Source organism: Pseudomonas rhodesiae (assembly GCF_013285305.1).
In the GTDB taxonomy this organism is placed as follows: Bacteria; Pseudomonadota; Gammaproteobacteria; order Pseudomonadales; family Pseudomonadaceae; genus Aquipseudomonas; species Aquipseudomonas rhodesiae.
Map to the genome: position 1 here is coordinate 1 of NZ_CP054205.1, position 56,478 is coordinate 56,478.

Below are 56,478 nucleotides of genomic sequence, written 5' to 3' on the forward strand. Positions count from 1 at the left end.
ATGTCCCGACTCAACCCCCGGCAGCAAGAAGCCGTGAACTACGTCGGCGGCCCTCTATTGGTGCTCGCCGGCGCAGGCTCCGGCAAGACCAGCGTGATCACCCGCAAGATCGCGCACCTGATCCAGAACTGTGGCATCCGCGCCCAGTACATTGTCGCCATGACCTTTACCAACAAGGCCGCGCGAGAAATGAAAGAGCGCGTCGGCACCCTGCTCAAGGGTGGCGAGGGCCGTGGCCTCACCGTGTGTACCTTCCACAACCTGGGGCTGAACATCATCCGCAAGGAGCATGTGCGGCTGGGCTACAAACCGGGCTTTTCGATCTTTGACGAGACCGACGTCAAAGCCCTGATGACCGACATCATGCAAAAGGAATACGCGGGCGACGACGGCGTCGATGAGATCAAGAACATGATCGGCGCCTGGAAAAACGACCTGATCCTGCCCGCCGAAGCCCTGGAAAACGCGCGCAACCCTAAGGAGCAGACCGCCGCCATCGTCTACACCCACTACCAGCGCACGCTCAAGGCGTTCAATGCGGTGGATTTCGACGACCTTATCCTGCTGCCGGTCAAGCTGTTCCAGGAACACAAAGACATCCTGGAAAAATGGCAGAACAAGGTGCGCTACCTGCTGGTGGACGAATACCAGGACACCAACGCCAGCCAATACCTGCTGGTAAAGCTGCTGATCGGGACGCGCAACCAATTCACCGTGGTGGGCGACGACGACCAGTCGATCTACGCCTGGCGCGGTGCCCGCCCCGAAAACCTGATGCTGCTCAAGGAGGACTACCCTTCCTTGAAGGTGGTGATGCTGGAGCAGAACTACCGCTCCACCAGCCGTATCCTGCGTTGCGCCAACGTGCTGATCTCCAACAACCCCCACGAGTTCGAGAAGCAACTGTGGAGCGAGATGGGCCATGGCGACGAGATCCGCGTGATCCGCTGCCGCAACGAAGACGCCGAAGCCGAGCGCGTGGCCGTCGAGATCCTCAGCTTGCACCTGCGCACTGACCGGCCTTACAGCGATTTCGCGATCCTGTACCGGGGCAACTACCAGGCCAAGCTGATCGAGCTGAAATTGCAGCACCACCAGGTGCCGTATCGTCTGTCAGGCGGTAACAGCTTTTTCGGACGTCAGGAAGTCAAAGACCTGATGGCTTATTTCCGTCTGATCGTGAATCCAGACGACGACAACGCCTTCCTGCGCGTGATCAACGTGCCGCGTCGGGAAATCGGCTCCACCACCCTGGAAAAACTCGGCAACTACGCCACCGAGCGCAAGATCTCGATGTACGCCGCCACCGACGAAATCGGCCTGGGCGAACATTTGGACACGCGCTTCACCGATCGGCTGTCGCGCTTCAAGCGTTTTATGGACAAAGTGCGCGAGCAATGTGCCGGCGAAGACCCGATCAGCGCCCTGCGCAGCATGGTCATGGATATCGACTATGAAAACTGGCTGCGCACCAACAGCTCCAGCGACAAGGCCGCGGATTACCGCATGGGCAACGTCTGGTTCCTGATCGAAGCACTGAAGAACACCCTGGAAAAAGACGAAGACGGCGAGATGACCGTCGAAGACGCCATCGGCAAGCTGGTACTGCGCGATATGCTCGAACGCCAGCAGGAAGAAGAAGACGGCGCCGAAGGTGTACAGATGATGACCTTGCATGCCTCCAAGGGCCTGGAATTCCCCTACGTGTTCATCATGGGCATGGAAGAGGAAATCCTCCCGCACCGCTCCAGCATCGAAGCCGACACTATCGAGGAAGAACGGCGCCTGGCCTACGTGGGCATTACCCGCGCGCGTCAGACCCTGGCCTTCACCTTCGCCGCCAAGCGTAAGCAATACGGTGAAATCATCGACTGTGCCCCCAGCCGGTTTCTCGACGAGTTACCGCCGGACGACCTGGCCTGGGAAGGCAATGACGACACCCCGACCGAGGTGAAGGCCGTGCGCGGCAACACCGCCTTGGCGGATATACGCGCGATGTTAAAGCGCTAGAATCGACTACTTTTTAATCTACTTTCGGCGCACAACGCGCCATTAGAGGAAGCTTTCCGTGGAAGCACTGCACAAGAAAATTCGCGAAGAAGGCATCGTGCTTTCCGATCAGGTACTCAAGGTCGACGCGTTTCTGAACCACCAGATCGACCCGGCGCTGATGAAACTGATCGGCGACGAATTCGCTGCGCTGTTCAAGGATTCGGGCATCACCAAGATCGTCACCATTGAGGCTTCAGGCATCGCCCCGGCGATCATGACCGGCCTGAACCTGGGCGTACCGGTGATCTTCGCGCGCAAGCAGCAATCCCTGACCCTGACCGAAAACCTGCTGTCGGCGACGGTGTACTCCTTCACCAAGAAAACCGAAAGCACCGTGGCCATCTCGCCGCGCCACCTGACCAGCAGCGATCGCGTGCTAGTGATCGATGACTTCCTGGCCAACGGCAAGGCGTCCCAGGCACTGATTTCGATCATCAAGCAAGCCGGCGCCACCGTGGCCGGTTTGGGGATCGTCATCGAGAAGTCGTTCCAGGGTGGCCGTGCGGAGCTGGATGCCCAGGGCTATCGGGTTGAATCGCTGGCGCGGGTGAAGTCGCTGGCCGGTGGCGTCGTCACCTTCATCGAGTAATTTGCTACGAGGTGAACACGGATCAAGATGTGAGAGGGAGCAAGCCCCCTCCCACATTTGGCTTTGTGTTGGCTTTTAGTGTGCGGTTGCTTGTAAACCAGCGAGCAATAGGCGCTGGTAGAGGTCCTCCTTCAAACCCTCCGGCGTATCCAACCGCATCCGCCTCAAATGCGCTGGAAACGCCTGCGGCTCCGGTGCATCCAGCGCCGCCTTGCCCAACTCCAGAATCTCCGTCAGCTTGAATTTGCTCTTGAGCCAGTTCAAAGCGCGCAACAGATCCCGCTCTTCGTCCGTGAAATCGCTGCCCAGCGGATACTCCGGGAACAAACGCCGATGCCGCGCCTGGATACCCTGGAGCCGCTCCGGCGTGTTGTCGCTGAAGCGCGTATCGAGCTGGAAATCCTTGGGCAACTTGCCGGCCTTTTGCGCCTGCTCGATCAAGTCGGCCTGGAAGCGTGAGTCGGTGATGTTGAGCAACGCCTCGATCACCTTCGCGTCCGTCTGGCCGCGTAAATCCGCGATGCCGTATTCGGTGATGACGATATCCCGCAGATGCCGTGGAATGGTGCAGTGGCCGTAATCCCAAACGATATTGGAACTGACCTCCCCGGCCGATTCGCGCCAGCTGCGCAGAATCAGGATCGACCGCGCGCCCTCCAACGCATGGCCCTGAGCCACAAAGTTGTATTGCCCGCCCACGCCGCTAAGCACGCGGCCGTCTTCCAATTGATCAGCCACACCCGCGCCCAGCAACGTCACCACGATCGCGCTGTTGATAAACCGCGCGTCCTGACGCTGCAGGCGCTTGAGCGCCTCCTGACCGTACAGCTCGTTGATGTAGCTGATACGGGTCATGTTGAATTCAAGGCGCTTGGAATGGGTCATTTCCTGCAAGCGCTGGTAAAAACTGCGCGGGCCAAGAAAGAAACCGCCGTGGATCGATACACCATCGGGCTGCGCCGCATCGTCGAGCAAGCCGGCATTTGCCTGCTCCTGAGTGGCCGCATCCGGGTACACCTTGCGCCGCACAATGCCGGCGTCGGCCAGCACCAGTAGGCCATTGACGAACATTTCGCTGCAGCCGTAAAGGCCACGGGCGAAGGGCGCGACGCCGCCTTCACGGCTGATCAACGGCGCCCAGCGGTACACATCCAGGTCCGTCATCAGCAAGCGATAGGCTTCGTTGTCTGCCTGGCGCGCCAGTAATGCGGCGGTCAGCGCGTCGCCCATGGAGCCGATGCCGATCTGCAAGGTGCCGCCATCGCGCACCAAGGTGCTGGCATGCAGGCCAATAAAGTGATCCTGGAAACCCACCGGCATATTGGGCGTGGAAAACAGCGTGGTGCTGTCTTTTTCGTCGAGCAGGTAGTCGAACGCGTCCATGCCCAGCTCGGAATCACCGGGCATATAAGGCAAATCGGTGTGAACCTGGCCGACGACCAGGATGGTTTCACCCGCCTCCCGGCGCTTGGCGATCATCGGCAGTAGGTCGAGGGTAATGTCGGGGTTGCAGCTCAGGCTCAGGCGGTCGGGGTGTTCGGCACTGCTGGCGACCAGTTGCGCCACCAGGTTCAGGCCGGCGGCGTTGATGTCGCGGGCTGCATGGCTGTAGTTGCTGCTGACGTAATCCTGCTGTGCTGAAACGCTGTGCAGCAGGCTGCCGGGCTGCATGAAGAATTGCTGCACGTGGATATTGGGCGGCAGGCTGTCTTTATGCAGGTCGGCGAGAAAGTCCAATTCGGGGTAATCACCGAACACGCGCTCGATAAAGGGTTCGAGGAAACGCTTCTGCAAACCGTCGCCCAATGTCGGGCGGCCCAGGCTTAGAGCGGTATAAATGGTCAGCGCTCGTTCCGGTAGCTTGGCAATACGCCGATACAACGCGTTGACGAACAGATTGGGTTTACCCAAACCCAGGGGCAGGCCCATATGGATATGCGCCGGCAACCGCGCCAGTACGTCGTCAACTGCTTGCTCGATTGAACACAACTGCACCATCCGACCCTCCTGACATTCCATGATTTGGGTTGGACCGAGCTTGCAGGCTCTTTGCTGCAATAACCAGCCTTCAGGGTGAATCCCAGGCACAAAAAAGCCGCTCGTAAGCGGCATTTTTGACGAAGATCGGCCGATTAAAGACCGGACATCTTCTTAATCGCGCCCTTGAGGTCATCATCGGAGCAATCGGCGCAAGTGCCTTTAGGCGGCATGGCGTTGATGCCAGTGATAGCCTTGGCCAGGATGCCATCGAGGCCGCCCTGGTGGTCAGCGCGCTCTTTCCAGGCCGCGGTGTCGCCAATTTTCGGCGCGCCAAGCAAACCCGAGCCGTGACATGCGTTGCAGTGCTTGGCGATGATCTGATCTGCCGTTTTCGCTCCACCACCGCCGGCAGCCACGGCCACTTCCATGCCTTTGCATTCCTGACCTTGAACACACACCTGCCCCACAGGCTCCAGGCGCTTGGCGATCTCATCATTGGTGGCAGCTTGAGCGCTGACAGCCCATAGAGCCAGTACGGTTGCTGGTGCAGCCAGCATTTTCATAATTAGGTTCACGCGTTCACCCTCAATGGTGGCTATTCACGCCTGCGGCCACGGTTTCGCAGGCGGCGAAAGTATAACGGTTAGCCCGCCTGGCTGAAACAACCCTATTAACCAAAGGGAGATTCAGTCTGGCGGAATGCAGCTACGGGCGGCTCTGCAATGCTGGCAGGACGCCTCTTCTGTTAAAAGTTCGCGGGTGTGGCTGCGCTGATTAGTCGCGCCGGCACGTCGAACGGATTGCGAAAACGGTGGGGCTTGGTGCTTTCAAAGTAGTAGCTATCGCCCGCTTCGAGCACAAAAGTTTCAAGACCGACCACCAACTCCAACCGGCCTTCCAGCAGAATCCCGGTTTCCTCGCCCTCGTGGGTGAGCATTTCTTCACCTGTGTCGGCGCCCGGCGGGTAGATCTCGTTGAGAAACGCGATGGCCCGGCTTGGATGCGCGCGGCCCACCAGTTTCATAGTGACGGCGCCGTCGGAGATGTCGATCAGCTCATTGGCTTTATAGACGATCTGCGTCGGTATTTCCTGGAGGATCTCTTCAGAGAAGAACTCGACCATGGACATGGGAATGCCGCCCAGCACCTTGCGCAAGGAGCTGATCGAAGGGCTGACACTGTTTTTTTCGATCATCGAAATGGTGCTGTTGGTGACACCCGCGCGCTTGGCGAGCTCACGCTGGGAAAGACCTTTGAGTTTACGGATGGATTGCAGTCGTTCGCCGACGTCCAATGCAGGTGCCTCCTAGGATTCAGGCTTTGTTGTAATTGAGCGTTATCATGGCGACAGCGTTCAGTATTTACAACACTTTGGCCTAAATCCCGACCAGCTCCATTCGTGACGGCCTGTCAGGCCTCGGAGTAGAGCATTGGCACCCGCCGCAGGTTGCAGAAGATCTGGTAGGGGATGGTCTCGGCGGCGACGGCCACGTCACTGGCCAGAATGTTCTTGCCCCACAGCTCCACCGTAGAGCCCAGACCGGCCTGAGGCACGTCCGTCAGGTCGATGCACAGCATGTCCATGGACACACGCCCCAGCAACTGACTGCGCTGCCCGGCCACCAGCACCGGCGTACCCGTGGGAGCATGGCGCGGGTAACCGTCGGCGTAACCCATGGCTACTACCCCGATTCGCATCGGCTTGGGCGTGATGAACCTGGCACCGTAGCCTACGGGCTCACCCGCCGGCAGTTCACGCACGCAGATCACTTTCGATTCCAGGGTCATCACCGGCTGCAAACGTGCGGCCACAGACTGCGCTTCGCCGAAAGGCGTAGCACCGTAAAGCATGATGCCGGGCCGGACCCAGTCGCTGGACACATTCGGCCAGCCCATCACCGATGGCGAATTGCGCAAGCTGACTTCTGCGCTCAGGCCTTGGCGCGCCGCATCAAACACGGCCACCTGCTCATCACTGCTCACGCAATCGAGCTCATCGGCGCGGGCGAAGTGGCTCATCAGCACAATCTTGGCAACGCTGCCGGTGGCCAGTAGGCGCTGGTAAGCCTCGTGATAATCCTTAGGGTGCAAGCCCACGCGGTGCATACCCGAATCCAGCTTGAGCCAGACGGTCAGCGGCTTGCTCAAGCGCGCCTGTTCGATCGCTTCAAGTTGCCACAGCGAGTGCACCACGCACCAGAAATCATGCTCGATGATCAAAGGCAGCTCGTCGGCTTCAAAAAAGCCTTCCAGCAGCAGCACCGGCGCACGAATGCCAGCGGCGCGCAGTTCCAATGCTTCCTCGATGCACGCTACGGCAAAGCCGTCGGCCTCGGCTTCCAGCGCCTGGGCCACGCGCACGGCACCGTGGCCATAGGCATCGGCCTTAATCACGGCAAGTGCCTTGGCTCCCGTGAGTTCACGGGCCAATTGGTAGTTGTGGCGCAGGGCTTGGAGGTCGATCAGGGCACGGGCTGGACGCATGACGGCAGGCTTCTAGGCGGCAGAGTGAAGAAAAACCGGCGCTGATCAACAAACCTCAGCGCCGGGAGAGGGATCTGTAATTACGGCAGGGCAGCCACGACGGACAGTTCTACCAGAATTTGCGGCTCGCAAAGCTTGGCCTCAACCGTGGCGCGGGCCGGGGCAACCCCTTTGGGCAACCAGGCGTCCCACACCGCGTTCATACCGGCGAAATCGGCGTCGATGTCTTTCAAATAAATCGTCACCGACAGCAATCGGGTCTTGTCGGTACCGGCCAGGTCCAGCAAACGCTCGATATTGGCCAAGGTTTCACGGGTCTGCTGTTCAATCCCGGCGCTCATGTTATCGCCGACTTGCCCAGCCAGGTACACGGTACCGCTGTGGACAACGATCTGGCTCATGCGCTCATTGGTGAGCTGGCGCTGGATTGACATGTTTTGCGGACTCCTGGTGGTTGCCATAACGGGAAATATCGAGGCCTGCGGCGCTGATTTGCGGGGTTTTCTTGGCCATCAGGTCAGCCAGCAAACGGCCCGATCCGCAGGCCATGGTCCAACCGAGCGTGCCGTGGCCGGTATTCAGGAACAGGTTCTTGAACGGTGTGGCACCGACAATCGGCGTGCCGTCAGGTGTAGTCGGACGCAGGCCGGTCCAGAACGAAGCCTGGGCCAAATCACCGCCCTGAGGATAAAGGTCGTTGACGATCATCTCCAGGGTTTCCCGTCGACGCGGATTCAGCGACAGGTCAAAACCGGCTATTTCAGCCATGCCGCCGACGCGGATGCGGTTGTCGAAACGGGTGATCGCGACCTTGTAGGTCTCGTCGAGAATGGTCGACGTGGGCGCCATCGCCGGATTGGTGATCGGCACAGTCAGGGAATACCCCTTGAGCGGGTACACCGGGGCCTTGATACCCAGCGGCTTGAGCAACTTCGGCGAATAACTGCCCAAGGCGAGCACGTAGCGATCGGCCGTTTCCAGCTTGCCATCGATCCATACGCCGTTGATGCGGTCGCCCGCGTGATCGAGGCGCTGGATGTCTTGTTCGAAGCGGAACTCAACACCCAATTGCGTGCACATCTCGGCCAGGCGCGTGGTGAACATCTGGCAGTCGCCGGTCTGATCGTTGGGCAAGCGCAGGGCACCGGCCAGAATACCGGTGACGCTGGCCAGGGCAGGCTCGACGCGAGCAATGCCGGCACGGTCAAGCAGTTCGAAGGGCACGCCGGACTCTTTGAGCACCGCGATGTCCTTGGCCGCGCCATCCAACTGCGCCTGGGTGCGGAACAGTTGGGTAGTACCGAGGCTGCGGCCTTCGTAGGCAATACCGGTCTCGGCGCGCAACTCATCAAGGCAGTCGCGGCTGTATTCGGACAAACGCACCATGCGCTCTTTGTTAACTGCATACCGGCTGGCGGTGCAGTTGCGCAGCATCTGCGCCATCCACAGGTATTGATCAATATCGGCGGTGGCCTTGATGGCCAGCGGCGCGTGGCGTTGCAGTAGCCATTTCATGGCCTTGAGCGGCACACCCGGTGCGGCCCAGGGCGAGGCGTAACCAGGGGACACCTGACCGGCGTTGGCGAAACTGGTTTCCATGGCTGCGGCGGGTTGACGGTCGACGACCACCACTTCGAAACCGGCCCGCGCCAAATAGTACGCACTGGTGACACCAATGACGCCGCTACCCAAGACCAGAACGCGCATTTTTATATCCTCATCGCGGCGTGGCCGCCGACGTGTGTTATTCGAGCAATGATGGGCGCAGTATAAAAAGCAATCACCAGTGCATTTCACTATATAAATGCCTATATTTGGCGACAATTCTCGGCAAAAACCGTTTTTACAGAGGCGTATCCCCTATGCGTACCAACACCCAGACCAAACGGGAGCTGGACAAGATCGATCGCAATATCCTGCGCATCCTACAAACCGACGGGCGCATCTCGTTCACTGATCTGGGGGAAAAAGTCGGCCTCTCGACCACGCCCTGCACCGAGCGCGTGCGGCGCCTGGAGCGCGAGGGGATCATCATGGGCTACAACGCACGGTTGAACCCGCAGCACTTGAAGGGGAGTTTGCTGGTATTTGTCGAGATCAGCCTGGATTACAAGTCGGGAGACACCTTCGAAGAGTTCCGCCGCGCCGTGCTGAAACTGCCCCATGTGCTGGAATGCCACCTGGTGTCCGGTGACTTTGACTATCTGGTGAAAGCGCGGATTTCCGAGATGGCCTCGTACCGCAAACTGCTGGGCGACATCCTGCTCAAGCTGCCCCACGTGCGTGAGTCCAAGAGCTATATCGTGATGGAAGAGGTAAAGGAGAGCCTGAACCTGCCGATCCCGGACTAAACCAATACCTGCCGGGTGCTGGCCATATATTCGTGGATTTGTTTTTCCACCCGCGGATGAATCAACTCCACCGGCCGGCGCCCGTTGGGGCATGGCAAGGTTTGGGTGGTGCCGAACAACCGACAGATCAGCGGTCGCTCGTCATACACCGTGCAGCCAGTGGGGCCCAGGTGGACGCAGTTCAGCTCGTCCATGGCGGCTTCCTGCTCGGCAGCGGTCTTGCGCGGCAGACGCGACATTTCCTCGGGGGATGTGGTCACCGGCCCACAGCAGTCGTGGCAGCCCGGAACACACTCGAACGAAGGAATCTGACGGCGCAATGCGCTGATCTTCTGACGGTTGCAACTCATCGAACAGGTACTCAACGGCGAACAGGGGTGGATTCTGCCGCAAATTCCCCTGCGCAGACAGCATCGTCCGACCGCTGTATCCTGCGTCAAATTTTCCAAACAGGGATGCGCCCATGACCGCCAGCGCCCGGCACGCCGATTCCTACTACGCCGCCAGCAGCCTGCCTCTGCCTGATTACCCAGCGTTGAAGGGTGAAGTCACGGCTGACGTGTGCGTGGTAGGTGGCGGTTTTTCCGGGCTCAACACCGCGCTGGAACTGGCCGACCGCGGTTTCAGCGTAGTGCTGCTGGAAGCGCGCAAAGTCGCCTGGGGCGCCAGCGGACGTAATGGCGGCCAGCTGATTCGCGGCGTCGGCCATGGCCTCGACCAGTTCGCCAACTTCATCGGCACCGACGGCGTGCGCCAGATGAAGCAGATGGGCCTGGAAGCCGTGGAGATCGTGCGCGAGCGCGTCGAGCGCTTCCAGATCCCTTGCGACCTGACCTGGGGCTATTGCGACCTCGCCAACAAACCTCGCGATCTGCAGGGCCTGGCCGAAGATGCCGAAGAACTGCGCAGCCTTGGTTATCGTCATGAAGTGCGCTTGCTGCAAGCCAACGAAATGAGCAGCGTGATCGGTTCCGAGCGCTACGTCGGAGGCATGATCGACATGGGTTCCGGCCACCTGCACCCGCTGAACCTGGCCCTTGGCGAAGCTGCCGCCGCCGAGCGGCTGGGCGTGAGGCTGTTCGAACAGTCCGAAGTGACCCGCATCGACTACGGCTCCGAGGTCCAAGTCCACAGCGCCCAGGGCACAGTGCGCGCAAAGACGCTGGTGCTGGCCTGCAACGCTTATCTCAACGGCCTCAACCCTCACCTGAGCGGCAAGGTATTGCCCGCCGGCAGCTATATCATCGCCACCGAACCCTTGAGTGAAGCCCAGGCCACGCAACTACTGCCGCAGAACATGGCGGTGTGTGATCAGCGAGTCACCGTGGATTACTTCCGGCTGTCCGCCGATCGTCGCCTGCTGTTCGGTGGTGCTTGTCATTATTCCGGACGCGACCCCAAGGACATCGGCGCTTATATGCGTCCGAAAATGCTGCAAGTGTTCCCGCAGTTGGCCGACGTGAAGATCGATTACCAATGGGGCGGCATGATCGGCATCGGCGCCAATCGCCTGCCGCAGATCGGTCGCCTGGCCGATCAACCCAATGTGTATTACGCCCAGGCTTACGCCGGCCATGGCCTCAACGCCACGCATCTGGCGGGCCGGCTGCTGGCCGAAGCGATCAGCGGCCAACAGCAGGGGCGTTTCGATCTGTTCGCCCAGGTGCCGCATATGACCTTCCCCGGTGGCAAGCATTTGCGCTCGCCGCTGCTGGCGCTGGGCATGCTTTGGCACCGTCTCAAAGAGCTGCTCTGATCAATCGCGCCAGAACGGTTTCAGACCTTCCTCGCGCGCCTGTTGGGCACTCAAGCCGATGTCGCGCAGCTGCTCGCTGGTCATGCTCAGCAAGGCCTTGCGCGTGTGGCGACGGCGCCAGAACAGCCCCCAACGGCTGATATCGCCTGGCGTTACGACCCGTGCGTGGTCAGCCTCCAGTTCCTGACTGTGTAACCTCAGGCGCACATCGCTTATGCCGTTCATTTTGTTGCCCCTCATTTGCCGGTTGCCATGAGCGACTAGAATGAGCGAGCGAGCAAAACCATTACAGATTCAACCTTTATCTATTAAATCCATACAGATACTGCCACTGGGCGGCTGAATCCTGTATTTTCCTAGGATCTGTACTGGTCCCGGGAGCGACCGCCATGACCCTCTACGTCAACCTCGCCGAACTGCTGGGTACTCGCATCGAACAAGGCTTCTACCGCCCCGGCGACCGGTTGCCCTCCGTCCGTGCGTTGAGTGTGGAGCACGGGGTAAGCCTGAGCACCGTGCAACAGGCCTATCGCTTGCTGGAAGACAACGGCCTGGCAACCCCCAAACCCAAGTCCGGTTACTTCGTACCCGTGGGCCGTGAGCTCCCCGCCCTGCCGGAAATAGGCCGTCCGGCACAGCGCCCAGTGGAGATTTCCCAATGGGATCAGGTGCTGGAACTTATTCGCGCCGTACCGCGTAAAGACGTCATACAGATGGGCCGCGGCATGCCCGATGTGTTGTCACCCACCCTCAAACCCCTGCTGCGCAGCCTGGCCCGCGTCAGTCGACGCCAGGATCTTCCCGGCCTGTATTACGACAACATTCTCGGCTGTATGGAGTTGCGCGAGCAGATTGCTCGACTGTCATTGGATTCCGGCTGCCAACTGGGCGCGGAAGACATCGTGATCACCACCGGCTGCCACGAAGCACTCTCCGCCAGCATCCACGCCATCTGTGAACCCGGCGATATCGTCGCGGTGGACTCGCCGAGCTTCCATGGCGCCATGCAGACCCTCAAGGGCCTGGGCATGAAGGCCCTGGAAATTCCTACCGACCCGCTCACCGGCATCAGCCTCGAAGCGCTGGAACTGGCCTTGGAACAGTGGCCGATCAAGGTCATCCAGTTGACCCCCAACTGTAACAACCCGCTGGGCTACATCATGCCCGAGGCACGCAAGCGTGCGCTGCTGAACCTGGCCCAGCGCTTCGATGTGGCAATTATCGAAGACGATGTATACGGCGAATTGGCCTACAGCTACCCACGCCCGCGCACGATCAAATCCTTCGATGAAGACGGCCGCGTACTGTTGTGCAGTTCATTCTCCAAAACCCTCGCCCCAGGCCTGCGTATTGGCTGGGTTGCACCGGGGCGCTATTTGGAGCGAGTGCTGCACATGAAATACATCAGCACCGGTTCTACCGCCACACAGCCGCAGATCGCGATCGCCGAATTCCTCAAGGGCGGGCATTTCGAACCACATTTGCGACGGATGCGTACCCAATACCAGCGCAATCGTGACCTGATGCTCGATTGGGTCAGCCGGTATTTTCCCGCTGGCACCCGCGCCAGCCGGCCTCAGGGCAGCTTCATGCTGTGGGTAGAACTACCGGAAGGCTTCGACACCCTCAAACTCAACCGTGTGCTGGTGGAACAAGGCGTACAGGTGGCTGTAGGAAGCATCTTTTCTGCATCCGGCAAGTACCGCAATTGCCTGCGCATGAACTACGCTGCCAAGCCAACCCCGCAGATCGAAGAGGCAGTGCGCAAGGTCGGCATCGCCGCGAGCAAAATGCTGGCCGAATCAGCGGACTGACCTTTCACGGCAAATAGCCGTCATATGCCGACTACTGCCCTGATCCGGAAGCGACTCCCTTGATGATCCAACGGCTTTTACCGTTCCTCCTGTTGGGAGCCCTCGCCCTGGGCGGCTGCGCCACGGTGACTGCGCCTCGAGTGCCCAGCGACGCACTGCCGGCCGGACAATCCTCGTTCGGCCGCTCTATCCAGGCCCAGGCGGCGCTCTATCAAGGGCGCTCGGGCTTTCGCCTGCTGCCCAACAGCAGCGAAGCCTTTATGGCCCGCGCCGAACTGATCCGCAACGCCCAGACCAGCCTCGACCTGCAGTACTACATCGTGCATGACGGCATCAGCACGCGCATGCTGGTGGACGAACTGCTCAAAGCCGCCGACCGTGGCGTGCGTGTACGCATCCTGCTGGACGACACCACCAGCGACGGCCTCGACCAGGTGATCGCCACCCTCGCCGCCCACCCCAACATCCAAATCCGCCTGTTCAACCCGCTGCATCTGGGGCGCAGCACGGGCGCCACGCGGGCCATGGGCCGCCTGTTCAACCTGTCGCTGCAACACCGGCGCATGCACAACAAGCTGTGGTTGGCGGACAACAGTGCAGCCATCGTCGGCGGCCGCAACCTGGGGGATGAGTATTTCGACGCCGAGCCCAACCTGAACTTCACCGATATCGACATGCTCAGCGTCGGGCCGGTGGCCGAGCAATTGGGTCACAGTTTCGATCAATACTGGAACAGCGCCTTGAGCAAGCCGATCGACAACTTCGTCTCTACCCTGCCCTCCAAAGACGATCTGGCCGCCGCCCGCGCGGGTTTGGCGGCGTCACTGGCGGAGTCGCGCCAACAACATCATGCCCTGTACAACCGCTTGCGCGCCTACCAGACCCAACCGCGCATGGACATCTGGCGCCGCGAACTGATCTGGGCCTGGAACCAGGCACTGTGGGATGCACCGAGCAAGGTACTGGCCAAAGCCGACCCGGACCCGCAGCTACTGCTGACCACTCAACTGGCACCTGAGCTGGAAAGGGTCAACCGTGAACTGATGATGATTTCGGCGTACTTCGTGCCAGGCCAACCTGGGCTGGTGTACCTCACCGGGCTCGCCGATGCCGGCGTTTCAGTCAGCCTGCTGACCAACTCCCTGGAAGCCACCGACGTACCGGCTGTGCACGGCGGTTACGCGCCGTACCGCAAAGCGTTGCTGGAGCACGGCGTGAAGCTGTACGAACTGCGCCGCCAACCCGGCGACCCGAGCGCCGGCAGTGGGCCGCATCTGTTCCGGCGCGGCTCATTCCGCGGTTCGGACTCCAGCCTGCACAGCAAGGCAATGATCTTTGATGGCGAGAAATCATTTATCGGTTCGTTCAACTTCGATCCCCGCTCGGTGCTGTGGAACACCGAGGTCGGGGTGCTGGTGGACAGCCCCGAACTGGCCGAGCACGTACGCAACCTGGCGCTGCAAGGCATGGCGCCCGCCCTCAGCTATGAGGCGAAACTACAAGACGGCCAAGTGGTGTGGGTAACCGAAGATAACGGCCAACTGCACACCCTGACGCGCGAGCCAGGCAGTTGGTGGCGGCGGTTCAATGCGTGGTTTGCTACTTCGGTCGGCCTGGAGCGCATGCTTTAAGAACAAGGCTGTGTAGCGCCGAAAGCACCTTGGCGCACTAACAACAGCACCAGCCCCAATGCCCCGGCAGCCATCAGCAACGGCAGTGCGTGCCCGCTGACCCACTGGCTGCCGGCGCCAGCGATCAATGGCCCCAACAGACACCCGATGCCCCATAGCTGCGCGATATGGGCGTTGGCCCGCACCAGCGCGTCGTCGCGGTAGCGCTCGCCGATCAGAATCAACGACAGCGTGAACAACCCGCCCGCACTGGCGCCGAACAGCACCCACACCGGCCAGATCAGCAGCGTGTGCAGCAGAGCAGGAATCGCCAGGCTCGATGCCAGCAACAGTAGCGCACAGCCGAGAAACAGAGTACGGCGTGGCAGATAATCGGCCAGCGCGCCAATAGGCAATTGCAGCAACGCATCGCCGACGACCACCGTGCTGACCATCGCCAGGGCAATCTCGGCGCTGAATCCCTGTTGCAGGCAGTACACCGGCAGCAGTGTCAGGATCATCGCTTCGAACGCGGCGAACAGCGCCACCGCCCAGGCAATGGCCGGCAGGCTCCGGCAAAAACGCCAAAGCTCGGCGAAAGTGACGCTAAACGAATTGGCCGTCGGCGCACCGGAACGCCCCAGTAACAGCAACGGCGCAACCATCAGCAGCCCTACGCCGACCCAGAAACCGTAGTCATGCCCGGTGCCGATCACACCCAACAACAACGGGCCCGACAGTTGGCTCAGCGCATAGCTGCAGCCATACAGCGCCACCAGCCGGCCACGCCACTGCTCCACCACTAATTGATTGATCCAGCTTTCGCCAAGGATAAAAACAATGGTCAGGATCACCCCAATCATCAAACGCAGCGCCAGCCACACGGGATAACTGGGCAGGATCGCCAGTAAACCGATGGACACCGCACCCGCCCACAGACACAAACGCATCAGGTTTGCCGTACCGAGCCAAGCGGCCAAGCGACTGGAAAGCTTAGCGCCGAGCAGCACGCCGAAGGCCGGCATCGCGGCCATTACGCCAATGGCGAAACTGCCGTAGCCCCAGCTCTCCAGACGCAGGGAGACCAGCGGCATACTGACGCCCAGGGCCAAGCCCACGCTGAGTACCGAAGCCAGGACGGCAAAGTAAGTCGCCCAACGCATTGCCACGCTCCTGTGGATAATTATTTTCTAGGTTCAAAACGAACTGTAGGAGCGAGCTTGCGCGGGAGCCGGCTTGCCCGCGATGCAAACACCTCGGTGTGTCAACCACACTTCGGTGATGCTATCGCAGGCAAGCCGGCTCCCGCACAAGCTCGCTCCTACACGGGCCCGGCAGTGTTGCTTACAGCTTGATCCAGGTGGCCTTCAGCTCGGTGTATTTGTCGAACGCGTGCAGCGACTTGTCACGACCGTTGCCCGACTGCTTGAAGCCACCGAACGGCGCGGTCATGTCGCCGCCATCGTACTGGTTGACCCACACACTACCCGCGCGCAGCGCCTTGGCGGTCAGGTGCGCCTTGGAGATATCCGCAGTCCACACCGCCGCGGCCAGGCCGTATTGGGTGTCGTTGGCAATCTTGATCGCTTCTTCGGCGCTATCGAAAGTGATCACCGACAGCACTGGACCAAAAATTTCTTCCTGGGCGATTCTCATGGCATTGGTCACACCATCGAAAATCGTCGGTTCGACGTAGGTGCCGCCGGTCTCTTCCAGCGTGCGCTTGCCGCCCGCCACCAGCTTGGCGCCGTCGGCGTGACCGGCTTCGATGTAGGACAGCACGGTGTTCATCTGCTGGGTGTCCACCAGGGCGCCGACATTGGTCGCCGGGTCCAGCGGGTTGCCGGGCTTCCAGCCTTTAAGGGCCTCGATCACCAGGGGCAGGAATGTATCCTTGATCGAGCGCTCCACCAGCAGGCGCGAACCGGCGGTGCACACTTCGCCCTGGTTGAAGGCAATGGCACTGGCGGCCGACTCGGCGGCGGCCTGCAGGTCGGGAGCGTCGGCGAACACGATGTTGGGGCTCTTGCCGCCTGCTTCCAACCAAACACGCTTCATGTTCGACTCACCAGAGCGAATCAACAGCTGCTTGGCGATCTTGGTCGAGCCAGTGAACACCAGCGTGTCGACGTCCATGTGCAGCGCCAAGGCGTTACCCACGGTGTGGCCATAGCCAGGTAGAACGTTGAACACGCCTTTCGGAATCCCAGCTTCAACGGCCAGTGCCGCGATTCGGATGGCGGTCAGCGGAGATTTTTCGGACGGCTTGAGGATCACCGAGTTACCGGTGGAGAGCGCGGGGCCGAGTTTCCAGCAGGCCATCATCAACGGGAAGTTCCACGGTACGATGGCGCCAACCACGCCGACCGGCTCACGGGTCACAAGGCCCAGTTGATCATGGGGGGTCGCCGCGACTTCATCGTAGATCTTGTCGATGGCTTCACCGCTCCAGCTCAAGGCATTGGCGGCACCGGGCACGTCGATATACAGGGAATCGCTGATAGGCTTGCCCATGTCCAGGGTTTCGAGCAGCGCCAGCTCTTCGGCGTTGGCTTTGAGCAGCGCGGCGAAACGGATCATGGTGGCTTTGCGTTTGGCCGGTGCCAGGCGCGACCACACGCCGGAATTGAAGGTGGCACGGGCGTTTTCCACGGCGCGCTGGGCATCGTCGGCGTCACAGCTGGCAACCGTGGCCAGCAGGCGGCCATCGACCGGGCTGATGCACTCGAAGGTGTCGCCGGAAACGGCGGCGGTGTATTCGCCATTGATGTAGGCGCGGCCTTCGATCTTCAGATCCTTGGCGCGTTGTTCCCAGTCGGCACGGGTCAGGGTGGTCATGCGAGTGTCCTCCTCTTATTGAATACGAGGGCCAGGCGATGTCGCCCGGCAGCCTCAAAGAATTCTTGCCCGCCAGCCAGCTGTTCGGCCAAAGGCAGCTGCCACCCTAAACCAGCGACCAGGGATGTTTCAATATATTTGACATAACGGCGGCAAACGCCCTTGCGATGTTCATTTTAATAAACATAGACTTTGGCCTTACCAACCGCAGGCCAGACGGGATATGCACATGAGCATCCAAGACATCGTCGACTTCAGCCAAGCCAACACCGCCCCCGAACGCTACCGCCCTGGCGCGGAAAAAATCCTCAAGGGCGACCCCGAGCAGACCCTCTACAACCACTACAACAGCCCCTGTGGCCAGATGAATGCGGGGGTCTGGGAGGGTGAAGTGGGGCAATGGAAGGTTAACTACACCGAACATGAATACTGCGAGATCGTGCAGGGCGTGTCGGTGCTGCGCGATGATCAGGGCAACGCCAAGACCCTGCGCGCTGGCGACCGCTTCGTGATCCCCGCCGGTTTCACCGGGACCTGGGAAGTGCTCGAACCTTGTCGCAAAATCTACGTGGTGTTCGAACAGAAAGCCTGATCAGCAACTCGCACGCAAAAAAAAGCCCGCATCGTGAGATACGGGCTTTTTTTCACAAGGAAGGAAATCAATTACTTGATTTTGCCTTCTTTGTAGATCACGTGCTTGCGAACGCGCGGGTCGAACATTTTCTTTTCGAGCTTGTCCGGGGTAGTACGCTTGTTCTTGTCGGTAGTGTAGAAGTGACCAGTACCGGCGCTAGAGATCATTCGAATCAATTCACGCATGATATAGCTCCTTAAACCTTGGCAGCGCGGCGGATGTCGGCCAGCACGGCAGTGATGCCACGCTTGTCGATGATACGCATGCCTTTGGCGGATACGCGCAGACGCACGAAACGTTTCTCTTCTTCAACCCAGAAGCGGTGATGCTGCAGGTTCGGCAGGAAACGACGACGGGTTTTGTTATTTGCGTGGGAAATGTTATTCCCAGTCACCGGACCCTTACCGGTAACTTGACAGACTCTCGACATGCCTCAGCCCTCTAAAACCACATGCCCAACCCGGCATGGGTTGGCCGCTTAATCTCTCAGTCATTTGGCGCCAGGCGCCGCGTTTCTTTAGGGTCTTACCGGCTACACCTACAAGCGAAGGAACCGGGCCCCTAGAAAAGAGCGCTGCTTTATACCAGAAAGACCCAGGTGCAACAACAGCCCGTGTGTTTTTACCGACTTAATTCCAAGCCGCTAACGCCCGAACCGCTGCCAGGAGGGGCCGCCCTTACGGCTGACCGCTCGTCGCACAGAATCAGTTCGAGCCCCCACCTAAGCGATCAGGCGCACGCAGAATCTCACCGAGGCGCCATCAAAACAGTATTTTCGGCAAAAGCACAGGCAAAAATGGGCTAGTCATTTATCAATCAGACCTCTACGGTAGGACTTTTCCAGACTGCACTCGCAGATGGGCCTACGATCTGCAAAGGAAACCTAATATGCGCCTCGCAGCCCTGCCGCTCTTGCTTGCCCCTCTCTTCATTACGCCGTTGGCCTCTGCCGCCAGCAATTTGAGCGTCTGCACCGAGGCCAGCCCCGAAGGGTTCGATGTGGTGCAGTACAACTCGCTGACCACCACCAACGCGTCGGCCGATGTGTTGATGAACCGTCTGGTGGACTACGACGCCACCAGCGGCAAGCTCGTGCCCAGCCTGGCAGACAGTTGGGAAGTCTCGCCCGACGGCCTGACCTACACCTTCAAGCTGCACCCCAACGTGAAATTCCACCGCACCGAGTATTTCACCCCAAGCCGAACGCTGACGGCCGAAGACGTGCGCTTCAGCTTCGAACGCATGCTCGACCCGGCCAACCCTTGGCATAAGATCGCTCAAAGTGGCTTCCCCCATGCACAATCCCTGCAATTGCCCACGCTGATCAAGAAGATTGACGCCCTCGACCCGCTGACGGTGCGCTTCACCCTGGACCACGCCGATTCCACATTCCTCTCGGCCCTGAGCATGGGCTTCGCTTCGATCTACCCGGCGGAGTACGCCGACAAACTGCTCAAGGCTGGCACGCCGGAGAAACTCAACAGCCACCCTATCGGCACCGGCCCCTTCGTTTTTGTGCGTTTTCAAAAAGATGCCGTGGTTCGCTACAAGGCCAACCCGGATTACTTTGCTGGCAAACCGGCTGTGGATAACTTGATCTTCGCGATCACCCCCGATGCCAATGTGCGCCTACAGAAGCTGCATCGCGACGAATGCCAGATCGCCCTGTCGCCCAAGCCTCTGGATGTGGGCGAGGCCCAAAAGGATGCCGCTCTCAAAGTGGAGAAAACCGCTGCGTTCATGACCGCTTTCGTGGCCATCAACAGCCAGCACCCACCGCTGGACAAGCCCGAAGTGCGCCAGGCTATCAACTTGGCATTCGACAAGACCAGCTACCTCAAGGCCGTATTCGAAGGCACCGCCGAAGCCGCCAGCGGGCCTTACCCGCCGAACACCTGGAGCTTTGCCAAGGAGTTGCCGGGTTATCCACAGGACCTCGCCAAAGCCAAAGCGCTGCTGGACCGCGCCGGGCTCAAGGACGGCTTCAAGACCACGATCTGGACGCGCCCCACCGGCAGCCTGCTGAATCCCAACCCTAACCTCGGCGCACAATTACTGCAGGCGGACCTGGCCAAGGTCGGCATCCAGGGCGAGATCCGTGTGATCGAGTGGGGCGAGCTGATACGCCGCGCCAAGGCCGGCGAGCACGACCTGCTGTTTATGGGCTGGGCCGGCGACAACGGCGACCCGGACAACTTCCTGACTCCGCAGTTTTCCTGCGCGGCGGTGAAGTCCGGTACCAACTTTGCGCGCTACTGCGACCCGACGCTCGACAAGCTGATCAGCGCCGGCAAGACCACCAGCGAACAAGGCGTGCGCAGCAAGCTGTATCAACAGGCCCAGGCGCAGATCCAGCAACAGGCGCTGTGGCTACCGTTGGCGCACCCGACCGCCTTCACCCTGACGCGCAAGGGTGTCGAGGGGTATCAGGTCAGCCCATTCGGACGCCAGGATTTCTCCAAGGTCAGCGTCAAGCCCTGAGCCCCGGCCCCCACCGGGCGGGGTCACAACCAGCCATGCTCGGCCATCGACAGCGGGTCGCCGTCGCCGACGATGATGTGGTCCAGCACCCGCACATCCACGACCTCCAACGCCTTTTGCAGCAGCTTGGTCAATTTTCGATCAGCTGCACTGGGTTCAAGGCTGCCGGAAGGGTGGTTATGACATAGGATCAACGCCGCCGCGTTGTAGGCCAGGGCGCGCTTGACCACTTGTCGCGGATAAACTATCGCGGCATCGATCGTCCCCTGGGACAACGCCTCGAAACCCAACACCCGGTGCCGCGAGTCGAGAAACAAGCAGCCGAATATTTCGTGAGGCTCATGCCGCAACATCGATTTGAGGTAGTCGCGCACCACCACCGGGCTATCCAGTACGGAGTCTTTGCGCAAGCGTTCGGCCATATGCCGCCGGGACATTTCCAGTACGGCCTGCAATTGCGCAAATTTCGCCGGCCCCAGTCCCAACTGCTGGTTGAACAGCGTCTGGCTGGCCTCAAGCAACGGCCGTAAGCCGCCGAACTGCGTCAGCAGATGGCGCGCCAGGTCCACCGCGCTGCGGCCTGCCACTCCTGTACGCAGGAAGATCGCCAGCAGCTCGGCGTCGGACAGACTTGCCGCGCCCCACTCCAAAAGTTTCTCCCGTGGCCGCTCTGCCGCTGGCCAATCGCGAATACTCATCCCACCTCCCTGTGCAAGTGCGCCGCTGTTGCGTGGCGGTCGCTGTGTTATCGTAGGCCCTCTTTTTTGCCTGCGATTTCACCTGGGGAGGGGGCATCGCAGGCGTCACTGAACTGGCTTCACTGAACTGGAAAGGCAAACCAATGCAGCGTCTGTATCGGAAACGCATCGTTCTCGGCGTCGGCGGCGGCATTGCCGCTTACAAGAGCGCCGAATTGGTTCGCAGGCTCCTCGACCAGGGCGCCGAAGTGCGCGTGGTCATGACCCGCGGCGGCAGTGAGTTCATTACCCCGCTGACCATGCAGGCCCTGTCCGGCCACCCGGTTCACCTGGATCTGCTCGACCCTGCCGCCGAAGCCGCCATGGGTCATATCGAGCTGGCCAAATGGGCCGACCTGGTGCTGATCGCCCCGGCCACCGCCGACCTGATCGCCCGCTTGGCCCAAGGCATCGCCGACGATCTGCTGACCACTTTGGTACTGGCCACCGACGCTACCGTTGCCATCGCCCCGGCCATGAACCAGGCGATGTGGCGCGACCCGGCGACCCAGGCCAACACCCAACTCCTGCAAGACCGTGGCCTCAAGGTGTTCGGCCCCGCGTCCGGCAGCCAGGCCTGTGGCGACGTGGGCCTGGGCCGCATGCTCGAAGCCACTGATCTGGCGCAATGTGCCGCCGAGTGTTTCCAGCACCTGGCCCTGACCGGCAAGCACGTACTGATCACCGCCGGACCGACCCAGGAAAACATCGACCCGGTCCGCTACATCACCAACCATAGCTCAGGGAAAATGGGCTTCGCCCTGGCCGAAGCTGCGGTTGAGGCAGGCGCACGCGTCACGCTCATCACCGGCCCGGTGCATTTGCCGACCCCGGATCGCGTCACGCGAATCGACGTAGTCAGCGCTCGCGACATGCTTGCAGCTTGTGAAGCAGCCATTCCGTGCGACCTGTTCATCGCTTCGGCGGCGGTGGCGGATTACCGGCCGGAAGTCGTCGCCCCGCAAAAGCTCAAGAAAGACCCTACAAGCGGCGACGGCCTGCTCCTGCAAATGGTGCGCAACCCGGACATCCTGGCCACCATCGCCACGCGTCCCGACCGCCCGTTCAGCGTCGGCTTTGCTGCCGAAACCGAGCACCTGCTGGACTACGCCGCACGCAAATTGAAAGACAAAAACCTCGACTTGATCGTTGCCAATGATGTCGCCAACCCGAGCATCGGCTTCAACAGCGAGGAAAACGCTTGCAGCGTGATCGACCGCGAGCTGCACGCCACCCTTTTCGCCCAGACCAGCAAGGGCAAGATTGCCCGCCAACTGATCTCTTTTATCGCCCAACGGCTGAACCAGGTTTAATTTACATGCACGCTTTGCAAGCCAAGATTCTCGACCCCCGCCTCGGCACCGATTTCCCACTGCCGACCTACGCCACACCGGGTTCCGCCGGCCTGGACCTGCGCGCCATGCTCAAGCAAGACACCGTGCTCGAGCCAGGCCAGACCCTGCTGATCCCCACCGGCCTGTCCATCTACGTAGGCGACCCGGGCCTGGCCGCGCTGATCCTGCCGCGCTCCGGCCTGGGCCATAAGCACGGCATCGTGCTGGGCAATCTGGTGGGTCTGATCGACTCGGACTATCAGGGAGAGCTGATGGTGTCGTGCTGGAACCGTGGGCAAACCGCCTTCAACATCGCCGTTGGCGAACGCATCGCCCAACTCGTCCTGGTGCCGGTGGTGCAGGCGCACTTCGAACTGGTACAGGAATTCGACGAAACCCAACGCGGCGCGGGCGGTTTTGGGCATTCCGGCAGCCACTGACTAAGCTGGATCGGGCCGGACACTGACGTCCGGCTCAATGCTTCTGGCCAGGCTCTTCAGGATGAAGAATGGGTGAATTTAAACGGCAATATTTCTTGCTTAAAATCAACGCCTTATCTAAGCACGAAGACAGCAAGCGAGCCGCGATGGCATTTTTGCACCACGAACTCTCTGCCGAAAACGCCGTCATACCCTTCAGCTTGAGCCTGCCGGCCACCCCCATTTAGGCCAGCCTTGCCCCCTTCAGATGGAGTTTCCCCCCGCGATGAGTACCGCAGCCCGAGTAGCCCCGACGTTCCCCGACAGCATTTTCCGCGCCTATGACATTCGTGGTGTGGTCCCCAAGACCCTCACCGCCGAAACCGCCTACTGGATCGGCCGCGCCATCGGCGCGCAGAGCCTGGCGCAGGGCGAACCGAATGTATGCGTCGGCCGCGATGGCCGCTTGTCCGGCCCGGAGCTGGTGGAGCAACTGATCCAGGGCCTGGCCGACAGCGGCTGCCATGTCAGCGATGTGGGCCTGGTGCCAACGCCGGCGTTGTACTACGCCGCCAACGTACTGGCCGGCAAATCCGGCGTGATGCTAACCGGCAGCCACAACCCGTCGGACTACAATGGCTTCAAGATCGTCATTGCCGGCGACACCCTGGCCAATGAACAGATCCAGGCCCTGCACACCCGCCTCAAGACCAACGACTTGACCAGCGGCCAGGGCAGCATCACCCAGGTCGACATCCTGCAGCGCTACTCCGATGAAATCACCCGCGACGTCAAACTCGCCCGCCGCCTCAAAGTGGTGGTGGACTGCGGCAATGGCGCCGCCGGTGTAATCGCTCCACAGCTGCTCGAAGCCCTGAATTGCGAAGTCGTCCCGCTGTTCTGCGACGTGGACGGCAACTTCCCCAACCATCACCCGGACCCGGGCAAGCCTGAAAACCTGGTGGACCTGATCGCCAAGGTCAAGGAGACCAGCGCTGACGTCGGCCTGGCCTTCGACGGCGACGGCGACCGTGTGGGTGTGGTCACCAACACTGGCGTGAACGTGTTCGCCGACCGCCTGTTGATGCTCTTCGCTCGCGATGTGGTCAAGCGCAACCCCAATGCCGAGATCATCTTTGATGTGAAGTGCACCCGTCGCCTCACGCCGCTGATCAAGGAATACGGCGGTCGCCCGCTAATGTGGAAGACCGGTCACTCGTTGATCAAAAAGAAAATGAAGGAAACCGGTGCCCTGCTGGCCGGCGAGATGAGCGGCCACGTGTTCTTCAAGGAGCGCTGGTTCGGCTTTGACGACGGCATTTACAGCGCCGCGCGCCTGCTGGAGATCCTCAGCAAGGAAGAATCCACCGCCGAAGAGCTGTTTCAGACCTTCCCGAACGATATTTCTACGCCAGAGATCAATATCCATGTGACCGAGGAGAGCAAATTCAGCATCATTGACGCACTGCACGATGCGCAATGGGGTGAAGGCGCCAACCTGACTTCCATTGATGGTGTGCGAGTCGATTACGCCAAAGGCTGGGGCCTGGTTCGCGCATCCAACACCACTCCGGTGCTGGTGCTGCGTTTCGAGGCGGATACCGAGGCTGAGTTGCAGCGCATCAAGGACGTGTTCCACGCCCAGTTGAAACGTGTTGCCCCTGATCTCCAATTACCGTTCTGATCTTTTACCGGAGCCCTGAATGACCCTCGAACGCGAAGCCGCTGCCAACACCGCCAAGGTCCTGTCCGAAGCGTTGCCTTATATTCGACGCTACGTCGGCAAGACGCTGGTGATCAAATACGGCGGCAATGCCATGGAAAGCGACGAGCTGAAAACCGGCTTTGCCCGCGACATCGTGCTGATGAAGGCCGTGGGCATCAACCCGGTGGTGGTGCATGGTGGCGGTCCGCAAATCGGCGACCTGCTCAAGCGTTTGTCGATCGAGAGTCATTTTATCGATGGCATGCGCGTCACTGACGCGCAAACCATGGACGTGGTGGAGATGGTCCTCGGCGGCCAGGTAAACAAAGACATCGTCAACCTGATCAACCGTCACGGCGGCAGCGCCATCGGCCTGACCGGCAAGGACGCGGAGCTGATCCGCGCGAAAAAACTGACGGTCACCCGTCAGACGCCGGAAATGACCCAGCCGGAAATCATCGATATCGGCCAAGTGGGCGAAGTGATCGGTATCAACACCGACCTACTGAACCTGCTGGTAAAAGGCGACTTCATCCCGGTGATCGCACCAATCGGCGTGGGCGCCAACGGTGAGTCTTACAACATCAACGCCGACCTGGTGGCCGGCAAGGTGGCCGAGGCACTGAAGGCTGAAAAGCTGATGCTGCTGACCAATATCGCCGGCCTGATGGACAAGCAGGGCAAAGTGTTGACCGGCCTGACCACCCAACAAGTCGACGATCTGATCGCCGACGGCACCATCTACGGCGGCATGCTGCCGAAGATTCGTTGTGCCCTCGAAGCGGTGCAGGGCGGTGTGGGCAGCTCGCTGATCATCGATGGCCGCGTACCGAACGCGGTATTGCTGGAGATCTTCACCGACACCGGCATGGGCACGCTGATCAGCAACCGCAAGCGCCCCTAGGCGCTGAATACAAAAAGGCCCCCGCTCAATCCGATTGAACGGGGGCCTTTTTTATGCGGGACCTGTAAGCACTGCCAGTCAAGGTGGCAGGGGCCTATGTCAGACCCCAAACTGCTCGCGGTATGCACGCACAGCAGGCAAGTGCTGCTTGAGCTGCGGGTCATCTTCCAGGAACTGCAACACCTGGTTCAACGACACAATACTCACCACCGGAATGCCGAAATCGCGCTCAACTTCCTGGATCGCCGACAACTCACCGTTGCCGCGTTCCTGGCGGTTCAGTGCAATCAGCACGCCGGCCGCTTTGGCGCCTTCCTGGGAAGCGATGATCTGCATCACTTCACGGATCGCGGTGCCAGCAGTAATCACATCATCGATGATCAACACATCGCCAGTCAGTGGCGCGCCGACCAGACTACCGCCCTCGCCATGGGCCTTGGCTTCTTTACGGTTGAAGCACCAAGGCAAATCGCGCCCATAATGCTCGGCCAGGGCCACGGCCGTAGCGGCGGCCAAAGGGATGCCTTTGTAGGCGGGGCCAAACAGCACGTCAAAGGACATACCGCTTTCAACGATGGCTGCCGCGTAGAAACGGCCCAACTGCGCCAGGGCCGAACCGGAGTTGAACAGGCCGGCATTGAAGAAATACGGGCTGGTCCGCCCGGACTTGAGGGTGAACTCACCGAAGCGCAAAACCCCGCGATCGATGGCAAAACGAATGAAATCGCGTTGATACGCCTGCATGAAAAAAGCCTCAGATACCACGGATTTAGCTAATTAGGTAGACGGCGTGTATCATACACGCACGCGATTTTTGGGGCCATTTATGCGGATCATCAGTGTGAACGTTAATGGTATTCAGGCTGCAGTCGAGCGTGGTTTGCTCAGTTGGCTGCAAGCCCAGAATGCCGACGTCATCTGCCTGCAGGACACCCGCGCCTCCGCCTTTGAACTGGACGACCCAGCCTTCCAACTGGATGGCTACTTCCTTTATGCCTGCGATGCCGAAGTGCCCACCCAAGGTGGCGTGGCTTTGTACTCGCGGTTGCAACCCAAGGCGGTCATCAGCGGCCTCGGCTTCGAGACAGCCGACCGCTACGGGCGCTACCTGCAAGCCGATTTCGACAAGGTCAGCATCGCGACCTTGCTGCTTCCATCAGGGCAGAACGGCGATGAAGACTTGAACCAGAAGTTCAAGCTAATGGACGATTTCGCCCGTTACCTGGATAAACAGCGGCGCAAACGTCGCGAGTACATTTATTGTGGCTCGCTGTACGTGGCGCAACAGAAGCTGGATATCAAGAACTGGCGCGATAGCCAGCAATCCCCAGGCTTCCTGGCGCCGGAACGGGCCTGGATGGACGAGATTGTCGGCAACATGGGTTACGTCGACGCCCTGCGCGAAGTCAGCCGTGAAGGCGATCAGTACAGCTGGTGGCCGGACAACGAACAGGCCGAGATGCTCAACCTGGGCTGGCGTTTCGATTACCAACTGCTGACCCCAGGCCTGCGCCGATTCGTTCGCAGCGCACGCCTGCCGCGCCAGCCGCGCTTCTCGCAACACGCGCCGCTGATCGTGGACTACGACTGGACGCTGACCATCTGAGGTCTTTTCCCAGGCACAAAAAAACCGACATCGCTGTCGGTTTTTTTGTGGGCGGTCATTATTTAACCAAACGCCAGGTCAGCGGATAGCGATAAGCGATCCCCTTGTTGGCCTTGATGCCGCCAATGATGGTCAGCACCACAGTGGCAATCGCCAGGGCCGTCATCAGGAAAAAACCAATCACGGCGAATGCCAGCACGATACAAACCAACCAGGCGATAGCCACGGTGATCTGGAAGTTCAAGGCTTCCTTGCCCTGATCGTCGATGAACGGATCCACTTCCTTTTTCATCTGCCACAGAATCAGCGGCCCAACGACACTGCCGAAAGGGAACACAAACCCGAGAAACGCCGCGAGATGGCACAGCATTGCGCTCTGCCGAACCTCGTAGGAAGGCATAGGTACCGGCATTTGGCTGTCATTCATGGCGCTTCTCCTTGAGGCGGTTTCAGTCGGCCAGGGCGGCGTTCTGCAGTTCGAAAATTTCGCTCATGCCTTTCTGGGCCAAGGCCAGCATGGCGTTCAGATCGGCCGGCTGGAATGGCGCGCCTTCGGCGGTGCCCTGCACCTCGATGAAACCACCGGTGCTGGTCATCACGACGTTCAGGTCGGTCTCGGCGGCGGAGTCTTCCAGGTAGTCCAGGTCCAGCACAGGCTCGCCCTGGTACATGCCGACCGACACGGCGGCGATCATCTGCTTGAGCGGGTCGCCGGCCTTGAGGCCGCCACGCTTCTTGATCACTTTCAAGGCGTCGACCAGGGCCACCATGGCGCCGGTAATGGACGCGGTACGGGTGCCGCCATCGGCCTGGATCACATCGCAGTCAACATACAGAGTCACGTCGCCTAGCTTGGACATGTCCAGGGCGGCGCGCAGGGAGCGGCCGATCAGGCGCTGGATTTCCAAGGTACGACCGCCTTGCTTGCCACGGCTGGCCTCACGCTGGTTACGCTCGCCGGTGGCGCGCGGCAGCATGCCGTATTCAGCGGTCAACCAACCCTGGCCCTGCCCCTTGAGGAAACGCGGCACGCCATTTTCGACGCTGACGGTGCAAATGACCTTGGTATCGCCAAACTCGACCAGTACGGATCCCTCGGCGTGTTTGGTGTAGTTGCGGGTGATGCGGATCGAGCGGAGCTGATCGGCAACGCGACCACTTGGACGTTTCATAGGGGATACCTGTACTGAGGACGAAAACTGCCGGGCATTATAGAGCCGCGAACCGCTTCGGGGCACTTCTAAAAATTCAGTTACGAATGCTCGGCCTGTCGGCCTTTGTTTGGGCGCACTCGCCCCACTGCGCTACAATCCTGCGCCTTCGCAGCCTGCCTGCTTCATTTACCCATCAGCCCGTGATCGCGGGACTGCAACGCGAGGTACCCGCATGGTGCACAGCATGACCGCCTTCGCCCGCGTCGAAAGAGCCGGCGTCCAGGGCACCCTGAGCTGGGAATTGCGCTCGGTCAACAGCCGCTACCTGGAGCCGCACTTGCGTCTGCCGGAGTCGTTCCGCGACCTGGAAGGCGCCGTGCGCGAAGCGTTGCGTCAGGGCATTTCCCGCGGCAAGCTGGAGTGCACCCTGCGCTTTACCGAAGAAACCACCGGCAAACCCTTGCAGGTCGACCGCGAACGCGCGGCGCAACTGGTCGCCGCCGCCGAAACCATTGCCGACCTGATCCAGCGCCCCGCACCGCTCAACCCTCTCGAAGTGCTGGCCTGGCCGGGCGTACTGGTAGCCGACGCTATCGACCCGCAGGCCCTGAATGCCGAAGCCCTCGCTTTGTTCAACCAAGGCCTGAAGGAACTCAAGGCCGGTCGTGAGCGAGAAGGTGCCGAGCTGGCCCGTCTGATCAACGAGCGCCTGACCTCGATCGAAGAGGATGTGTCGATCCTGCGCGAGCTGGTGCCGCAGATGCTGGCCACCCAACGCCAGAAGGTGCTCGACCGTTTCGCCGATATGAAGGCCGACCTCGACCCGACGCGGCTGGAGCAGGAAATGGTGCTGCTGGCGCAGAAAAGTGACGTCGCCGAAGAACTCGATCGCCTGAGCACTCACATCCTCGAAGTGCGCCGCGTGCTCAAGTCCGGCGGCGCCGCCGGTCGGCGCCTTGATTTCCTGATGCAGGAACTCAACCGCGAAGCCAATACACTGGGCTCCAAGGCCTTCGATCCGCGCAGCACCCAAGCGGCGGTCAACCTCAAAGTGTTGATCGAGCAGATGCGCGAACAAGTACAGAATATTGAGTAAGGCAACCTCCATGACCCACAGCACCGGCACCCTGTACATCATTTCCGCCCCTTCGGGCGCGGGCAAGAGCAGTCTGGTCAAGGCCCTGACCGACACCAACGATCAGATCCGCATCTCGATCTCCCACACCACCCGCGCCATGCGCCCGGGTGAGGTGAACGGCGTGCACTATCACTTCGTCGAGCGCACCGAGTTCGTGAAGATGATCGAGCACGGCGACTTCCTGGAACGCGCCGAGGTGTTCGGCAACCTCTACGGAACCTCGCAAAGCCACTTGCAGCAGACCCTGGATGAAGGCCATGACCTGATCCTGGAAATCGACTGGCAGGGCGCCGAACAGGTGCGCAAGCTGATGCCCAATGCGCGCTCGATCTTTATCCTGCCGCCCTCGCTGCAAGCCCTGCACCAACGCCTGACCAACCGTGGCCAGGACAGCGACGAGATCATCGATGGCCGCATGCGTGAAGCCGTCAGCGAAATGAGCCACTACGTCGACTACGATTACCTGATCATCAACGACGACTTTTCACACGCGCTGGATGACCTGAAGGCGATTTTCCGCGCCAATCAGCTCCAGCAGAAGCGCCAACAACAGCGCTTTGGCAAATTACTGGCCGAACTGCTCGGCTGATTGACGCTTCCCAAAACCGCTGCAAGGGCTTTACATTGGCACTTGCAGCGGTTTGACGAGGCTCCGCGAAAAATCAGCGCTTCCCTAAACGCTGGTGATTTTTTAAACTGCTCAGTCCGCTCGCCCAACCGGGCAGCGCGCATCTTGCATTCGCTCCGAGGAATACCATGGCCCGCGTAACCGTTGAAGACTGCCTAGAACACGTGGATAACCGCTTTGAGCTGGTCATGCTCTCTACCAAGCGTGCCCGTCAACTGGCCACTGGCGGCAAAGAGCCTCTGGTCCAGTGGGAAAACGACAAGCCGACCGTTGTCGCCCTGCGTGAAATCGCTGAAGGCCTGATGAGCTACGAGTTCATCGCCAACGCCGAAATCGTTGAAGACGAACCGCTGTTCGCAGCGTTCGAGGACGAGTCCAACGAGGCCGTCTAAGCCTATGCCTGGTCGACGTAGCACGGCGCGGGGTCAAAGCCATCGGCAGGAGTTCACACTTTGCCGAGCATAGACGCCCTCGCCGATCGCTTATCGGCCTACCTCGGCCCAGACCAGGTCAACCTGGTCCGCCGAGCGTATTTCTACGCCGAACAAGCCCACGACGGCCAACGCCGCCGCAGTGGCGAGGCGTACGTCACCCATCCCCTTGCGGTGGCTAATATTCTTGCCGACATGCACATGGACCATCAGAGCCTGATGGCCGCGATGCTGCATGACGTGATCGAAGACACCGGAATCGCTAAGGAAGCGCTCAGCTCCCAATTCGGCGAAACCGTGGCCGAACTGGTCGACGGGGTCAGCAAACTGACCCAGATGAATTTCGAGACCAAGGCCGAAGCCCAGGCGGAAAACTTCCAGAAGATGGCCATGGCCATGGCCCGCGATATCCGCGTGATCCTGGTCAAACTGGCCGACCGGCTGCACAACATGCGCACGCTGGAAGTGCTGTCCGGCGAAAAACGCCGGCGCATCGCCAAGGAAACCTTGGAAATCTACGCGCCCATCGCCAATCGGCTGGGCATGCACGCCATTCGCATCGAATTCGAAGACCTCGGCTTCAAGGCGATGCATCCCATGCGCTCGGCGCGCATCTACCAGGCGGTCAAGCGTGCCCGGGGCAACCGCAAGGAAATCGTCAACAAGATCGAAGAGTCGCTGAGCCATTGCCTGGCCATCGACGAAATCGAAGGCGAGGTCAGTGGCCGGCAGAAGCACATCTACGGCATCTATAAAAAGATGCGCGGCAAGCGTCGGGCCTTCAACGAGATCATGGACGTGTATGCGTTCCGGATCATCGTAGACAAGGTTGACACTTGCTACCGCGTGCTCGGCGCTGTGCATAATTTGTACAAACCCCTGCCCGGCCGCTTCAAGGACTACATCGCCATCCCCAAGGCCAACGGCTATCAGTCGCTGCATACCACGCTGTTCGGGATGCATGGCGTGCCGATCGAGATCCAGATCCGCACCCGTGAAATGGAAGAGATGGCCAACAACGGCATCGCCGCCCATTGGCTGTACAAATCCAGTGGCGACGAGCAGCCCAAAGGCACCCATGCCCGCGCCCGCCAATGGGTCAAAGGCGTGCTGGAAATGCAGCAACGCGCGGGCAACTCCCTCGAATTTATCGAAAGCGTGAAGATCGACCTGTTCCCGGACGAGGTCTACGTGTTCACGCCCAAAGGCCGGATCATGGAGTTGCCCAAAGGCTCCACGGCTGTCGATTTCGCCTATGCCGTGCACACCGATGTGGGTAACAGTTGCATCGCCTGCCGCATCAACCGGCGCCTGGCGCCACTGTCGGAGCCGCTGCAAAGCGGTTCCACCGTGGAGATCGTCAGCGCACCGGGCGCACGACCGAACCCGGCCTGGCTCAATTTCGTGGTCACCGGCAAGGCCCGTACGCACATTCGCCACGCTCTGAAACTGCAGCGCCGTTCCGAGTCCGTCAGCCTGGGCGAGCGCCTGCTGAACAAGGTACTCAACGGTTTCGACAGTGCCCTGGACAAGATTCCCCAAGAACGCGTGCAGGCGATGCTTCACGAATATCGCCAGGAAACCATCGAAGACCTGCTGGAAGATATCGGCCTGGGCAACCGCATGGCCTATGTGGTCGCCCGCCGCCTGCTGGGCGAGGGCGAGCAATTGCCGAGCCCCGAAGGCCCATTGGCGATTCGCGGCACCGAGGGCCTGGTGCTCAGCTACGCCAAATGCTGCACACCGATCCCGGGCGATCCGATCGTCGGCCACCTGTCCGCGGGCAAAGGCATGGTGGTGCACCTGGACAACTGCCGAAACATCTCCGAAATCCGGCATAACCCGGAAAAATGCATCCAGCTTTCGTGGGCCAAGGATGTCACCGGCGAATTCAACGTCGAACTGCGCGTTGAGCTGGAGCACCAGCGCGGCCTGATCGCCCTGCTGGCCAGCAGCGTCAACGCCGCCGACGGCAACATCGAAAAGATCAGCATGGACGAACGCGATGGTCGCATCAGCGTGGTCCAACTGGTGGTCAGCGTACACGACCGCGTACACCTGGCCCGTGTGATCAAGAAGCTGCGCGCCTTGACCGGGGTCATCCGCATTACCCGCATGCGTGCGTAGTTCTTCAACCCCGCCACTGCCTATTACAAGGAGTCATTCATGACCAAGACTGTTATCACCAGCGACAAAGCCCCGGCCGCCATCGGTACTTACTCCCAGGCAATCAAGGCAGGCAATACCGTCTACATGTCCGGCCAGATTCCTCTGGACCCAAAAACCATGGAACTGGTGGAAGGCTTCGAAGCCCAGACAGTTCAAGTCTTCGAAAACCTCAAGTCCGTGGCCGAAGCCGCCGGCGGTTCGTTCAAGGACATCGTCAAACTGAACATTTTCCTCACCGACCTGAGCCACTTCGCCAAGGTCAACGAGATCATGGGCAAGTACTTCGAACAGCCGTACCCAGCCCGTGCCGCCATCGGCGTGGCAGCCCTGCCAAAAGGCGCGCAGGTTGAGATGGACGCGATTCTGGTGATCGAGTAAAAACACCCGGCGCAGCCCCTACAGGCTGCGCCGACCTCGTTTTAAAAGGATTTCATGATGCGCAAAGCGCTTGTAGCCTCTTCATTGCTCGCCCTGTTGCTCGGCGGCTGTGCCAGCAACCCTGCCGACCAAGACGTGAGCGGCACTTGGATCAATCAGGTCGCCATCGACGCGGCAGCCAAGGGCGGCCCTCTGCGTGAAGCGCTGCAAAGCTTTGGCCCGAACCTCGAATGGGAGGTCAACGTCAAGGCATCTCAAGCCCGCTACTACAACGGTTTTGAAGTCGCCGAAGGCAAGTTGCTCGGGCAACAATCCGGCGCCTGGAGCGTGGATTTCTATGGCAGTTCCGCCACTGAACTCAAGCGCAAAGGTAAGCAGTTGCTGCAAGTGGCCAACGATAACGAGCCCGAGCAACTGTTCGCCCGTGCTAAAGACCCAGCTCCGGAAGGCGCACCATTGGGCGCCAACTTCGAACGAGCGCTCTATGCCGCCTACCTGGGCGGCGACTGGAAAATCACCGACGGCTTCGGCAACGGCGCAATCGTGCAGTTCCAGGCCGACGGCAAGGTTGTCGGCCTACCCAAAGTCGACCGGTATTCGCTGTGCCTGGCAGGCGATTGCGCCTCTATGAGTGGCGGCTACGACAGCATCTGGCTGCAACTCAATGGCCAGGGCAACCCTTGGATTTTCATGCGCAGGGGCAAACAGCTGGAAATTTTCCAGGCGGTCAATACGGCACAGGCAGACGAAGTACCTTCGTTTACGCCAGGCCCTCGTCAATGGTTGTTGGAAAAACAGTAACGGCCCCTGCAGGCAGTTGAATGTGAGAGGGGCGGAGTGACGATTCGGCTTGCCCCTGATAGCAATGCGTCAGTGACAGTTGGGCTGGCTGAGCCACTGCTATCGGGGGCAGGCCCCTCCCACATTTTTCAGATCGTGTTTCAGCCCTTGAGGATCGCCGCGTAGCCTTCCCGGTAAGTCGGGTATGTCGGTGCCCAGCCCAGCGCCTTGATCCGCGCGTTGCTGCATTGCTTGCTCCCCGCACGCCGCACACTGGCCTCGTCTGACCACTCTGTCACGCCCAGATAATCGCGCAGCCAGGCCACCACTTCGGCCAGCGGCGCCGGCGCGTCATCCACACCGATGTAGACCTTATCCAGCGAACCGCCCTGCTCCACATGCCGCAGCAAAAACGCGAGCAAGCCTGCTGCGTCGTCCGCGTGGATCCGGTTGCCATATAACGGTGGATCGACCGCCACCCGGTAACCTTGGCGCACCTGGGTCAGCAACCATTCGCGGCCTGGGCCGTAAATGCCGGTTAACCGCACAATGCTGGCGGGAATGCCGCTGCTCAACGCAACCTGCTCGGCTTCGAGCATGATCTGCCCGGAATAGCCTTTGGCCTGGGTTTCGGACGTTTCGTCGACCCATTCACCGTTCTGCTGCCCATACACACTGCTGCTGGACACAAACAGCAGATGTTTGGGTTGCTGGCCGTAATCGCCGAGCCACTCCAGAACATGTTGCAGCCCCTGCACGTAAGCCGCGCGGTAGCCAGCTTCATCGTGATCGGTCGCGGCGGCGCAATACACCAGGTAATCCACGCCGCCGATTGGCCAGGTATCGGGGCAGTCCTTTTTGAACAGGTCACCGCCAATGCCGATCAACCCGACAGGCAAGCGCGAAATGTCGCGCCGCAGGCCGTACACCTCCCATTCCGAGGCAAGCAATTGGCTGGCTAACCGACTCCCCACATCGCCACATCCGACAATCACAACAGAAGGCGCGGACATCATAAAACTCCGTATTGAAAGGTCTAGGTTAGCCCTCTCAGTTGACCGACGGCCAGAAAAAGGGCAAATAAAGTTACTGTATTACTTCTGTTAACAAGAATTACTTGCAATAATGACCACCCATTTGTCCTCGCCCCTTGCTCTGGGTCTGGAAGGACAATCACTCATTCTTTCTCTCAGGTCCGGCCAGCATGACACGTAATACAACCCCCGCTTCGCCAACCAAGCCTCACAGCCCTTCCCGCGCCTGGCGCGCGATTGCTGCGCTGCTGTTCAGCGTTCTGCTGGCGCCGACCGCCGCATTCGCCGATGCCACCGCACCCGCCACACCTGCTGCCGCCGAGCAGAATGCCGCCACCCCGCCCGCACCGCCTGCCGCGCCAGTCGCCACCGACCCGGCCGCCCCGGCTGCGGACGACACCGGTGTGGTGCTGGAAGAGAACAACACCTTGGGCATGGCCCACGACCTGTCGCCCTGGGGTATGTACCAGAACGCTGACGTGGTGGTGAAAGCTGTGATGATCGGCCTGGCCATAGCCTCGATCATCACTTGGACCATCTGGATCGCCAAAGGCTTCGAGCTGCTGGGCGCCAAGCGTCGCCTGCGTACTGAAATCGTCCATCTGAAAAAGGCCACCACCCTCAAGGAAGCCAGCGAAAGCGCAACCAAGAAAGGCACCCTGGCCAATACCCTGGTGCACGATGCACTGGAAGAGATGCGCCTGTCGGCCAACACTCGCGAAAAAGAAGGCATCAAAGAGCGTGTCGCCTTCCGCCTTGAGCGTCTGGTGGCTGCTTGCGGCCGCAACATGAGCAGCGGCACCGGCGTTCTGGCGACCATCGGTTCCACCGCACCGTTCGTCGGTCTGTTCGGCACCGTATGGGGCATCATGAACAGCTTTATCGGCATCGCCAAAACCCAGACCACCAACCTCGCCGTGGTTGCCCCCGGCATCGCCGAAGCCCTGCTGGCAACTGCTTTGGGTCTGGTGGCAGCGATTCCGGCAGTGGTGATCTACAACGTCTTCGCCCGCTCGATTGCCGGCTACAAGGCCCAGGTGTCGGACGCGTCGGCGGAAGTCCTGCTGCTGGTCAGCCGCGACCTCGACCACCTGCCTACCGAGCGCAGCTCGCAACCGCACATGGTGAAAGTGGGGTAATCGGCCATGGGCCTGCATTTGAATCAAGGCGACGACGAACTCGTCGAGAACCACGAAATCAACGTCACGCCGTTTATCGACGTGATGCTGGTGCTGCTGATCATCTTCATGGTGGCCGCACCGTTGGCCACCGTAGACATCAAGGTCGACCTGCCCGCCTCCAGCGCCAAACCGGCGCCACGGCCGGAAAAACCGATCTTCCTCAGCGTCAAGGCGGATCAACGTCTGTTCCTGGGCGAAGAAGAAGTCAAAACCGAAACCCTGGGCCCGGTGCTCGACGCCAAGACCCAAGGCAAGAAGGACACGACGATCTTCTTCCAAGCCGACAAAGGCGTGGACTACGGCGATCTGATGAGTGTGATGGATGCCCTGCGGGCGGCCGGCTACCTCAAGGTTGGCCTGGTTGGACTTGAGACGGCAGCCAAGAAATGATCACGACGCGCCACAAACTGACGCGTTATGGCACCAGCCTCGCCGTCGTACTGGGCGTGCATGCCATCGCGATTGCCATCGCACTCCACTGGTCGGCGCCGCGCACGGTGCAGTTGCCGCCGGCAGCCATGGTCATCGACCTGGCGCCTGCTCCCGCACCGCCACCGCCTCCGGCCCCGCCGAAGGTGGTGACGCCGCCGCAGCCGCCCGCCCCGGTGGAAGAGCTGCCGCTGCCAAAAATGGCCGAGGCGCCCAAGCCAACGATCCAGGTGCCCAAGCCGGTCAAGCCCAAGCCTAAACCCCAGCCGCCCAAGCCGGTGGAGAAAAAGCCCGAGCCGCCCAAGGAAAAACCTTCCGAGGAGCCACCGAGCGATACGCCGCCGACCCAAGCGCCACCGCAGAAATCGGCACAGCCTGCACCAGGGCCGTCGCCACAACAGCTGGCGGCCAAGGCGTCTTGGGAAGGCACGTTGCTGGCCCACTTGCAGAAGTACAAGAAGTATCCGCCAGGCGCCCAGGCCCGAGGCAAGGAAGGTCTGAACCGCCTGAAGTTCGTGGTCGATGCCGAAGGCAATGTGCTGTCCTACGAGCTGGTGGGCCTTTCCGGCAACGCCGACCTGGACCGCGCCACCCTGGACATGATCCGTCGTGCCCAACCGCTGCCCAAACCGCCGGCCGATATGGTCAAGAGCGGCAGCATCGAGATCGTTGCACCGTTCGTGTACAACATCGAAAAGCGTCGCCGCTGAACATGAGTGTGGCGAGGGGTAACCCTCGTCACTTTCAGCAAAATCCTCAGCAGTTCCCACTCAATCCCTAACAAACTTCTGATAACGTGCGTCTATCGATTGCAGCCGGTATGCTTGGCCCGCAACCTCATGGACGCCCGCTATGACTCTTACAGAATTACGCTACATCGTGACCCTCGCCCAAGAGCAACACTTTGGCCATGCGGCCGAGCGCTGCCATGTCAGCCAGCCGACGCTGTCGGTGGGCGTGAAAAAGCTTGAAGACGAACTCGGTGTGCTGATTTTCGAGCGCAGCAAGAGCGCCGTGCGCCTCACGCCAGTAGGCGAAGGCATCGTCGCCCAGGCCCAGAAGGTGCTGGAGCAGGCGCAAAGCATTCGCGAACTGGCCCAGGCCGGCAAGAACCAACTGACCGCGCCGCTCAAGGTCGGAGCCATCTACACCGTCGGCCCATACCTGTTCCCGCACTTGATTCCGCAACTGCACCGCGTCGCGCCGCAGATGCCGTTGTATATCGAAGAGAACTTCACCCACGTACTGCGCGACAAACTGCGCAACGGCGAGCTGGATGCGATCATCATCGCCCTGCCGTTCAACGAAGCGGATGTGCTCACCCTGGCGCTCTACGACGAGCCGTTCCAGGTGCTGATGCCCGCCTCGCACCCGTGGACCAAAAAAGCCAGCATCGACGCTGCCCTGCTCAACGACAAGAGCCTGCTGCTGCTCGGTGAAGGCCACTGCTTCCGCGATCAGGTGCTGGAAGCCTGCCCGACCCTCACCAAGGGCAACGACGGCGCCAAGCACACCACCGTGGAGTCCAGCTCCCTGGAAACCATCCGTCACATGGTCGCCTCGGGCCTGGGCATCTCGATCCTGCCGCTGTCGGCGGTGGACAGCCATCACTACGCCCCCGGCGTAATCGAAGTACGCCCGCTTACACCGCCGGTGCCGTTCCGCACGGTGGCCATCGCCTGGCGCGCCAGCTTCCCAAGGCCCAAGGCGATTGAGATTCTCGCCGACTCCATCCGCCTGTGCTCGGTGGCCAAGCCGACTGCGGCGAGCTAAGTAACCGTATGACTGAGCTGTCGCAGGTGTCGGTGACGGCACTCAAGGGTGTCGGTGAGGCCATGGCCGAGAAGTTGGCCAAGGTCGGCCTGGAGAACCTCCAGGACGTGCTGTTCCACCTGCCCCTGCGCTATCAGGACCGCACCCGCGTGGTGCCCATCGGCCACTTGCGCCCTGGGCAGGATGCGGTGATCGAAGGCACCGTCAGCGGTGCCGATGTGGTGATGGGCAAGCGCCGCAGCCTGGTGGTGCGCTTGCAGGACGGTACCGGCGGCCTGAGCCTGCGTTTCTACCACTTCAGCAATGCGCAGAAAGAGGGCCTCAAGCGCGGCACCCGCGTGCGCTGCTACGGTGAGGCCCGGCCCGGCGCGTCGGGCCTGGAGATCTACCACCCGGAATACCGCGCCATCACCGGCGACGAACCGCCACCGGTAGATACCACCCTCACCCCGATCTACCCGCTCACCGAAGGCCTGACTCAACAGCGCCTGCGCCAGTTGTGCATGCAGACGCTGTCCATGCTCGGCCCCACCAGCCTGCCCGACTGGCTGCCCTTGGAGTTGGCCCGCGATTACCAGTTGGCGCCACTGGCCGATGCGATTCGCTACCTGCATCACCCCCCCGCCGATGCCGACGTGGACGAGCTGGCCCTGGGTCATCACTGGGCCCAGCACCGCCTGGCCTTTGAAGAGTTGCTGACTCACCAACTGTCCCAGCAACGCCTGCGCGAAAGCATGCGCTCCCTGCGCGCGCCGGCGATGCCCAAGGCCACGCGTCTGCCCGCGCAATACCTGGCCAATCTCGGCTTTACGCCGACCGGCGCCCAGCAGCGCGTAGGCAACGAAATCGCCTACGACCTGAGTCAGCACGAACCCATGCTGCGCCTGATCCAGGGCGACGTCGGCGCAGGCAAGACCGTGGTCGCCGCCCTCGCCGCGCTGCAAGCCCTGGAGGCCGGTTACCAGGTGGCGCTGATGGCGCCTACCGAGATTCTAGCCGAGCAGCATTTCATCACCTTCAAGCGCTGGCTCGAACCGCTGGGCCTGGAAGTGGCGTGGCTGGCGGGCAAGCTCAAAGGCAAGAACCGCGTAGCCGCCCTGGAGCAGATCGCCGCCGGCGCCCCCATGGTGGTGGGCACCCACGCGCTGTTTCAAGACGAAGTGCAGTTCAAGAACCTGGCGCTGGTGATCATCGACGAACAACACCGCTTCGGCGTGCAGCAACGCCTGGCCCTGCGCCAGAAAGGCGTGGGCGGACGTATGAGCCCGCACCAACTGATCATGACTGCCACGCCGATCCCGCGCACTCTGGCGATGAGCGCTTACGCCGACCTCGACACCTCGATCCTCGACGAATTGCCGCCGGGTCGCACCCCGGTCAACACCGTGCTGGTCACCGATACGCGGCGGGTCGAGGTGATCGAGCGCGTGCGCGGCGCGTGCGCCGAAGGGCGCCAGGCGTACTGGGTCTGTACGCTGATCGAAGAGTCCGAAGAGCTGACCTGCCAGGCCGCCGAAACCACCTATGAAGACCTCACCAGCGCCCTGGGCGAACTCAAGGTCGGGCTGATCCATGGTCGTATGAAGCCCGCGGAAAAAGCGGCGGTGATGGCCGAATTCAAGGCCGGCAACCTGCAACTGCTGGTGGCCACTACGGTGATCGAAGTCGGCGTGGACGTGCCCAACGCCAGCCTGATGATTATCGAAAACCCCGAACGCCTGGGCCTGGCGCAATTGCACCAACTGCGCGGCCGCGTCGGTCGAGGCAGCGCCGCCAGCCACTGCGTGCTGCTATACCACCCACCGCTATCGCAGATCGGCCGCCAGCGCCTGGGCATCATGCGCGAAACCAACGACGGTTTTGTCATCGCCGAAAAAGACCTCGAACTACGCGGCCCCGGTGAAATGCTCGGCACGCGCCAGACCGGCCTGTTGCAGTTCAAAGTGGCCGACCTGATGCGCGACGCCGACCTGCTGCCTGCCGTCCGCGATGCGGCGCAAGCGCTGCTGGAGCGCTGGCCGGATCATGTCAGTCCGCTGTTGGATCGCTGGCTGCGGCACGGTCAGCAATACGGCCAGGTTTGACGCAGCCGAAGCAAAAGGCGTCGCGGATCCCCAACCGGGTCACAAAAAGCACTTATCCGACCAACACTTGTATCAAGCTGGTTATACTTCGGTGACTGTACGAAATTGGATCAGGCCATGTCAGAAGTTGCCCACGCCACAGCCCCGCTGGCCGCCCCGCCGGTTATCCGCGCTCTGCTCGCCAAGCTTGTCGTCAGCTACACGGAAGTCGCCGAACAACCGGGCCTGAATCCTGCGCAAAAGGTGCAGGCCGTGCTGTTGGAAGACGCGGTGGGCGCACTGATGGTGCTGTTTCCCCAGAACCAACTGCTGGACCTCAACCGCCTCGCCGAACTCACTGGGCGTCGCCTGACCGCCGTGGCGCCGGATCGCATCAAGCGCATGCTGGACAAGCACGACCTGAAACTGCTGCCGGGCCTGCCGCCGCTCACCAGTTCGCCATGCCTGTACGAAGGCAGCCTGCTCAACGAGCCGAGCCTGTTGGTGCATTCGGGCGAAGCCGGGCTGCTGCTGGAAATCCCCACTGATGCCTTCAAGACGATGCTCACCAAGGCCAGCGCCGCGCAATTCGGCGAGCCGTTGAGCAATATCCGCCCGAACCTCGACCGCCCTAATGATGACCGCGAGGAAATCACCCAGGCGATGCAGGCGTTCACCGCTCGCCGTATCCAGCAGCGCCTGGAAGCGACCATCGAAATTCCGCCGCTGGCCGACACTGCGCAGAAGATCATCAAGCTGCGGGTCGACCCCAACGCCACCATCGACGACATCACCGGCGTGGTGGAAACCGACCCGGCGCTGGCGGCGCAGGTGGTGAGCTGGGCGGCGTCGCCGTACTACGCGTCGCCGGGCAAGATCCGCTCCGTGGAAGACGCCATCGTGCGCGTGCTGGGGTTCGACCTGGTGATCAACCTGGCGCTGGGCTTGGCCCTGGGCAAAACCTTGAGCCTGCCCAAGGACCATCCGCAACAGGCCACGCCGTACTGGCACCAGTCGATCTACACCGCGGCCGTGATCGAGGGCCTGACCCGCGCCATGCCCCGCGCCCAGCGCCCGGAAGCGGGCCTGACGTACCTCGCCGGCCTGCTGCACAACTTTGGCTACCTGTTGCTGGCCCATGTGTTCCCGCCGCACTTCTCGCTGATCTGCCGCCACTTGGAGGTCAACCCACACCTGTGCCACAGCTATGTGGAACAGCACTTGCTGGGCATCAGCCGCGAGCAGATCGGCGCCTGGTTGATGCGTTATTGGGACATGCCGGACGAATTGTCCACCGCCCTGCGCTTCCAGCACGACCCGACCTACGACGGTAACTACGCCGAGTACCCGAACCTGGTGTGCCTGGCCGTTCGCCTGCTGCGCAGCCGTGGGATCGGTTCCGGACCGGACGAAGCGATCCCGGATGCACTGCTTGAGCGTCTGGGCTTGAGCCGGGACAAAGCTGACGAAGTGGTGGGTAAGGTGCTGGACGCCGAAGTTTTGCTGCGCGAATTGGCCTCGCAATTCACTCAGGGCTGAGTGTGGCGCCTGTCAGATAGCAATCGGGGGCAAGCCCCCTCCCACATGGGAATGCATTCCAAATGTGGGAGGGGGCTTGCCCCCGATAAATCCAACTCGGTCTAGCTGAAAAGCCCTACTTCTTTTTCTTCGGCTTCAAGTACTTCGTCAGCCCCTGGAACCAGATCACCAGCGCCGGGTTGCCCTTGATCTGGATCGACTTGTCCTGAATCCCCGTCATAAACGCCAGTTGCTTGTTTTTCGCCTGCATCGTGGCGAAGCCGTAGGCGGCATCTTTAAAGGCAATGGCAAACGCCGGCGCGGGGTGAACACCCGAGCGGCTGGTGATGCGCTGATCTTTGACGATGAAATGACGGGCAACCTTGCCGTCGAGGGTCTGCAACTGGAACGCCAGGTCTTTATCACCCAGTTGTTGCTGAAAGGCAGGGTTGGTGCGGCTGGCTTTGCCCATCATCAGGCCCAGCACCCACAGGAGAAGACGAAATTTCATGCACACGGCCTCGGTGTAATTATTGAGTGGCCGCAGCAGTGTAGCGATTTGCCGGAAGAACGCCACCGATCTCGCGCTTTAGCGGGAGATCGGCTGGCGTTTAACGCTTATAGCAACATGTTGCTTAAACGTTAGGGCAAGGGACCGGTGCCCAGTCGGCCAGGTTTGGATCGCGGCAGGTGCCTTCGATCTGTGCCTTACCGGCGCTGGCGACCTGCTTGCTTTCAGCTTGCTTGGTCTGCGCGGTCTGCAGGGTTTTCTCGGTAGCGACAGCTTCTTTCGGCACCACCGGCAGCACTGGCTTCTTGGCCGGTTTCACAGCCTTTTTGCCCTTGGTCGGAGCAACCACCGGAGTGGTATCGGCGGTGGCCACGGTCACCACGTCGTTACGCTGTACACCGACCTGTTGCAGGTCTTTCTCATAAGCCTGGGTGTAGTTGTTCAGGTCTTCGGCGGCTTTGCCATTGACCGCTACGATCAGGTCGTTGGATTCCTTCAGGCCGGCGACGATTTCCGCCAGGCGCTTGCGGCCTTCGGTGTCGTTGACGGTCTTGGCTTTGCGATCGGCCACCAGCTTGGTGAACGCGCTCTGGTAGCACTGCTGCGAGGCTTTGGCGTAGGCGGTGCTGCGATCGATGTCGGACACGCTCTTGTTGACGTCGGCCGCGTAGGACGCAATGCGCTGGTTGTCGTCGGCAATCTGCTTCTGACGCTCGGTGTAGTAACCCGCCGCGCCGCCGGCCAGGGCACCGCCCGCCGCGCCGATGGCGGCGTTACGGCCGCGCTTGTCCTTGTCGCCGCTCAACACGCCCAGCAGGGCACCGCCGGCAGCGCCGATGGCCGCGCCGGTAACGACCGACTTGGTCATGTCCGAATCGGTGGCACGCAGGTGCTGGACCGGCTCGTAGCAGCTTGGGTAGTACTCGACCTTGGTGCTCGACGCGACCTTGGAGGCCGGCGACGTGGCGCAACCGGTCAGTACGGTGCTGAAACCGGCTGCGATCAGCAGCAAGTGACGCTTGGAAACCGCCTTACGGGAAAAAAGCATAAGTTGTGTTCTCTTCTAAGTTTGACTTGCCCAGCACGGCCGATGCCGCCTGAGTCCCTTCCAAGCTCGCCATACAGCCAACGATCAAGACCGCTGACCGCTCGCTGCGAGCAATTCCTTCAAGATCGTTGCCGGGTCGGCCCGCTGTTGCTTGCGGTAGTTGCCGACATGGCGAACGAACAGTGTTGCGCGCGTCACCAGGCTCTTGCCGAGCACCGGTTTGCGATCCAACTCTTCCTTGATCCGTTGAAACTGCGCCTGGATCACCGCATCGGTATAGCGGGTGCCGGTGGCCAGGTTGTCGATATAGATCGCTACCGCGCCGTCGAGCGCGCTGCGACCGTTCTGGATGGCCGTGGCAAACAACTGCGCGCTGGCTTCGTCTTTGTTGTCCAAGGCCTGCTGCCGACTCTTCTGCAAGTTGATCAGCCGAATGTTGTAGTTGCTGATGGTCTCGGCCACCAGGGCCGCCGACTGGATCAGGTTACCCGCCGCTTCTTCGCGCTGTTGAGCGATCAGCGATACGTTGCGTTTGAGTTCCTCGTTGACCAGGCCCAATTCGGCTTGCAGCTTGGGGTCGACGCTGGCGGCGATAATGCTGTCCAGGCGCTTGGTCGGGTCCTGAGCGTCGTCGATGGCATCGGTCAGCGAGGCCAGGCGACCTTCTTTCTGCCACTGCGCAAACAGCTCCTTGTAGCGCGAGCGCGGCGCCGACAGTGCGCCAATCGCCACGCGGAAACCGGTGGTCTCGTTGCTTTGCTCGGTGCCGTCGGCGGCGAACAATGGGTACTCACGGCGCATGCCGGTGAACAACGTGCCCTCGCCTTCCAGGTAATTACCGCCCTTGACCACAAACCCGCCATAGGTGCCCTGGCGGCGGCCGGCGTGGACCAGCTGGAAGGATTCCTGGACCATTTCCGCAGCGTTGCCAATCACATCGAACATGCCGATCGGGTTGGGCAGTTTGGTGCCGATGGGCATCAACCGCGCGGCCTGGCCAGTACCGCCGGCCACTTGGTTGAAGACAGCGTAGTCGCCCAGCGGGCCGTCACTGTCGCTGCCTTCGGTGCGACGCGGGAACAGCCGCCCTTCCAGGTCCTGACGGCTCACGGCCTGGGCGCCGCGGGCGGCGAATTCCCACTCCACTTCGGTGGGTAGGCGTACAAAGCCCACACCGCCATCGTCCTCGGACGAGCCGCGACCACTGACCGGCAGCGCATCCCGGTGATATTTGAGCAGCCAGGCGCTGTACACCGCCGAGAACCGCTCGGCCTCAAACCGCGACAACTTCACCTTGGGCAAACGCGCGGCCATGCCGGTCGGCGCGTCACAGGCCGGGGCCGGCTCACCGCTGGCCAGGGATTGCGCCTGGGCCATCACCTGAGCGTATTGGCGCGCGGTCACTTCGTACTTACCGATGAAATACAGCATCGGTTTGAGCGGCGTTTTGGCGTCGGTCTTGGGCATCAACGGCGTGATGACTTTGCTCCAGTCCTTGGGCAGGTCTTTGAGGGTGAACTGACCGTTGATGAAGTCGCGACGGTAGCCGGAGATAAACGACTGCTGGTAACCGGCTTCGCCTTCGCTGAAGGGGTAACCGAGGCTGATCTCACGGTCATCGAGAGTGCCCTGGGCCAGCACGTAGGCGTAGCGGAACACCATGTTGCCTTCGCAGGGCAGCGGCAGGCTCACGTCATCCGGCAACGGTTTGGGGTTGTCCAGCTTGTCGCTGGCTTCATCGGCCCAGGCCAGGGAGGCCAGGCTCAGCGCCACACAGGCGCCCAATAACTTATACATCTCTGATCCCTTCAGAAGCCTGGATACGCGCCACCCGCCAACCGCCACAGGCCGCCGCCACGGCGCTGACGCCGAGCACGGCCACCAGGGCCAAGCCATAGTGATGCGCCAACAGATGACTGGCGTGTTCGCCCGGCACCTGCACGAATAATTGATTCAACCCTGCCTCGGCCAGGCCGTATAACCCGGCGCTGAACACGGCGGCAAACCCCGCGCTGTACAGCGCCTGCAACACCACAAACAGCAACAGCGCACCGGTGGAAAACCCCAGCAGGCGCAGCACCGACAATTCTCGACGCTTGCGCGCCACCGCGGCCAGGGCACCGGCGAAAATCGCCGCGAACGCTCCGGCCAATGCCAACCCGGCGATGATCCAGAACACAATCGACAGGTTGCGACTCAAGGATTGCACCTGTGCAATGCTCAACGCCTGGGTCGACACCAGCATGTTCTGTCTCGCAAAAAACACTCGTAACGGCTCCACATCGTTGAGGCCGCGCGCATACAAACGAAACGCCGGGTAGACGCGCTGCTCACCCACGCCTGCCGCCTCACCGTCCCACCCCAGCGCCGGCACCGCACGGCCGTCGCGATAGTCTTCCGCCGCTTCGAGCAAGCCCAGCCCGGCGAACAGTCCGTCCCGGGCGAACGCTTCCAGGGGCAACACCGCCAGCACCTGCAACCGTGTATCACGCGCCTCGACACGCCCGGCCACTTGCCGCGCGAAACGGGTCTCCAGCCAGTCACCGGGCCGTGCCGCGAGTTTCTCGGCGGCGGTGTGGCTCAGGACGATCTGCTCCAGCCCCTTAGGCACCGGCAAGCCGCCGAGCAGCGGATCGCCCGGCGCGGTCGGCAGCATCTCCAGCACCAACGTGCCCACCTGCGCCGTGGCCGCAATCTGCCGCGTGCGCGGGATGGCGAACGCCACGTCCGGCCGTTGACCCAGTTGCTCGATAAACGCGCTGCTGAATCGACCACCGCCCAGCGGAATAATTTCACGGGTGGCGGGGTCCGTCTCCAAACGTTCGGTCAAACTGCTGACCAGTCCAAATTTCAGGCCGAATAACACCAGCAACGGTGCGATCACCGCCACCAACGCCAGCACCGAGCAGGCCGACAGCCACACGTCGTTGCGGTAGTCCTGCCAGGCGAGCGACGCCACCAGAGGGATGCGCATCAACCGGCCTCCCCCAGCGTCGCCGTGACGCCACCGTCGCTATCGCGTCGGCAATGGATGCGTCGAACCTGCAAGCCACTGGCGCGAGCCAACGGCTCATCGTGGGTGGCGATCACACAGGCGGCGCGATGTTCACGGGCCTGAGCCAGCAAGGCGTGCATGACCCGCTCGGCATTCAATGGATCGAGGGACGCCGTGGGTTCGTCCGCCAATACCAGTTGCGGCGCATGGGCCAAGGCACGGGCACAGCTGACGCGCTGGCGCTGGCCCACCGACAACGCCGAAGGCTTCTTGCCCAACTGATCGCTGATTTCCAATTGGTCGGCCAGGCGCGCCACGCTGCCGTCATCCTTCAGGCCAAGTAGCTGGCGGGACAACGCGATATTGCCGCGCACATCCAGAAACCCCAGTAGCCCGCCGGTTTGCAACACGTAACCCAGGTGCTGACTGCGCAACCGGGCCAAGGTCGATTGCTGATCGGCGCGCCACAGCCCGGCAATGTCCTGTTGATTGAATTCAAAGCGGCCTACCTGATCCGGCGCCAGCACCAGTGCGAGCAGGTCCAGCAAGGTGCTTTTGCCACAGCCGCTGGGCCCGACTATCGCCACTTGCTCGCCCGCACGCAGGTGCAGCGCCGGGATCACCAGGCTGTAGCGCTGGCTACCGGCGCCCCGGCTCTTGTGCACGGCGCTCAGGTTCAGCATCACGGCAGCGTCGACAAGGGCACGCGGTACAACGCGTCGCCCGGCTCGGCATCGCCGAAACGGACCCAGTTGGCCACGTCGTTGTGGAAGGTTTCGTAGAGGCGGATTTTCGAATCCAACTCGTCGATAAAGTCTTCCTGCTCGGCCACGCTCAACGACAACCACAAATCCTGGGTCATGTTCAGCGACTTGCTGCGGTACGGCAGGCCCTCCAGGTATTCGCCGAGGATGCCACCGTCGGCCAGGTTGCCGCCCTTGCGCAGGGCCTGCGGGTCGCGGCTCATGTAGGCCGAGGCGCTGGCGATTTCCTGGAAGAAGTCCTTGGGTGAGGTCTGGGTTTTGCGCGCGGCGTCGACGATCAGCTTGAGCGATTGCTGCAAATCGTTGAGCTGCAGCTTGGTCAGCATCACGCACACTTGGAACGCCGGCAGCGCCGGGTTGGTCAGGTCGCGGTCGGCGGTCCAGGCGCTGACCAGTTGCGGCGCCTGGCTTGCAGTTTTGCGACCGAGGAAGTCCATGTGCATCGCATAACCGACCGCTGCGGATTTATCCGCCAGGCTTGGTGCCGAGCTGAGCGTCGGCACCGCTTGCGGTGTGTTGCTGCGCACTTGGTGAACGAGGTTGGCGAACACCGTGCCGATCTCATCCACTCGTTCGCCCAGTTTGCGTACGTCGCCGCCCGGCACCGGCGTGTAGAGGTCGCCGATCTGTGGGTTGGCGTCGGCGGTAAGAATGCGGTATTGGCTTTCGGCGCCAGCGTGGGTTTTCTTGCCGGCGTCGGTGCGCAGGTGCAAGGCGTAGATTTTGATCTGCTTGCCCAACGCAGCCTGGCGCACTTCGGCTTCGTTCATCTGGGTGGCGGCGAACGGGTCGTTCTTGCGCAGCGCGCCGGCATCGGTCACCAACAGGATGATGCGCCCGCCGTAGCCGGACCAGTCCATGCCTTCGACGGCCTGCATTACCCCGGCAAACGCATCTTCGTTGAACGAGTGGCTGGAGACCGTCGAGGCTTTGACCTGGCGCGCCATGTCGAGAAAGCGTTGCGGGTCGCGGCCCTGATCGAGGGTGATCAAGGTTTTGGCCACGTATTCCAGGCCAGGAGTTTTCTTGATGCTGTTACGGAAGCCCACCAACCCGAAGCTCACGCTGTCCAGCTCGCCACGTTCGGCGATGCGGGTTTGCAGTTCGTGTACCACGTCGCGGACCTGGTCGATATACGGCTGCATCGACACAGTGGTGTCCACCACCAACACCACGGCTGTGCGAAACGCATCGGCGTTGGCGTTGAGTACCGGCGTTGCGGGCTTGGCCACGGGGCTGCTGCCGGGGTCGATGGAGGCCACGTTAAGCAACTGCACCGGCTGGCCGTTTTCGTCGAAGCTTTCTTTGGAATCGAAGATCGGCAGCAGATAAAACTGGTTCTGCGGCACCGCGCTGGCGGCCGGTTCCAAGGCCAGCACCTGGCCGTTGTCTTCACTATTTTTCTGCGCCTTGGCCAGCACGTTTTTGGCGGCGGCGGGGTCGGCGAGCAATTTCTCCACTTCGCCGGATTGACGCAGGAACATCACCGGTGCGCGGCCCGAGCGTTCGGTGAACTTGAGCACCAGGCTCTGCTTCCAGTCGCTGACCTGAGTGGCCGGCAACCAACCGTCGCTGCGACCATCGGTGGCGGCGCCGACGCGCACCCACGGTTGGCCACCCACGTCTTTACGCTGGTACACGTACAGCACGGAGAACGCCGGCAGCGCCTTGCCCGGCGCACTGCCGGCGTCGCTGGAGAGTTTCGCGCCGGGCTTGCTCAGCACGCGCTGGAACAAGGTTTTCTTGCCCGCCATCAGCAACGGGCGGCCGCCGCCGTCCGCTTCGGCCACTGCGGGTTTGACCTCTGGCGGCGCAGTCGGCGTCGGTGGCGGTTTCGGCTGGCTGGCGGTAGGCGCCGGCACTGGGGTATCGCTGCGACTCATCCACCAATAACTGGCTCCCCCAATGGCCAATGCCACCGCGACCGCCACGGCCGCCAATGCTAACACCGGTCCGCGCCGTTGCTCGCCGTGCTGGGTCGGGGTGACCACCGGCTGACGCGCTGGCGGCGGCGTGGGCTGTGGCTCTGGTTTGCCGGTAGGAATCTCGATGGATTCCGGCGTCATCCCCGCCAGGTCGAAACTGAGCGGCAGAGCCACCGGCCGCACCAGCGTGGCTTCCGGCGAATCCGCCGGCAGTTGGTCCAGCGCCAGCAGCAACGCCGCCGCATCCGGGAAACGGTCGGCGGGGTCTTTGGCCAGCAACTTGCGCAACACGCCTTGATAGCGGCCGTGATGCACCGGCAATTCCGGCAACGGTTCGGTCAGGTGGGCCAGGGCGGTGGAAAGCGCATCGGTGCCGTTGTACGGCAGCTCACCCACCAGAATTTCATACAGCACCACGCCGAGGGCGTAGAGGTCGGCACGCCCGTCGATCTCCTGGCCGCGCGCCTGCTCCGGGCTCATGTAGCTCGGGGTGCCCACGGCGAAACCGGCCTGGGTGAATTGGGTGCGGTCGTCCAGGGACTTGGCGATGCCGAAGTCCGACAGCACCGCCGTACCATCGGCGCGGAACAGGATGTTCGCCGGTTTGACGTCGCGGTGCACCAGGCCCTGGGCATGGGCGTAACCCAAGGCCGAAGCAATCTGGCGAATCAACGTCACGCCCTGCTCAGGCGTCATGCCGGCGGCGATGCGCTCCTTGAGCGTGCCGTTGGGCAGGTATTCCATGGCCATGTAGTACAGCTCACCGACATTGCCGATGTCATGGATGGTCACGGTGTGGGGGTGGGACAGGCGCGCCAGGGTCTTGCCCTCGCGCAGGAAGCGCTCGCAGAAGCTCGGGTCGGCCGCCAGGGCCGCTGCCATTACCTTCAAGGCCACCTTGCGCTCCAGCGAGCGCTGGGTCGCCAGGTACACGCTGGCCATGGCGCCTTCGCCGATCTCGCCTTCGATGTCATAACCCGGAATCAGGATGTTCATGCCGATACCTTCACGACGATGGCGGTGATGTTGTCCGGCGCGCCGCGGTTGAGGCCCAGGTGCACCAGGCTGCGCACGATTTCATCCGGCGTGTCATGGCCGAGCACTTCGCGGATCTCATGGTCTTCGACGGTCTTGTTCAGGCCATCGCTGCACAGCAGGTAGGTGTCCCCCGGGGCGATTAGCAGGTCGACTGTCGCCAGGTTCAGGTGCGCTTCCACGCCGATGGCGCGGGTGACGATGTTGGCGCGCGGATGCACACGGGCTTCGGCTTCGCTGAGCAGGCCGCTGTCTTGCAGGTCTTGCACGTAGCTGTGGTCGCGGGAGATGCCTTCGAGCACACCATCGCGCAGGCGATACAGGCGACTGTCGCCGGCCCACAGGCATACGCCACGCAGGCCACGAGCGGCGAGGAGCACCACGGTGCTGCCCATCATGGTCACGCCACGGTGGGCGGTCTCTTCGCGCACGGCGGCGTTGATGCGCACCAAATCATTGCGCAGCGCCGCCGTGTATTCATCCAGCGAGCGCCCCAACGGCACATTGCGCAGGCTGTCGACGATCAAGCTGCTGACATAATCCCCCGCCGCATGCCCGCCCATGCCGTCGGCCACCACCCACAGGCGGTTCTCCGGCAGGTCCAGGCAGGCGTCTTCGTTGACCTGGCGCACCATGCCCACATGGCTTTTGCTCGCGGATTTGTACGTCGACCCCATCTACACCACACCTTCTTGTCCGAGCAAAAACTGCGCAAAATCGCTGGCGGCAGGCAGGCCCTGACACCGCAATAAACCAGGAGAAATCTGTTGCGAGCCTCGGCCCCACCACAGGCTGGCGCCTTCGCAGGCCTGTTCGGCCAGCGCGGCCAGTCGCCCTTGGGGCACGGTCGCGGCGACGCGTTGCAAGCCCGCAAAGCGGCTGTCGAGTGCACGCGGTTCAGTGGTTGGCACGCCCAAGCGGTCGAGGCCCTCGTTGAAGCCTTCGAAGGTTGCGCCGCTGTCCAGAGTGCCGAGCAGCAATTGCTCGGCCTGCTCGAACCAGGCGTCCGGCCCTCCCACCAGCGAGGCGGGGTTAGTGTCGTGATCCAGCAGCGCCACCACTGCCAGCGGGAAATACCGCCCGACCCTGTCAATGCTCGGCATCACCACACCTGCGGCGGCGTCCGGCCCGCACACACCCGGCGCCAGCACAAAGCGCCACAGTGGACTGACCAGGTACGCATTGAGCCAGTCACCGCCCAGGCTGTTCTGGCTGGCGAGCAACCCCGCCGCCAGCCAGCTGTCCCACGGGCCGATAAAACTCTGCGGCAAAGCGCGGCTGACGAAATCGCCACGGCTGGCCAATTTGCCGTAGAAACCCAACGTCGTCATAGCCGCTCCGGCAGGCTGAAACCGCTGAGCACCCGGCTCTTAAACGGGTTGAAAGCACTGTTGGCGCGCAGCTCGTACGCGATGCTCGCGCCGTCGACCCGCAGGCGCAGGTTGAAACGGTCCGGCGAGTTGCCGGGGGTCAGGTCCGACTGTTCCAGCAGGCGGAACCACGCCCACGGGCCGTCGAGGGTCACGCCCGAACGGCCACTGGCCGATGGCGGCATGATGGAAATACGCACCACGCCAATGCTGCCCGGGTTCGGCCATTGCATCGCCACCGGGCGGCTCGGGCCATGGTCGTAGCTCAGTTGTTGGCCGTCGAGGTCGAGCAGGAACTGGGTGATGCTCGGGTCCATCGACACCGGTTTAAGCTCGAACCGCACAATCGGTTGGGTGCCGCCAGAGCGGAAGAACGCATCGCGAATCGTCGCGGCACGCTGGAAGGTTTGCAGCACGCCCGGCGCGATCCCCAGTTTCTGCGCCGCGCCCGGCTGCCAGCGCCAGGTCTGCGCGGAGGTGTCCACATAGGGTTGCAGGTATTTGCGGAAGTAGTTGTCCATCACCCCGCCCACGCCGAAGAACTGGCCGAAGTCATCCAGGGTGGCGTCCCGTGCGCTGCCCGGCGACATCGGGTAACGCCCGGCCAGCGACTGGCGGTACACGTTGACCACTTCGCTGACCCACGCCGCGTTCAGTTGGTTACGCACCCCGCCCATCATGCTGTTGGTGGTGGAATTGACCACCGACTTGACCATGCCCTGCACCAGCGGCGGCTGGCGCTCGGCATTCAGGCTGACCCGTGTGGCCGCAGCCGCCGCCTGGTTCTTCGCCTCGCCGAGCAACGCATCGCCGCTGGCGCCGACCATGGCGCTGACCTGCACATACAGCGCATTCATGTCCGCCAGCAGGCCGTCGATGGCCGCCGGTTCGCCTTCATTCTTGCTGACGATGCTGTTGAGTTCGGCAAAGTGCGCAGTGACTGGATCGTCCGTCGCCGCCGGCGCGTTGGCCGTAGCTTGCTCCTGGCCCAACAGGCTGCCGAGGCGTTCCTTGAGCTTGTCGACGCCGCCTTCGACCGGCACCCCTTTGGCGGCCAGTTGGCGTTCTTCGGCTTGCAGATCGGTTTCCTTGGCCACCGCCACCAGCAGTTTTTTCAGTGGCGACGTCGGGCCGGAGATCACCCGCAGCACGTCGGCGGCCTGGGCCACGCTGGTGATCGGCACAAAGTCGATGTCCGCCAGCAAGGCGTCCCATTGGCGCTGGTAGTCCTGGAAATACAGGCGCCGCACATCGGCGGCCAGGCTCACCACGTTCTGTTGATCGGCCTGTTCGTGGCCCAGCACCCACTGTTCTTCGGCGAGGGTGCCGGTCTGGTTCAAGCTGCTCAGCAGGAAGGCCTGACGATAACCCTTGGCGGTAAAGAACCCACTCAACGGCTCGCCCAGAGGCTTGCCGCTCTTGCGGCTGAACACCAGCGCGGCATCACGCCCGGCGGCTTCGTTGATGCGAAAGTCCGGGATACCGTCGGGCAGTTTCTGGCGCTTGACCCGGTCATACACACGCTGCGCCACCGGCAGTTGTTGCAATTGACGACGCAGGTCGTCAATCAGCCGCGGGTCCAGGCGTGCGTTCGGCGGATGGCGTTCGAACAGGGCCTGCAAGTGCCCGGTCAGCGCCTGGCGCTGATCGGCCGGCAGGTCCCGTGGCAGGTTGCGGTCCCAGTCCAGGGCGATCCACGCCTTGATGAAGTCCGGGTCGTAGTGCTCGCTGTCGGCGAGCATCAGGTAGGCCTTGAGGCCTTCGTAGAGGAAGTCGGAATTGCCGCCGCCGTGCAGTTGTTCCTCGATGCGCGTCACCAGTCGCGGGGCGAATACGGCAATCAACAATTTGCGGTAGACGCTGGCGGACTCGGCTTCGAGCATGTCGCCCTGATACAGCCCCAGGCCCTCGGACCAACTCGGCGAATCCCCTGCCAGGTTCTTCACCGCATTGAGCAGCGGCAGCACCGCGAGTACGTCGCGCTGTGCCGGGCTGAGGTTTTGCACGGTCTGGCCCAGGGGCGCGACCTTCTGGTCGACCTGAGCGATATAAGCCTGGTTGGCGCGATAACTGACCCACCACAGGCCGCTGACCACCACCACCAGGGCTACGGTGGCCGCGAGGACACCGCGCGCGATCCACTTGCGACGCCGCTCGACCTTGGGATTGACGCCCACCAGGCCACGTTCGGCAAAGGCGACGGCGGTGAACAGTTTTTCGATGAAGTAGCTGCGCCCGGTGCCACTCTGGCGCGCCAGGTGCTGGCGGTCCAGGTTCATGCTCTGGGCCATGGCGCCGATCAGGCGGTCGATAGGGCTGCCTTCCTGGGTGCCGCTGGTGAAATACACGCCGCGCAGCAACACACGCTCTTCAAACGCGTTGGGTTTGAACACACCTTCGAGGAAGCTCTGCAGGCAATCCTTCAAGGCCCCGAATTGCTGCGGGAAGCCGTAGATCAGGTCGCGCCGCGCCGGGTCGCGCTCCTGTTGCAGGCGTTCCACCAAGCGTTCGTTGAGGCGCTGTTCCAGGCCGGCGAACTCGCTTTGCAGATGCGCCAGCGGGCTGTCGGTGCTTTTGCCGTCGTCCAGGGCAAAGGTCATGCCCCACACCTGGGCGCGCTCTTCCTTGCTCAGGTTGTCGAAAAACTCCATGAAGCCGGGGACCAAATCGAGTTTGGTCAACATCAGGTAGATCGGGAACCGCACGCCCAATTGCGTGTACAGCTCCTGGATCCGCAGGCGAATCGCCGCCGCGTGGGCGGCGCGCTCGGCGTCGGTGCCGAGCAGCAAATCCGAAAGGCTGATCGCAATGAATGCGCCGTCGATGGGGCGGCGCGAGCGTTGTTTTTTCAGCAGGTCGAGAAAGCCCAGCCACGCGGCTTTATCCACCGCCGAGTTGCTGTCCTGGGTGGTGTAGCGGCCGGCGGTGTCGAGCAATACGGCCTGGTCGGTGAACCACCAGTCGCAGTTACGCGTACCGCCGACGCCACGCACCGCCCCGGCGCCCAGCTGCGCGGCCAGCGGGAAGTGCAGGCCGGAGTTGACCAGCGCGGTGGTCTTGCCCGAACCCGGCGGGCCGATGATCACGTACCACGGCAGTTCGTAGAGGTTGCGCCGCTCGTCGCCGCCAAGTTTGGCTTTCTTGAGCAGCGCCAGGGCCTCGTCCATGCGCTGGCGCAGGGTGGCGAGTTCTTCGGCGGTGGCCACGCTGTTGGGGTCCACCGGGGCGTCCGCCGCCAGGCTGCGCATCACTTCGGCGGCCTGGCGGCGCGCCTGGATAATGCGGAACACGCGATAGGCGATCCACACCGCGAACATCAGGACGATCAATGCCCAGCGGCGCCCTTGCGGCACCAGCACGTCGAGCAACGGCCCGACAAACCAGATGATCAGGCTCAGGGCGATCAGGCCCAGTACCGGGATCACCCAGCGAATCATAAAACTGAAAAACGCCTTCACTCGACGCCCTCCGCCAATACGGTGATTTCAACCCGACGATTGCGGGCACGGCCTTCGGCGGTGGCGTTGGTGGCCACCGGCTCAGTGTCGCTGCGGCCCTCGGCGCTGAAGCGCTCGCCCTGGCCGGTCTTGGCGGCGAGGATCTCCAGTACCGACTTGGCCCGCGCTTCAGACAGCGCCCAGTTGGATGGGAAGCGCAGCGTGGCAATCGGGCGGTTATCGCTGTGCCCGGTCACGCGCACCTGGCCCTTGACCTTGCGGATGGCGTCGGCGATGCGCAGCATCAACGGCTGGTAGTCATCGACAATGCTGGAGCTGGCGGACGCAAAGAGTTCGTCGCCACGGATTGTCACCACCGAGCGGTCGACGGCATCTTCCACCGCCACCCGGCCAGCCTTGATGTCGTCCACCAGGAAGCCGGCCAGGCGTGGGCGTTCGATGACCTTCGGCTGCGCCACAGGGCGGTCGATGCTCTGCACCGGGATCTCGCCCAGGGCATGGATATTCTTGAACACCGGTTCGGCCTGGCCCGCCAGCAGCATGCGTAAGACGAACAGCAGCGCCAGCAGCAGCGCCAGGCCGATGGCCACGGCGATCCACGGCGGCATAAATTGCGCCAGGCGATCTCGCGCCACGGTCACGCCGCGCCAATGCGGCGACAACTCGCGCTCGTGCTCGCCACGGGCGCTGCGAATCGCCGCAGCGGTGCGCTCGCGCAGGGCTTCCAACTGGCTGCGGCCGTCGTTCATCACGCGGTAGCGACCTTCGAAACCCAGGCACATGCACAGGTACAGCAACTCCAGCAGGTACAAGCGTTCCCGAGGGCTTTGCAGGCAATGGTCGAGCAACTGGAAGACTTTTTCGCCGCCCCAGGCTTCGTTATGCACGGTGATCAATAGGCTCTGCTTGCCCCACTCGCTGGTGCTGCCCCACGGCGTGCTCAGCACCGCCTCATCCAGGGCGGTACACAACGCATAGCGCGCCAGCAGCACTTCGTTGCGCGCCACGCCGGCGGCCTCGGCACGCTCTTCGAACTGGCGCAGGTAGGCCAACAGTTGCGCGCGCAGGCTGGCCGGCGCCGGGTGGGCGATGGTGTTGCGCAGCCGCGTCAGCAATGCCAGCAGCGGGCCGGCGGCGCTTTCCAGCGGGTTGAGGCCCTGGCTCTTGCCGGTGAGCATCGGCGCGGCGGGCACTGACAAAGGCGCGGGCTCTGCACGCGCGGGTTCCGGCGCACGGCCACCCGGGCGCGGCATGAACTGGGTGCGGTCGTCATCATTGGGATGCATCGCGGATTATCCTCGGATCGCCCAGAAGGCCAGGTTCAAGCCCGGGAACTGCCCGGCGATATGGAAAGCAAAACCACCGGAATTGCTCAGTTGCTGCCAGTGCTCGCTGCCCCGGT

Annotated in this window: 53 protein-coding genes and 1 pseudogene (1 of these 54 only partly in view); 26 read left to right on the forward strand and 28 right to left on the reverse strand. The window is 61.8% G+C overall.

Annotation, left to right across the window (positions count from 1 at the left end):
- Both rep and HRH33_RS00010 read left to right on the forward strand, forming a co-directional pair.
- On the forward strand, positions 1 to 2,010 hold the full coding sequence (rep, locus tag HRH33_RS00005; protein ID WP_034101459.1) for a DNA helicase Rep: 2,010 nt from the start codon (positions 1 to 3) through the stop codon (positions 2,008 to 2,010).
- Positions 2,011 to 2,068: 58 nt separating this feature from the next.
- Entirely contained in the window at positions 2,069 to 2,641 is a 573-nt protein-coding gene (locus tag HRH33_RS00010; protein WP_003195447.1) for a xanthine phosphoribosyltransferase, read from the forward strand.
- A gap of 75 nt (positions 2,642 to 2,716) precedes the next feature.
- Here HRH33_RS00010 and HRH33_RS00015 read toward each other — a convergent pair whose 3' ends face one another.
- From HRH33_RS00015 to dadA, 6 genes are all read right to left on the reverse strand, one after another.
- Entirely contained in the window at positions 2,717 to 4,639 is a 1,923-nt protein-coding gene (locus HRH33_RS00015; protein WP_167416969.1) for an acetyl-CoA hydrolase/transferase C-terminal domain-containing protein, read from the reverse strand.
- A 134-nt stretch (positions 4,640 to 4,773) separates the two neighbouring features.
- Positions 4,774 to 5,184: a c-type cytochrome gene (locus HRH33_RS00020; RefSeq protein ID WP_034115450.1), complete on the reverse strand. Its 411-nt coding sequence runs from the start codon at positions 5,182 to 5,184 to the stop codon at positions 4,774 to 4,776.
- 182 nt (positions 5,185 to 5,366) lie between these two features.
- Complete coding sequence (locus tag HRH33_RS00025; RefSeq protein WP_005792468.1) at positions 5,367 to 5,915, reverse strand: cupin domain-containing protein; 549 nt, start codon at positions 5,913 to 5,915, stop codon at positions 5,367 to 5,369.
- A gap of 116 nt (positions 5,916 to 6,031) precedes the next feature.
- Complete coding sequence (alr, locus tag HRH33_RS00030; RefSeq protein WP_167416968.1) at positions 6,032 to 7,105, reverse strand: alanine racemase; 1,074 nt, start codon at positions 7,103 to 7,105, stop codon at positions 6,032 to 6,034.
- 80 nt (positions 7,106 to 7,185) lie between these two features.
- A complete protein-coding gene (locus HRH33_RS00035; protein WP_167416967.1) occupies positions 7,186 to 7,539 on the reverse strand; it encodes a RidA family protein in 354 nt (117 codons plus the stop codon).
- On the reverse strand, positions 7,511 to 8,812 hold the full coding sequence (gene dadA, locus HRH33_RS00040; RefSeq protein WP_167416966.1) for a D-amino acid dehydrogenase: 1,302 nt from the start codon (positions 8,810 to 8,812) through the stop codon (positions 7,511 to 7,513). The genes HRH33_RS00035 and dadA overlap by 29 nt, the downstream gene beginning before the upstream one ends.
- Positions 8,813 to 8,967: 155 nt before the next feature.
- On the opposite strand from dadA, the gene HRH33_RS00045 reads away from it, so the two are divergent.
- Positions 8,968 to 9,456, forward strand: coding sequence for an Lrp/AsnC ligand binding domain-containing protein (locus tag HRH33_RS00045; protein WP_167416965.1), 489 nt, complete (start codon positions 8,968 to 8,970; stop codon positions 9,454 to 9,456).
- On the opposite strand, the gene HRH33_RS00050 is transcribed toward HRH33_RS00045, so the two are convergent.
- The gene (locus HRH33_RS00050) at positions 9,453 to 9,806 is read right to left on the reverse strand and encodes a YkgJ family cysteine cluster protein (RefSeq protein WP_034115453.1); all 354 of its coding nucleotides are present in this window, start codon (positions 9,804 to 9,806) and stop codon (positions 9,453 to 9,455) included. The two genes, HRH33_RS00045 and HRH33_RS00050, sit on opposite strands and share 4 nt — an antisense overlap.
- Before the next feature lie 113 nt (positions 9,807 to 9,919).
- Here HRH33_RS00050 and HRH33_RS00055 point away from each other — a divergent pair, with 113 nt between their 5' ends.
- Positions 9,920 to 11,212, forward strand: a complete 1,293-nt coding sequence (locus HRH33_RS00055; protein ID WP_167416964.1) for an NAD(P)/FAD-dependent oxidoreductase — start codon at positions 9,920 to 9,922, stop codon at positions 11,210 to 11,212.
- Here the strand turns inward: HRH33_RS00055 and HRH33_RS00060 are convergent, their stop codons facing one another.
- Positions 11,213 to 11,437 carry a DUF1127 domain-containing protein gene (locus tag HRH33_RS00060; RefSeq protein WP_167416963.1) on the reverse strand — a complete coding sequence of 75 codons (225 nt, stop codon included), beginning with the start codon at positions 11,435 to 11,437 and terminating at the stop codon, positions 11,213 to 11,215.
- A 164-nt stretch (positions 11,438 to 11,601) separates the two neighbouring features.
- On the opposite strand from HRH33_RS00060, the gene HRH33_RS00065 reads away from it, so the two are divergent.
- Entirely contained in the window at positions 11,602 to 13,026 is a 1,425-nt protein-coding gene (locus HRH33_RS00065; protein ID WP_034101469.1) for an aminotransferase-like domain-containing protein, read from the forward strand.
- 62 nt (positions 13,027 to 13,088) lie between these two features.
- Positions 13,089 to 14,657 (forward strand): phospholipase D family protein, encoded by a 1,569-nt coding sequence (locus HRH33_RS00070; RefSeq protein WP_167416962.1) that lies wholly within the window; start codon positions 13,089 to 13,091, stop codon positions 14,655 to 14,657.
- Here the strand turns inward: HRH33_RS00070 and HRH33_RS00075 are convergent.
- Positions 14,654 to 15,799, reverse strand: a complete 1,146-nt coding sequence (locus HRH33_RS00075) for an MFS transporter (RefSeq protein WP_167416961.1) — start codon at positions 15,797 to 15,799, stop codon at positions 14,654 to 14,656. The genes HRH33_RS00070 and HRH33_RS00075 overlap by 4 nt on opposite strands.
- A gap of 181 nt (positions 15,800 to 15,980) precedes the next feature.
- A complete protein-coding gene (locus tag HRH33_RS00080; RefSeq protein ID WP_034101472.1) occupies positions 15,981 to 17,474 on the reverse strand; it encodes an aldehyde dehydrogenase in 1,494 nt (497 codons plus the stop codon).
- 229 nt (positions 17,475 to 17,703) lie between these two features.
- Between HRH33_RS00080 and HRH33_RS00085 the strand changes: the two genes are divergently transcribed.
- Entirely contained in the window at positions 17,704 to 18,066 is a 363-nt protein-coding gene (locus HRH33_RS00085; protein ID WP_034101473.1) for a cupin domain-containing protein, read from the forward strand.
- A 71-nt stretch (positions 18,067 to 18,137) separates the two neighbouring features.
- On the opposite strand, the gene rpmG is transcribed toward HRH33_RS00085, so the two are convergent.
- Positions 18,138 to 18,293, reverse strand: a complete 156-nt coding sequence (gene rpmG / locus HRH33_RS00090; protein WP_003176906.1) for a 50S ribosomal protein L33 — start codon at positions 18,291 to 18,293, stop codon at positions 18,138 to 18,140.
- 11 nt (positions 18,294 to 18,304) lie between these two features.
- Positions 18,305 to 18,538: a 50S ribosomal protein L28 gene (rpmB, locus tag HRH33_RS00095; protein ID WP_034101474.1), complete on the reverse strand. Its 234-nt coding sequence runs from the start codon at positions 18,536 to 18,538 to the stop codon at positions 18,305 to 18,307.
- Positions 18,539 to 18,996: 458 nt separating this feature from the next.
- On the opposite strand from rpmB, the gene HRH33_RS00100 reads away from it, so the two are divergent.
- Positions 18,997 to 20,589: an ABC transporter substrate-binding protein gene (locus HRH33_RS00100; RefSeq protein ID WP_167416960.1), complete on the forward strand. Its 1,593-nt coding sequence runs from the start codon at positions 18,997 to 18,999 to the stop codon at positions 20,587 to 20,589.
- Between the two features lie 23 nt (positions 20,590 to 20,612).
- Here HRH33_RS00100 and radC read toward each other — a convergent pair whose 3' ends face one another.
- Complete coding sequence (gene radC, locus HRH33_RS00105; RefSeq protein ID WP_167416959.1) at positions 20,613 to 21,287, reverse strand: RadC family protein; 675 nt, start codon at positions 21,285 to 21,287, stop codon at positions 20,613 to 20,615.
- Positions 21,288 to 21,430: 143 nt separating this feature from the next.
- Here radC and coaBC point away from each other — a divergent pair, with 143 nt between their 5' ends.
- The 5 genes and pseudogenes from coaBC to argB all read left to right on the forward strand — a co-directional run bounded on the left by coaBC (position 21,431) and on the right by argB (position 25,688).
- The gene (gene coaBC / locus HRH33_RS00110; RefSeq protein WP_034139819.1) at positions 21,431 to 22,639 is read left to right on the forward strand and encodes a bifunctional phosphopantothenoylcysteine decarboxylase/phosphopantothenate--cysteine ligase CoaBC; all 1,209 of its coding nucleotides are present in this window, start codon (positions 21,431 to 21,433) and stop codon (positions 22,637 to 22,639) included.
- Between the two features lie 5 nt (positions 22,640 to 22,644).
- Positions 22,645 to 23,100: a dUTP diphosphatase gene (gene dut / locus HRH33_RS00115; protein WP_167416958.1), complete on the forward strand. Its 456-nt coding sequence runs from the start codon at positions 22,645 to 22,647 to the stop codon at positions 23,098 to 23,100.
- Positions 23,101 to 23,168: 68 nt separating this feature from the next.
- Complete coding sequence (locus tag HRH33_RS00120; protein WP_156796375.1) at positions 23,169 to 23,327, forward strand: hypothetical protein; 159 nt, start codon at positions 23,169 to 23,171, stop codon at positions 23,325 to 23,327.
- Positions 23,328 to 23,341: 14 nt separating this feature from the next.
- A pseudogene (locus HRH33_RS00125) lies at positions 23,342 to 24,763 on the forward strand (phosphomannomutase/phosphoglucomutase); the annotation flags it as partial.
- Between the two features lie 19 nt (positions 24,764 to 24,782).
- A complete protein-coding gene (gene argB, locus HRH33_RS00130) occupies positions 24,783 to 25,688 on the forward strand; it encodes an acetylglutamate kinase (protein ID WP_010207505.1) in 906 nt (301 codons plus the stop codon).
- Between the two features lie 99 nt (positions 25,689 to 25,787).
- On the opposite strand, the gene pyrE is transcribed toward argB, so the two are convergent.
- Positions 25,788 to 26,432: an orotate phosphoribosyltransferase gene (gene pyrE / locus HRH33_RS00135; RefSeq protein WP_167416956.1), complete on the reverse strand. Its 645-nt coding sequence runs from the start codon at positions 26,430 to 26,432 to the stop codon at positions 25,788 to 25,790.
- An 82-nt stretch (positions 26,433 to 26,514) separates the two neighbouring features.
- Between pyrE and HRH33_RS00140 the strand changes: the two genes are divergently transcribed.
- Positions 26,515 to 27,294 carry an exodeoxyribonuclease III gene (locus HRH33_RS00140; protein WP_003195493.1) on the forward strand — a complete coding sequence of 260 codons (780 nt, stop codon included), beginning with the start codon at positions 26,515 to 26,517 and terminating at the stop codon, positions 27,292 to 27,294.
- A gap of 58 nt (positions 27,295 to 27,352) precedes the next feature.
- Here HRH33_RS00140 and HRH33_RS00145 read toward each other — a convergent pair whose 3' ends face one another.
- Complete coding sequence (locus HRH33_RS00145) at positions 27,353 to 27,721, reverse strand: DUF4870 domain-containing protein (RefSeq protein ID WP_167416955.1); 369 nt, start codon at positions 27,719 to 27,721, stop codon at positions 27,353 to 27,355.
- Positions 27,722 to 27,743: 22 nt separating this feature from the next.
- A complete protein-coding gene (gene rph, locus HRH33_RS00150) occupies positions 27,744 to 28,466 on the reverse strand; it encodes a ribonuclease PH (RefSeq protein WP_034101482.1) in 723 nt (240 codons plus the stop codon).
- Between the two features lie 214 nt (positions 28,467 to 28,680).
- Here rph and HRH33_RS00155 point away from each other — a divergent pair, with 214 nt between their 5' ends.
- The 6 genes from HRH33_RS00155 (at position 28,681) to HRH33_RS00180 (ending at position 33,993) form a co-directional block, all read left to right on the forward strand.
- The gene (locus HRH33_RS00155; RefSeq protein WP_167416954.1) at positions 28,681 to 29,544 is read left to right on the forward strand and encodes a YicC/YloC family endoribonuclease; all 864 of its coding nucleotides are present in this window, start codon (positions 28,681 to 28,683) and stop codon (positions 29,542 to 29,544) included.
- A 10-nt stretch (positions 29,545 to 29,554) separates the two neighbouring features.
- The gene (gene gmk, locus HRH33_RS00160; RefSeq protein ID WP_034139821.1) at positions 29,555 to 30,175 is read left to right on the forward strand and encodes a guanylate kinase; all 621 of its coding nucleotides are present in this window, start codon (positions 29,555 to 29,557) and stop codon (positions 30,173 to 30,175) included.
- A 167-nt stretch (positions 30,176 to 30,342) separates the two neighbouring features.
- Complete coding sequence (rpoZ, locus tag HRH33_RS00165) at positions 30,343 to 30,606, forward strand: DNA-directed RNA polymerase subunit omega (protein ID WP_003176920.1); 264 nt, start codon at positions 30,343 to 30,345, stop codon at positions 30,604 to 30,606.
- A gap of 60 nt (positions 30,607 to 30,666) precedes the next feature.
- The gene (spoT, locus tag HRH33_RS00170; protein ID WP_034101485.1) at positions 30,667 to 32,772 is read left to right on the forward strand and encodes a bifunctional GTP diphosphokinase/guanosine-3',5'-bis pyrophosphate 3'-pyrophosphohydrolase; all 2,106 of its coding nucleotides are present in this window, start codon (positions 30,667 to 30,669) and stop codon (positions 32,770 to 32,772) included.
- 39 nt (positions 32,773 to 32,811) lie between these two features.
- Positions 32,812 to 33,192, forward strand: coding sequence for a RidA family protein (locus HRH33_RS00175; protein WP_003176922.1), 381 nt, complete (start codon positions 32,812 to 32,814; stop codon positions 33,190 to 33,192).
- 57 nt (positions 33,193 to 33,249) lie between these two features.
- Positions 33,250 to 33,993: a hypothetical protein gene (locus HRH33_RS00180; RefSeq protein ID WP_167416953.1), complete on the forward strand. Its 744-nt coding sequence runs from the start codon at positions 33,250 to 33,252 to the stop codon at positions 33,991 to 33,993.
- Between the two features lie 140 nt (positions 33,994 to 34,133).
- Here the strand turns inward: HRH33_RS00180 and HRH33_RS00185 are convergent, their stop codons facing one another.
- On the reverse strand, positions 34,134 to 34,985 hold the full coding sequence (locus tag HRH33_RS00185) for an SDR family oxidoreductase (protein WP_167416952.1): 852 nt from the start codon (positions 34,983 to 34,985) through the stop codon (positions 34,134 to 34,136).
- Between the two features lie 191 nt (positions 34,986 to 35,176).
- On the opposite strand from HRH33_RS00185, the gene exbB reads away from it, so the two are divergent.
- The 6 genes from exbB (at position 35,177) to HRH33_RS00215 (ending at position 41,991) form a co-directional block, all read left to right on the forward strand.
- Positions 35,177 to 36,145: a tonB-system energizer ExbB gene (gene exbB / locus HRH33_RS00190; protein ID WP_034139823.1), complete on the forward strand. Its 969-nt coding sequence runs from the start codon at positions 35,177 to 35,179 to the stop codon at positions 36,143 to 36,145.
- Between the two features lie 6 nt (positions 36,146 to 36,151).
- Positions 36,152 to 36,577, forward strand: coding sequence for a TonB system transport protein ExbD (gene exbD, locus HRH33_RS00195; protein WP_017526806.1), 426 nt, complete (start codon positions 36,152 to 36,154; stop codon positions 36,575 to 36,577).
- Entirely contained in the window at positions 36,574 to 37,326 is a 753-nt protein-coding gene (locus HRH33_RS00200) for a TonB family protein (protein ID WP_034101489.1), read from the forward strand. The genes exbD and HRH33_RS00200 overlap by 4 nt, the downstream gene beginning before the upstream one ends.
- 142 nt (positions 37,327 to 37,468) lie before the next feature.
- Positions 37,469 to 38,389: a hydrogen peroxide-inducible genes activator gene (locus HRH33_RS00205; RefSeq protein ID WP_034101490.1), complete on the forward strand. Its 921-nt coding sequence runs from the start codon at positions 37,469 to 37,471 to the stop codon at positions 38,387 to 38,389.
- An 8-nt stretch (positions 38,390 to 38,397) separates the two neighbouring features.
- Entirely contained in the window at positions 38,398 to 40,473 is a 2,076-nt protein-coding gene (gene recG / locus HRH33_RS00210) for an ATP-dependent DNA helicase RecG (protein ID WP_034101491.1), read from the forward strand.
- Positions 40,474 to 40,590: 117 nt separating this feature from the next.
- A complete protein-coding gene (locus tag HRH33_RS00215) occupies positions 40,591 to 41,991 on the forward strand; it encodes an aminoacyl-tRNA deacylase and HDOD domain-containing protein (protein WP_173603342.1) in 1,401 nt (466 codons plus the stop codon).
- A 115-nt stretch (positions 41,992 to 42,106) separates the two neighbouring features.
- Here HRH33_RS00215 and HRH33_RS00220 read toward each other — a convergent pair whose 3' ends face one another.
- The 11 genes from HRH33_RS00220 to tssK form a co-directional block, all read right to left on the reverse strand.
- Positions 42,107 to 42,481 carry a hypothetical protein gene (locus HRH33_RS00220; RefSeq protein ID WP_003195530.1) on the reverse strand — a complete coding sequence of 125 codons (375 nt, stop codon included), beginning with the start codon at positions 42,479 to 42,481 and terminating at the stop codon, positions 42,107 to 42,109.
- Positions 42,482 to 42,605: 124 nt separating this feature from the next.
- Complete coding sequence (gene tagQ, locus HRH33_RS00225; RefSeq protein WP_167416951.1) at positions 42,606 to 43,529, reverse strand: type VI secretion system-associated lipoprotein TagQ; 924 nt, start codon at positions 43,527 to 43,529, stop codon at positions 42,606 to 42,608.
- A gap of 84 nt (positions 43,530 to 43,613) precedes the next feature.
- The gene (locus HRH33_RS00230; protein ID WP_167416950.1) at positions 43,614 to 45,326 is read right to left on the reverse strand and encodes a formylglycine-generating enzyme family protein; all 1,713 of its coding nucleotides are present in this window, start codon (positions 45,324 to 45,326) and stop codon (positions 43,614 to 43,616) included.
- Positions 45,319 to 46,503, reverse strand: a complete 1,185-nt coding sequence (locus tag HRH33_RS00235; protein ID WP_167416949.1) for an ABC transporter permease family protein — start codon at positions 46,501 to 46,503, stop codon at positions 45,319 to 45,321. Before HRH33_RS00235 ends, HRH33_RS00230 begins: the two co-directional genes overlap by 8 nt.
- Positions 46,503 to 47,207, reverse strand: a complete 705-nt coding sequence (locus HRH33_RS00240; RefSeq protein ID WP_034139827.1) for an ABC transporter ATP-binding protein — start codon at positions 47,205 to 47,207, stop codon at positions 46,503 to 46,505. The genes HRH33_RS00235 and HRH33_RS00240 overlap by 1 nt, the downstream gene beginning before the upstream one ends.
- A complete protein-coding gene (locus HRH33_RS00245) occupies positions 47,207 to 50,209 on the reverse strand; it encodes a serine/threonine-protein kinase (protein WP_167416948.1) in 3,003 nt (1,000 codons plus the stop codon). Before HRH33_RS00245 ends, HRH33_RS00240 begins: the two co-directional genes overlap by 1 nt.
- Positions 50,206 to 50,925, reverse strand: coding sequence for a PP2C family protein-serine/threonine phosphatase (locus HRH33_RS00250; protein ID WP_034115462.1), 720 nt, complete (start codon positions 50,923 to 50,925; stop codon positions 50,206 to 50,208). The genes HRH33_RS00245 and HRH33_RS00250 overlap by 4 nt, the downstream gene beginning before the upstream one ends.
- Positions 50,926 to 51,579: a type VI secretion system-associated protein TagF gene (gene tagF, locus HRH33_RS00255; protein ID WP_034115463.1), complete on the reverse strand. Its 654-nt coding sequence runs from the start codon at positions 51,577 to 51,579 to the stop codon at positions 50,926 to 50,928.
- On the reverse strand, positions 51,576 to 55,076 hold the full coding sequence (gene tssM, locus HRH33_RS00260) for a type VI secretion system membrane subunit TssM (protein WP_040266745.1): 3,501 nt from the start codon (positions 55,074 to 55,076) through the stop codon (positions 51,576 to 51,578). Before tssM ends, tagF begins: the two co-directional genes overlap by 4 nt.
- Positions 55,073 to 56,362 (reverse strand): DotU family type VI secretion system protein, encoded by a 1,290-nt coding sequence (locus HRH33_RS00265; protein ID WP_034101501.1) that lies wholly within the window; start codon positions 56,360 to 56,362, stop codon positions 55,073 to 55,075. Before HRH33_RS00265 ends, tssM begins: the two co-directional genes overlap by 4 nt.
- Before the next feature lie 6 nt (positions 56,363 to 56,368).
- On the reverse strand, positions 56,369 to 56,478 hold the final stretch of the coding sequence (tssK, locus tag HRH33_RS00270) for a type VI secretion system baseplate subunit TssK (RefSeq protein ID WP_034101502.1). Its footprint extends 1,225 nt past the window's final position; only the last 110 of its 1,335 coding nucleotides appear in the window; its start codon lies beyond the right edge, outside the window — the gene reads right to left on this strand; the stop codon is at positions 56,369 to 56,371.

Excerpts from the sequence above, each read along its gene's own strand:
- rep (WP_034101459.1), top strand. The coding sequence starts at position 1 with ATGTCCCGACTCAACCCCCGGCAGCAAGAAGCCGTGAACTACGTCGGC.
- HRH33_RS00015 (WP_167416969.1), bottom strand. The coding sequence starts at position 4,639 with ATGGTGCAGTTGTGTTCAATCGAGCAAGCAGTTGACGACGTACTGGCG.
- HRH33_RS00020 (WP_034115450.1), bottom strand. The coding sequence starts at position 5,184 with ATGAAAATGCTGGCTGCACCAGCAACCGTACTGGCTCTATGGGCTGTC.
- alr (WP_167416968.1), bottom strand. The coding sequence starts at position 7,105 with ATGCGTCCAGCCCGTGCCCTGATCGACCTCCAAGCCCTGCGCCACAAC.
- HRH33_RS00035 (WP_167416967.1), bottom strand. The coding sequence starts at position 7,539 with ATGTCAATCCAGCGCCAGCTCACCAATGAGCGCATGAGCCAGATCGTT.
- dadA (WP_167416966.1), bottom strand. The coding sequence starts at position 8,812 with ATGCGCGTTCTGGTCTTGGGTAGCGGCGTCATTGGTGTCACCAGTGCG.
- HRH33_RS00045 (WP_167416965.1), top strand. The coding sequence starts at position 8,968 with ATGCGTACCAACACCCAGACCAAACGGGAGCTGGACAAGATCGATCGC.
- HRH33_RS00050 (WP_034115453.1), bottom strand. The coding sequence starts at position 9,806 with ATGAGTTGCAACCGTCAGAAGATCAGCGCATTGCGCCGTCAGATTCCT.
- HRH33_RS00055 (WP_167416964.1), top strand. The coding sequence starts at position 9,920 with ATGACCGCCAGCGCCCGGCACGCCGATTCCTACTACGCCGCCAGCAGC.
- HRH33_RS00060 (WP_167416963.1), bottom strand. The coding sequence starts at position 11,437 with ATGAACGGCATAAGCGATGTGCGCCTGAGGTTACACAGTCAGGAACTG.
- HRH33_RS00065 (WP_034101469.1), top strand. The coding sequence starts at position 11,602 with ATGACCCTCTACGTCAACCTCGCCGAACTGCTGGGTACTCGCATCGAA.
- HRH33_RS00070 (WP_167416962.1), top strand. The coding sequence starts at position 13,089 with ATGATCCAACGGCTTTTACCGTTCCTCCTGTTGGGAGCCCTCGCCCTG.
- HRH33_RS00075 (WP_167416961.1), bottom strand. The coding sequence starts at position 15,799 with ATGCGTTGGGCGACTTACTTTGCCGTCCTGGCTTCGGTACTCAGCGTG.
- HRH33_RS00080 (WP_034101472.1), bottom strand. The coding sequence starts at position 17,474 with ATGACCACCCTGACCCGTGCCGACTGGGAACAACGCGCCAAGGATCTG.
- HRH33_RS00085 (WP_034101473.1), top strand. The coding sequence starts at position 17,704 with ATGAGCATCCAAGACATCGTCGACTTCAGCCAAGCCAACACCGCCCCC.
- rpmG (WP_003176906.1), bottom strand. The coding sequence starts at position 18,293 with ATGCGTGAATTGATTCGAATGATCTCTAGCGCCGGTACTGGTCACTTC.
- rpmB (WP_034101474.1), bottom strand. The coding sequence starts at position 18,538 with ATGTCGAGAGTCTGTCAAGTTACCGGTAAGGGTCCGGTGACTGGGAAT.
- HRH33_RS00100 (WP_167416960.1), top strand. The coding sequence starts at position 18,997 with ATGCGCCTCGCAGCCCTGCCGCTCTTGCTTGCCCCTCTCTTCATTACG.
- radC (WP_167416959.1), bottom strand. The coding sequence starts at position 21,287 with ATGAGTATTCGCGATTGGCCAGCGGCAGAGCGGCCACGGGAGAAACTT.
- coaBC (WP_034139819.1), top strand. The coding sequence starts at position 21,431 with ATGCAGCGTCTGTATCGGAAACGCATCGTTCTCGGCGTCGGCGGCGGC.
- dut (WP_167416958.1), top strand. The coding sequence starts at position 22,645 with ATGCACGCTTTGCAAGCCAAGATTCTCGACCCCCGCCTCGGCACCGAT.
- HRH33_RS00120 (WP_156796375.1), top strand. The coding sequence starts at position 23,169 with ATGGGTGAATTTAAACGGCAATATTTCTTGCTTAAAATCAACGCCTTA.
- argB (WP_010207505.1), top strand. The coding sequence starts at position 24,783 with ATGACCCTCGAACGCGAAGCCGCTGCCAACACCGCCAAGGTCCTGTCC.
- pyrE (WP_167416956.1), bottom strand. The coding sequence starts at position 26,432 with ATGCAGGCGTATCAACGCGATTTCATTCGTTTTGCCATCGATCGCGGG.
- HRH33_RS00140 (WP_003195493.1), top strand. The coding sequence starts at position 26,515 with ATGCGGATCATCAGTGTGAACGTTAATGGTATTCAGGCTGCAGTCGAG.
- HRH33_RS00145 (WP_167416955.1), bottom strand. The coding sequence starts at position 27,721 with ATGAATGACAGCCAAATGCCGGTACCTATGCCTTCCTACGAGGTTCGG.
- rph (WP_034101482.1), bottom strand. The coding sequence starts at position 28,466 with ATGAAACGTCCAAGTGGTCGCGTTGCCGATCAGCTCCGCTCGATCCGC.
- HRH33_RS00155 (WP_167416954.1), top strand. The coding sequence starts at position 28,681 with ATGGTGCACAGCATGACCGCCTTCGCCCGCGTCGAAAGAGCCGGCGTC.
- gmk (WP_034139821.1), top strand. The coding sequence starts at position 29,555 with ATGACCCACAGCACCGGCACCCTGTACATCATTTCCGCCCCTTCGGGC.
- rpoZ (WP_003176920.1), top strand. The coding sequence starts at position 30,343 with ATGGCCCGCGTAACCGTTGAAGACTGCCTAGAACACGTGGATAACCGC.
- HRH33_RS00175 (WP_003176922.1), top strand. The coding sequence starts at position 32,812 with ATGACCAAGACTGTTATCACCAGCGACAAAGCCCCGGCCGCCATCGGT.
- HRH33_RS00180 (WP_167416953.1), top strand. The coding sequence starts at position 33,250 with ATGCGCAAAGCGCTTGTAGCCTCTTCATTGCTCGCCCTGTTGCTCGGC.
- HRH33_RS00185 (WP_167416952.1), bottom strand. The coding sequence starts at position 34,985 with ATGTCCGCGCCTTCTGTTGTGATTGTCGGATGTGGCGATGTGGGGAGT.
- exbB (WP_034139823.1), top strand. The coding sequence starts at position 35,177 with ATGACACGTAATACAACCCCCGCTTCGCCAACCAAGCCTCACAGCCCT.
- exbD (WP_017526806.1), top strand. The coding sequence starts at position 36,152 with ATGGGCCTGCATTTGAATCAAGGCGACGACGAACTCGTCGAGAACCAC.
- HRH33_RS00200 (WP_034101489.1), top strand. The coding sequence starts at position 36,574 with ATGATCACGACGCGCCACAAACTGACGCGTTATGGCACCAGCCTCGCC.
- HRH33_RS00205 (WP_034101490.1), top strand. The coding sequence starts at position 37,469 with ATGACTCTTACAGAATTACGCTACATCGTGACCCTCGCCCAAGAGCAA.
- recG (WP_034101491.1), top strand. The coding sequence starts at position 38,398 with ATGACTGAGCTGTCGCAGGTGTCGGTGACGGCACTCAAGGGTGTCGGT.
- HRH33_RS00215 (WP_173603342.1), top strand. The coding sequence starts at position 40,591 with ATGTCAGAAGTTGCCCACGCCACAGCCCCGCTGGCCGCCCCGCCGGTT.
- HRH33_RS00220 (WP_003195530.1), bottom strand. The coding sequence starts at position 42,481 with ATGAAATTTCGTCTTCTCCTGTGGGTGCTGGGCCTGATGATGGGCAAA.
- tagQ (WP_167416951.1), bottom strand. The coding sequence starts at position 43,529 with ATGCTTTTTTCCCGTAAGGCGGTTTCCAAGCGTCACTTGCTGCTGATC.
- HRH33_RS00230 (WP_167416950.1), bottom strand. The coding sequence starts at position 45,326 with ATGTATAAGTTATTGGGCGCCTGTGTGGCGCTGAGCCTGGCCTCCCTG.
- HRH33_RS00235 (WP_167416949.1), bottom strand. The coding sequence starts at position 46,503 with ATGCGCATCCCTCTGGTGGCGTCGCTCGCCTGGCAGGACTACCGCAAC.
- HRH33_RS00240 (WP_034139827.1), bottom strand. The coding sequence starts at position 47,207 with ATGCTGAACCTGAGCGCCGTGCACAAGAGCCGGGGCGCCGGTAGCCAG.
- HRH33_RS00245 (WP_167416948.1), bottom strand. The coding sequence starts at position 50,209 with ATGAACATCCTGATTCCGGGTTATGACATCGAAGGCGAGATCGGCGAA.
- HRH33_RS00250 (WP_034115462.1), bottom strand. The coding sequence starts at position 50,925 with ATGGGGTCGACGTACAAATCCGCGAGCAAAAGCCATGTGGGCATGGTG.
- tagF (WP_034115463.1), bottom strand. The coding sequence starts at position 51,579 with ATGACGACGTTGGGTTTCTACGGCAAATTGGCCAGCCGTGGCGATTTC.
- HRH33_RS00265 (WP_034101501.1), bottom strand. The coding sequence starts at position 56,362 with ATGCATCCCAATGATGACGACCGCACCCAGTTCATGCCGCGCCCGGGT.